This is a genomic window from Noviherbaspirillum sp. (assembly GCF_036563305.1).
In the GTDB taxonomy this organism is placed as follows: domain Bacteria; phylum Pseudomonadota; class Gammaproteobacteria; order Burkholderiales; family Burkholderiaceae_D; genus Noviherbaspirillum.
This window is the reverse complement of the sequence record NZ_DATCMQ010000001.1, coordinates 1-41889: the sequence shown is the minus strand read 5'-3', so window position 1 is coordinate 41889 and position 41889 is coordinate 1. Positions and strand designations below refer to the sequence as shown.

Below are 41889 nucleotides of genomic sequence, written 5' to 3'. Positions count from 1 at the left end.
CGAGTCGGAACCACCCCTTCCCATCCCGAACAGGACCGTGAAACGACTCTACGCCGATGATAGTGCTGCAACCAGTGTGAAAGTAGGTAATCGTCAGGCTCTTACCCCAAAAAAGCCCCGGCTCGTGCGAGTCGGGGCTTTTTGCTTTGCAGCGCCGGAAAAGCGGCAAAAGCGAACACCACCCATTCCATACGTATGCGACAGCAGCGCGCGACCGGCACCTGGCCAACCCCTCCGCCTCTCTCCAACCGTTGCCCCACCGGCTCTGCAGCGACCTCAATGCCAGCCGTCGAGCTGCGACTTCAAGCTGCAGCAGGCAAAACGACGTAAGAACGCCCTTAACCTTAACCAATCCACAAAAAGACCTAAAAACTGCCTACAAAACGACCTGCAAGGCGAAGCAACGACTCGCGGCTCGCAGTCCGCTAGCACATGCGCCATGCGGTCGTAATCACCAAGGCCCGCCTCCGCATTCCTAATTCGGGTGCCGGACGCTCTTCTTCGTCCTATTTCAGACGCGGGGGCTCGATACATTGGCTGTTCCGAGGCAGCCCTTCGCATCGCCGACGCAACATTAGCGCAGCCGCCTATATCTCCGCCTGTGAATGACATCCATAACACCTTGTCTCTCTCGCGAAAAGCTTCGTGATGTTGCTTGAGGACTGTCGCATGAAGCGCGCGAGGGCATACGTTTACAACGCGGGATGTAACCGATTCGTCCGAAGCGCGCACCATGATTGCACGGAAAAATTCACCTATGAGTCAGCGAAAAGGCGCCAACTTGGATTTGAACGCGGTGAAGCCTCGGGTTCGCACGCGGGTGACTAGATCTCCTGAAGCTAGCTGCGTGTTCAACGGGTTCCCAAACGCTGTCCGTTGCGACCCATCAGGATATGTCGACGAACACTGGAGACGGTCCTGCCCTCGCCGATGAAGTCGTCTCACCTTCCAGAGTTCATATCGTCGACTGAAGAAAATCCGGTCGGTGCTGACTAGGCAAGCAGCTGAGTCGCGGCGTCCATCACTAAGGCTATCTCCTCGGCGACGTCCCCTACAACAAAGCGTAAATGAAACCTACTCACGCGGGCAAAAGCAGCGTGCGAACAAGCGGACGCCCGCACCAACGTGTTCACATGCGGAACAGTTGACTTACCGCAAGAGTCAAGATGTAACGAAGCTTTATCTTGGACAAGCTCCAGCGCACACGTCTCCCTGAACCCCGGGGTTCCCGGCAAGACCCTGCAAGCGGCTACGCCTCGCGAATGCCGCGTACTACTCCTGGACTACTCTTCCAATACATCGTCAACACGGAACTGACTACATGAATGCGCGCGTCCTGATCGTCGCCTCGGAGGCGATTCCCCTGATCAAAACCGGTGGGCTAGCCGATGTCATTACTGCCCTCGCCAAGGCGCTTCGCGAACGAGGGGTAGACGCAAGCGTGATGATTCCAGCCTACCCCGCAGCGATGCAGCGCGCGGGGAAGCTTCAGGAGATCGCACGGCTGGAGGACGTGCCGGGCGGAGAGGCGCGGCTACTTGCTGGCGTGGTCCCCGATACGGATATCCCGTTGGTTCTCTTTCAAAATGCGCTGTTCGACCGTCGTACCGCCAATCCCTACGTGGACGACACCGGCGCGGAATTCGCGGACAACGCCATCTGCTTTGCTGCCCTGGCCCACGCAGCCGTAAGGATCTGTGCGGGCAAAACGCCGCTTCCGAAGCCACACGTGGTCCACGCCAACGACTGGCACGCAGGACTCATCCCCGCTCTGCTACGGCTTCAGAACCTTGGCGACGTAGGCAGCCTGCTCACCATCCATAACCTCGCGTTTCAGGGGAATTATCCGATGGACCTCGCGGCGCAACTCGGCATTCCGGAATCGTTGCGGGGCGCCGAAGGTATGGAATTCTGGGGGAACCTCAGTTTCCTCAAGGCCGGCATTCTCTTCGCCGACAAAGTGTCGACGGTGAGTCACTCCTATGCAAGGGAGATCCTCACACCGCGCTTCGGCCACGGCATGGAAGGCATACTCAATGGGCGGCGGAAGGACCTCGTTGCCATCCCAAATGGTGTCGATACGACGTTCTGGAACCCCGATGCGGACGCGCTGATCGCGCGCACATTCAACCACGAGGACATGCGTGGCAAGAGCGCGTGCAAGCGGGACTTGCAGCAGATGTTCGGGTTGCCGCTCGACCCGTTTGCGCCGCTCATGGCAATCGGAAGCCGGATCACGCACCAGAAAATGGCCGATGTCGCCCTGTCCGCCCTGCCGACGGTTCTCGAACAGCACGAGCGCGCACAAGTGATCGTGCTCGGCTGCGGTGAGCGCGCGTACGAACAGGGTTTTGTCGATCTCGCCGAGAGGTTCAAGGGGCGTCTCGCCGTACACATCGGGTACGACGAACGGCGGGCGCACGCATTGCATGCTGGCGCCGACATGCTGCTGCACGGGACACGCTTCGAACCGTTCGGTCTTACACCGCTATATTCGATGCGCTACGGGACGGTGCCGATCGCCTCGCGTGTCGGCGGCATGATCGACTCCATCGTCGACGCCGGCGCAACAGGAGCGATGGCGCCCGCCGCGCGCGGCATTCTGTTCGATGGCGAGCAGACCGAGGACATGGTACGGGCCATAGGACGTGCGTTTGAACTGTATGCGCGACCGATCGACTGGCATGCCATGCAGAGAGAAGCGATGTCCGCCGACTTTTCCTGGAACGGACCGGCGGAAAGCTACGCGAACGTATACGCCGGAATTGCCCCGAACAATGCCAGGGCGCTTTTCCAACCTGTGCCGCCGGAGACCAGTACGGAAGCCCCGCTTTACATGACCGCCTGATGACCCACGGTAGTGTCGCGCGACGGCGCGCACCGGAGCGCCCGCCGCCAGGGCAGTACGTGAAAGCGGTTCGTCACTGCAACGTCAACCCCGACGATATGCGGCCCTGGCCGGCGCCAGCCGATGCTCCGAGTGTCTGTTCAGCGACCGCGGATTCGCCGGAACTGCTTTGCGCAGTTGCGGGTCGCGGATGCAGTGACGCCTGCAGGGGCGGATCCGTGGTTAAGTACACGGGATTCGCCTCGCAAGTCTATGGCTGACAAGCACTGCTTTCGTGAACGAGAAGGAGCGACGCCAGGAGGAAAGCTTTCAAAACCGGTCCTGCTGCCGCTCCCCCGGCATTGCGCAGCAAGCCGACGAGAGAATGCGCGGAAGATGAGCGATCGAACCGCCGCGAAAGGCGGGAAAAAGACAACATACCTTGATGGCATGCATAAATGCGCATGTCGAAATGATCGAATTCAGATTTTCGAAGTCAGAAGACATGGCAGACCTGGCGTACTGCTCCAGGGTGGTGAAGCCCCTGCTTGTAACCGCTTCCGGATGCATGCCAGGAATTGCCCTTGTACTCCAGTGACGAGGCAACGACGTACAGCACTCGTGCGTAACCCAGAAGTTGCATACGCGGGAAAGCGAACCCGAAAAATTTCCTCGCCGACTCATCCATTGAGATTGTTCAAGTTCACGTACTGCAACACATGGTTTCCTAAGCATCAGGCACCACCTGTATGGACGAATTAAATCAAAGAGGTTAAACGAATATGAAAGCAATGATTCTTGCCGCTGGAAAAGGCACCCGAGTACGACCACTGACTTACGACCTGCCCAAGCCGATGATTCCGATTCTCGGCAAGCCGGTCATGGCGTACATCGTCGAGCACCTCGCCAAGTGCGGCGTGCAGGACATCATGGTCAACGTGAGCTATCTGCACGAAAAGATCGAGAGCTACTTCGGAGAGGGACGCCAGTTCGGCGTGCGCATCGGCTACTCGTTCGAGGGCTACGTGGACGGTAACGGGGAAGTCGTTCCGGAAGCGCTGGGTTCCGCCGGCGGGATGAAGAAGATCCAGGAGTTTGGCCGCTTCTTCGACGAGACGACGATCGTCCTCTGCGGTGACGCGATCATCGACCTCGACATCGAGGCGGCTGTCCGCGAGCATAAGCGCAAGGGCGCACTTGCCAGCGTCATCACCCGCGAAGTGCCGTGGGACAAAGTGTCTGACTACGGCGTGGTGGTCGCTGACGAAGCGGGACGCATCCAGAAGTTCCAGGAGAAGCCGAAGCAGGAAGAGGCGCTCTCCAATCTGGTCAGCACCGGCATCTACATCTTCGAGCCGGAGGCGATCGATCTCATTCCGTCCGGGCAGGTGTTCGATATCGGCTCGCAGTTGTTCCCGCTGATGGCGGAGAAGGGCATGGCCTTCTATGCGCAGAAGCATGACTTCCAGTGGCTCGACATCGGCAGCGTCACCGACTACTGGGGCGTGCTGCAAAGCGTGCTGACCGGCGAAGTGCCGGGTATGGAAGTGCCGGGCGCGCAGATTCGCGAGGGTGTCTGGGGTGGCCTGAATACCCGTATCGAGTGGGAAGGCACCACCATCGAAGGTCCGGTGTACATCGGCGCGGGCTGCCACATCGAGGCCGGCAGCAAGATCATCGGGCCGACCTGGATTGGCCATGGCAGCCATATCTGCGCCGGCGCCGAAGTGACGCGCAGCGTGCTGTTCGAATACACGCGTGTCCTGCCGGGGACCGCCCTGGAAGAGGCGATTGTCTGCGGCGACTACAGTGCCGACCGCAAGGGCAACATGGTGCGGGTCGCGGACGACGATGAGATCGGCCTCAACAATGCCCGTGACCGCCGCGTCCTTCCGCGCAGGGACGATGACGAGCCCGTGATGCTGCAGACGCAGCGGCGCGCGGCCGCCGTCGAACAGGTCGCGCTCTCGTACGGTCGCTGAACCCAAACTTCCTGGGATGAAGAGGCGCGGTGTACCGCGCCTCTTTCATTTGCGCAGTGCCGGAAGCACGTGCTCGGAGAACATCGACACGAACCGCTCCTGGTCGCGGTGCACGTTGTGCAGATAGATCCTCTCGAAGCCCATCTCAATATCGGATGCAAGCCAGTCGACATGCCGCTCCATGCTGGACGACACCCTGATGCTGCCTGCCACGTCCTCCGGCGTGAGGGGCGCTGTCGCCCTGGCGAAAGCCTGCGGCGAAGCGAGTTCGGACAGTGCATCGCTTCCGAGTGCAGCCTGCGGCCATTCGACGCGCGCAGCATGCAGCGCTTCATCGTCGCTCCGCGCGAAGCTGAGCGTGACCTGAAGGAACATCGGCTTGCCGGCGCCGCCGCCATCGCGAAAGGCGTCGACGATGGCCTTCATCTGCGCCGGCTGCTGTGCAACGGTGACCATGCCATCCGCCCAACTGCCCATCCATGCCGCCGTCTCGGGACTGAGGCACGCGCCGATCACCGGGGGCGGCGTCGACGGGCGCGAATAGAGCCTGGCTCCGGCGACGTTCACCAGGCCCTGGTGGTCGACGGTTTCGCCGGCCCACAACGCCCGCATCACATCCACGCATTCCTTCAAGCGCCGGTTGCGGGTTGCCTTGTCCGGCCAGCGTTCGCCCACGATGCATTCATTCAGGGCCTCGCCACTGCCGACTGCAAGCCAGAAGCGCTGCGGGAACATTTCCGCCAGTGTCGCCGCCGCCTGCGCGATCAGCGCCGGATGATAGCGCTGGCCCGGCGCGCAGACGGTGCCAAGGGACATGGAGCAGGCCTGCAACGCCGCACCAAGCCAGGACCAGGCAAAGCCGCTTTGGCCCTGCTGTTCCGTCCAGGGATGGAAATGGTCCGAGCACATCGCCGCGTCGAAGCCGGCATCCGCCGCGAGGCGCAGATGGCGCAGGAGCCGCGAGGGAGGGTATTGCTCGTGCGAGCAGTGGTAGCCGATCGTGGCCATTGCGTTTCTCCGTCATCAACCGCTAGGCTGCGGCAGGACGCCGCAGGGCATGCGGGAGTAGACAGCAACGCGCACGAAACATGCGCAGCGAGACGGCGTCACCTTGATGGAAAGCAGGACAGCCGCGCCGCCGCCAGCGGCGCGCTATGCTTCCAGGAGGCAGTATCCGGCAGGACCGAGGTGCAGCCCGTGGTCGTCGATCTCCAGGTTCTGGCCGAGTATGGCGGAGGCCCAGCCATTGTTCGGCACCCTGCGGGGCGCGGTATCCATGTTGAAGAAACAGGTGATGGCGCTGTCACCCTTGCGGCGGGTGAAGGCAAGCACGCCATCCGGGGCATCAAGCAGTTCGATACTGCCGTCGGCCAGCGCCGGCGTCGCCTTGCGCAGGGCAATCATCCTGCGGGTGAACTGCAGCATCGAGCCGGACTCGGCTTCCTGGGCTTGCACATTCATCTCGATATGGCGGACGTCAACCGGGAGCCAGGGCTCGGCGCGGCTGAAGCCACCATGCGCATCGCCGTTCCACGGCATCGGGGTGCGGCAGCCGTCCCGGCCCTTGAACTTGGGCCAGAAGGAAATGCCGAACGGGTCCTGGATGCGCTCGAATGGAACGTCAGCCTGCGGCAAGCCCAGTTCCTCTCCCTGGTACATGCATATGTCGCCGCGCATCGCGAACATCAGTGCAAGCGACTGTTTTGCCGCCTGCAGCATGTCGCGCCCGTTTTGCCACCGGCTCGCCACGCGGGGCTTGTCGTGGTTGCTCATGGCATAGCACGGCATGGCGGGCGCGCGGATGCTGTCTTCCAGGGTGCGGATCACATTGCGCACGGTACTGGCGCTGCCGTCCGGCTGCATCAATGCAAAGCTGTAAGCGGCATGCAGCCTGCCGGCTCCGGTGTACTGGCCCATCAGTTTCAGTGCATCGTGGCCGCCGACCTCGGCCAGGCTGTAGGCATTGTAGGCGTCGAGCAGCCCGCGCACCTTCTCGAGGAAGGGCAGCATCTCCGGTCGCGCCTGGTCGTACACATGGAGCTGGAATCCGTAGGGATGCAGCGCGGTGCTGGTGTCTTCCCGCGGCGGGTTGTTGCGGAGCAGCTGATCCTGGAAGATGTGGTTGCAGGCGTCGAAACGGAAACCCGACACGCCGAGGTCCAGCCAGTACTCCATCTCCCTGAGCACCGCCGCCTGGACCTGCGGATTGTGCATGTTCAGATCGGGCTGGCTCGAGAAAAAGGAGTGGAAATAGTATTGCCTGCGCTCTGCATCCCAGCGCCAGGCCGGTCCGCCGAATACCGACACCCAGTTGTTGGGCGGGCTGCCGTCCGGCCTTGCGTCCGCCCACAGGTACCAGTCCGACTTGTCGTTCTCCTTTGCCCGGCTCTGCTTGAACCAGGTGTGCTCTTCCGAAGTGTGGGAGATGACCATGTCGACGATAACGCCGAGCTTGAGCTGCTTCGCCCGGCGCATCAGGCTGCGAAAGTCATCCATGCTGCCGAAGATCGGGTCGACGGCACGATAGTCGGACACGTCATAGCCGAAGTCCTTCATCGGCGACTTGAAGAAGGGGCTGATCCATATCGCGTCCACCCCCAGGCTCTTGATGTAGTCCAGCTTCTGCTCGATGCCGGCGAGGTCGCCGATGCCGTCGTCGTTGGAGTCGTGGAAGCTGCGCGGGTATACCTGATAAATGATCATCACAATGTCTCGGGTTGTGTCGGTGGCGGCGGGTCGCGGACGTCGATGCGTCTTTGTCGGCCCATTGTATTTCCGCTCGTTACGGACATGCGGCTAGTAGAGCGGAGGAAACGCGGTTTTGTTCCTCCGATGCAACGAAACGCACATCCTTTATCGCCGTTTCAGAAGGCATCCAGCCCGTGCCCCGGGAGAAGCTTGTGATTTCTGCATGCAGCGGGGCGAACAAATTGTCATTTCTGATGCTCTATCTGGCATGCCTGCGGCTCCGAGCGGCGTCGTGCGGCCAAGCCTGTTTTTCCGATCCCTGAATCCAGCGAAGAAGACAAGAAGATGGATATTGCAACGCCGTACCTGCCGAGAATCTGCTCTATCGACAAGCGCTTTTCCCGCACGCTTCCGGACCTGGAGGCCGCGCTCGACCACTGCGCGGGCATGGGATTCGACCATGTGCTGCTGCTGGCGCCGGCCGACGATGCCGCCGTGACCGAAGCAGGCGCGGCCTGCGCCGCCCGTCAACTGCGCCTGCTGATCGATTTCGACCCCGGCAGCATCGGATGCGACCAGGCGGTGGTCGAACGCCAGCCAGGCTGGTTCGAACATCAGGGCATCAACGACGATCTGCCCGATCCGCGCCGGCGTCCTGCGCAGAGCTTGCGGCGGAACGTCCGCTACGCCAGCGAGGAAGTGCTCGGGCAGGTACTGGACTACTGGCGGCAGCGCCTGCAGTCGTGGGTGGCCGCGGGCGTGAAGGGGTTTCGCTGCCTGCGCGTGGCCGATGCGCCGCCTGCTTTCTGGCGCGGCCTGATCGATGAGATGCGACGCGAGGGGATCCGCTTCCTCGCATGGACGCCGGGCTGCACGCCGGAACAGCTTGCAGCGCTCGCCGGCTGCGGTTTCGACGCGACCTTCTCCTCGGCGGCGTGGTGGGATTTCCGCTCGCGCTGGCTGATCGACGAGCATGAGCGCCTGGCAACCGTGGCGCCGCCAATCGCCTTTCCCGACGCGCCGGACGAGCCGGTGGTGGAACGTATCGCGGGCAATGAGGACAGCGCATCGCGTTGCCGTATCTACCGACGCGCGCTGATGCTGGCCGCCGCGACCGGCAATGGCATCCTGGTCCCGCTTGGCTTTGAACAGGGCCTGCCGCGCGGCAGCAAGGTGGCTGGCGACGCGGCGCAGCCGATCTGCGACCTGACCCAGGACGTGGCGCAGGCCAATGCCTTCGTAGCCGACAGCGCACGCTTTCATCGCGGCGCCTTGCGGCTGCTCAGCGGCGCGGATTCCGGCATCGGCATCCTGCTACGGCTCGGCGTGGACAACGAGGCGCTGCTGATCGTGGCCAACGGCGACATTGCGCGCAGCTGCGGCGTCAACGAGGCGGAGCTGCTGCGCCGCGCCGACGGGTTCATCCGCACGCAGCGCCTGTGGCCGCAGGCGGACCAGGCCGAAGCGGTGATGCACAACCTCGACATGCCGCCGGCTGATTTGCAGGTATTTGTTGCCGGTCGCCGGCCGCCGGTGCTGCTGCCGGCGGGGCGCGGCAAGCAGGCGGTGACGGCGGCGGCGCGCTGCCCGCGCATCGCGATCGAATCAATCAGCCCGGCGGTCGACGGCGGCAAGTTCCCGGCCAAGCGGAGCGTTGGCGAGACAGTGCAGGTGGAAGCCGATGTGTTCGTCGACGGCCACGACAAGCTTGCCGTGGCCCTGCTGTGGCGCCCGGCGGACGAGCCGGACTGGCAGGAAGTGCGCATGCATCCGCTCGGAAATGATCGCTGGGGCGCCATCCTGCCCCTGATGCGCCTTGGCCGCCACCTGTTCGCCATCGAGGCCTGGCGCGACGTGTTCGCGACCTACCGGGATGAACTTGAGAAGAAGACCAGCGCCGGCCTGAACGTGTCGCTCGAACTGGAGGAAGGCAGGCTGCTGGTGGAAGCCGCGGCCGCGCATGCGCAGGAAAAAGACCTGCCTGCCGCCGAGGCCCTGAAGGCGCTGGCCAAGACCTTGAAAGCCACGCGCGAAAAGAGCAAGGCGGCCGCGCGCGACGCGGAGCGTGTCGCCGCGCTGTTGTCGGAGCCGACGGCGGAGGCGATGCGGGAGGCGGACGCCAGGCCGTTCGCGGTGCGCAGCGAGCCGTTGCGCATCGATGTCGAGCGCACCGCCGCGCGCTTCTCCAGCTGGTATGAGCTGTTCCCGCGCTCGCAGAGTGGCGATCCGCACCGGCATGGAACATTCAATGACGTGATCGCGCGCCTGCCCGCGATCCAGGCGATGGGCTTCGACACGCTCTATTTCCCGCCCATCCATCCGATCGGGCGCAAGCATCGCAAGGGCCGCAACAACAGCCTGGAAGCGGGACCGGATGACCCGGGCAGCCCGTACGCCATCGGCGCCGAGGAGGGCGGCCACGATGCACTGCATCCGGAACTCGGCACGATAGAGGACTTCCGCAGGCTGCGAGACGAGGCGGCGCGCCACGGACTGGAGCTCGCCCTCGACTTTGCGATCCAGTGCTCGCCCGACCACCCGTGGCTGCGCGACCATCCGGAATGGTTCGCCTGGCGGCCGGACGGCAGCATCCGCTACGCCGAGAACCCGCCGAAGAAATACCAGGACATCGTCAATGTCGACTTCTACGCCGAGGGCGCGGTGCCGGGATTGTGGATGGCGCTGCGCGACGCGGTGCTGTTCTGGGTGAAGGAGGGGGTACGCGTGTTCCGTGTCGACAATCCGCACACCAAGCCGCTGCCGTTCTGGGAGTGGATGATCGGCGACATACGGGCACGCTACCCCGACACCATCTTCCTGTCGGAGGCCTTCACCCGGCCGCGCATGATGTACCGCCTCGCGAAGATCGGCTATTCGCAGTCCTACACCTACTTCACCTGGCGTCATACGAAGGAAGAGTTCACCGAGTACATGACCGAGCTGACCACCACCCCGGTGCGCGAATACTTCCGTCCGCACTTCTTCGTCAACACGCCGGACATCAATCCGTACTTCCTGCAGCGTTCCGGCCGCCCCGGCTTCCTGATCCGCGCCGCGCTTGCCGCCACGCTGTCGGGACTGTGGGGCGTGTACAGCGGGTTCGAGCTGTGCGAGGGCACGCCGGTGCCCGGCAAGGAGGAGTACCTCGATTCGGAGAAATACGAGATCCGCGCCTGGGACTGGCAGCGGCCGGGCAACATCATCCCGGAGATCACCGCACTGAACCGCATCCGGAAGGAAAACCCGGCGCTGCAGACGCACCTGGGCATCCGCTTCCTTCCGGCCGGCGACGACAACATCCTGTTCTTCATGAAGTCGACCGAGCCGGCCGACAGCTGCCAGCGCTTCGGGGACAACGTCGTGCTGGCGGCGATCAATCTCGATCCGTTCAACGCGCACGACACGAGCATCGAATTGCCGCTGTGGGAATTCGGGCAGCCCGACGACGGCGAACTGGAGGTCGATGACCTCGTCAACGGCGGCCTGCAGCGATGGCAAGGCAAGCACCAGCACATCCGGCTGGATCCATTCGTCTGTCCTTACGCCATCTGGCGCGTGCGTCACAGGGGGGCCTGACATGGACAGACGCAAATCCGCAAGACAGACATTGGGCGCACAAGTGACACGTTTCAGCGACGACCAGCACTGGTACAAGGACGCGATCATCTACCAGCTGCACGTAAAATCCTTTTTCGACAGCAACAACGACGGCATCGGCGATTTCGCCGGGCTGATCGAGAAGCTCGACTACATCGCCGACCTCGGCGTCAACACCATCTGGCTGCTGCCGTTCTATCCGTCCCCGCGGCGCGACGACGGCTACGACATCTCCGAATATCGCGGCGTGCATCCGGACTACGGCTCGATGGCCGACGCGAGGCGTTTCATCGCCGAGGCGCACCGCCGCGGCCTGCGTGTCATCACCGAGCTGGTGATCAACCACACCTCGGACCAGCATCCCTGGTTCCAGCGCGCCCGCAAGGCCAAGCCCGGGTCCGCCGCGCGCGACTTCTACGTCTGGTCCGACAACGACGAGACCTACGCCGGCACCCGCATCATCTTCTGCGATACCGAAAAATCGAACTGGACCTGGGACCCGGTGGCCAATGCCTTCTTCTGGCACCGCTTCTATTCCCATCAGCCCGACCTCAACTTCGACAACCCGAAGGTGCTGAAGGCGGTGCTCGGCGTAATGGAATTCTGGCTCGACCTCGGCGTCGACGGCCTGCGCCTGGATGCCGTGCCCTACCTGATCGAGCGCGACGGCACCAGCAACGAGAACCTGCCCGAGACCCACGACATCCTGAAACGCATCCGCGCCGAGGTCGATCGCGCCTATCCGGGGCGGATGCTGCTGGCCGAAGCGAACATGTGGCCGGAGGATGTGCTGCAGTACTTCGGGAACAACGACGAATGCCACATGGCCTTCCACTTCCCGCTGATGCCGCGCATGTACATGGCACTGGCCCAGGAGGACCGCTTCCCGGTGGTCGACATCCTGCGCCAGACGCCGGAGATCCCGCCCGAATGCCAGTGGGCGATTTTCCTGCGCAACCATGACGAACTGACGCTGGAGATGGTTACCGACAAGGAGCGCGACTACCTATGGAACCACTACGCGTCGGAGAAGCGGGCGCGCATCAACCTCGGCATCCGGCGCCGCCTGCTGCCGCTGCTGGAACGCGATCGCCGGCGCGCGGAGCTGCTGAACAGCTTCCTGCTGTCGATGCCCGGCACGCCGGTGATCTACTACGGCGACGAGATCGGCATGGGCGACAACATCCATCTCGGCGACCGGGACGGCGTGCGTACCCCGATGCAATGGACGCAGGACCGCAACGGCGGCTTTTCCCGCGCCGATCCCGCGAGGCTCGTGCTGCCGCCGATCATGGACCCGGTCTACGGTTTCCAGGCGGTGAACGTCGAGGCGCAGAGCGCGGATCCGTATTCGATGCTCAACTGGACGCGTCGCATGCTGGAGGTGCGCAAGCAGCATTGCGCATTCAGCCGCGGCACCATGACCCTGCTGTACCCGAGCAACCGGCGCATCCTGGCGTACCTGCGCGAGTTTCGCCCCGGCGAGGGCGGCGAAAGCACCGAGACGATCCTGTGCGTGGCCAACGTGTCGCGCTCGGCGCAGGCGGTGGAACTGGACCTGTCCATCTATGCGGGCCGGGTGCCGGTCGAGATGGTGGGCGGCTCGGCCTTCCCGCCGATCGGGCAGCTGCCCTACCTGCTGACGCTGCCGCCCTACGGGTTCTACTGGTTCCTGCTGGCTTCCGAGGCGCGCATGCCGGCCTGGCACGCGCCGGCGCCGGAGCCGCTGCCCGAGCTCAATACGCTGGTGTTGCGGCATAACGTGGCCGAGGTGATGGATCCGCAACGTCGCTCGGTGCTCGAGAAGGAGGCGCTGCCCGCATACCTGCCCAAGCGGCGCTGGTATTCTGCCAAGCAGGAGAAGCTGCGCAGCGTGCATATCGCCCTGGCGACCACCCTTCCCGGCGCGCAATCACGGCCCAACATCATGCCGACGATGCTCGCCGAGATAGAAGCCCACACCGACGCCGGCATCAACCGCTACCTGCTGCCGCTCGGCTTCATCCGCGAGGAAGACATCGTCACCGCCCTGCCGCACCAGCTGGCGCTGGCGCGCGTGCGCCGCGGACGCAATGTCGGCCTGCTGACCGATGCCTTCGTGCTCGATTCGTTCGCCTACGCAGTGATCGAGCTGCTGCGGGCGCGCGCCCGGGTGCCGTCCTCGGACGGCGAGGTGCATTTCATCCCCACGCCCGCGCTGGATGCGATCGATACCGGCCCGGACCCGGCCATCCGCCGCATGTCGGCCGAGCAGTCGAACAGCTCGATGGTGCTCGCGGACTGCATGGTGCTGAAGGTCATCCGGCGCATCCTGCCCGGCGTGCATCCGGAGGCCGAGATGGGCCGCTACCTGACCGCCCTCGGTTACGCCAATGCGCCCGCCATGCTCGGCGAAGTCACCCGCATCGCGGCCGACGGCACCCGCTGCACGATGCTGATGCTGCAGCAGTTCATCCACAACCAGGGCGATGCGTGGCAGTGGACGCTGGACACCGTTTCCAGGGCGATCCAGCACGTGGCGGTGAGCGAGTCGGCCGCCGCGTCCGAGCTGAGCACCGAGATTTCCGACCCCCGTGTCGAACTGGAGGAGCTGTCGACGATGCTCGGCAAGCGGCTCGGCGAGCTGCATGCCGCGCTCGCGACGCCGACCGACGATCCCGATTTTGCGCCGGAGCCGGCCGGCGAGGACGACGTGCGGGAGTGGGCGGAGGGGGCCCGCAGGCAGATCGAGGCGGCCTTCGCCGTCCTGCGCGGCAAGTCGGACTGGACCACCGATGCGGAAGCGCGGCGCGCCGCCCGGCTGCTCGAACAGCGGGACGTGCTGCTGGAACGGCTGGCGCAGATGGCCCGCGCCGGCATCGGTACCACCCGCATCCGCATCCATGGCGACTTCCATCTCGGCCAGGTCCTTGTCGCGCACGGCGACGTGTACATCGTCGACTTCGAAGGAGAGCCGGCCAAGCCGCTGGAGCAGCGGCGCGGAAAAAGCAGTCCGCTGCGCGACGTGGCCGGGCTGATGCGGTCGTTCGACTATGCTGCGGCATTCGCCGCCCGCGGCGGACCCGGCGACCTCGGCGAGACCGCCGAACTGCGCAAGCAGGAAATCCTGCGCGATTTCTCCCCGTCCTGCCAGCAAGCCTTCCTGACGGCATACCGGGAGGCGATCGCAGGCAGTCCGGTGGCGGCGCCGACGGATGCCGAGCGCGGCCTGCTGCAGCTGTTCGTGCTGGAGAAAGCGGCCTACGAGGTCTGCTACGAGGCGGCCAACCGGCCCGGCTGGGTGCCGGTGCCGATGAACGGCATGTCGAAGATCGTCGACGAACTGCTCGGCGGATGAGGGCGACAGCGGTGGACAACAACAACGAATACAGAAGGAGTGCAGGCGAATGAGCGAGTTAACCGACGAGCTGATCGGCGTCGACGACGCGGTGATCGGGATGGTGGTCAATGGAGGGCTGGCCGATCCGTTCGCCGTGTTCGGACCGCACCGGGTGGGAGACCGGATGCTGGTCAGGACCTTCCAGCCGGGCGCCCGCGCCGTCGATATCGTTGCCCGCGCGGAGCGCGACGGCGAAGGGCGCGTGATCGAATCGCTGTACAACGTCAACCAGACCGGCTTCTTCGTCAGCACCACGCCTGCCCTGGGCGCCGTCGAGGAGTACGCGCTGCGGATCACCTGGCCGACGGCGGAGGGCGGCGAGCATGTACAGTACACCGAGGATCCGTACGCTTTCGGCCTGCTGCTGGGCGAGCTCGACATGCACCTGCTGGCGGAGGGCAACCATCTCGAGCTGGCGCGTTGTCTGGGCGCCAACCCGATGACGGTGGATGGCGTGCCCGGCACCCGCTTCGCGATCTGGGCGCCCAATGCGCGCCGGGTGTCGGTGGTCGGCGACTTCAACCAGTGGGACGGCCGGCGGCATCCGATGCGCAGGCGCGTCGAGGCCGGGGTATGGGAACTGTTCATCCCCCGCGTCGGCAGCGGCACCCGCTACATGTACGAGATCGTCGCCCCGGACGGCAATGTCCTGCCCCTGAAGGCCGACCCGGTCGCGCGCGCCACCGAGACGCCGCCGTCGACGGTGTCGCTGGTGGCGTCCGACGTGCCGTTCCGCTGGACCGACGACGCGTGGATGCGCGAACGGCCCGGCCGTCACAGACCCGATGCACCGCTGTCGATCTACGAGGTGCACGCCGGCTCCTGGCTGCGCGTCCTGGAAGAGGACAATCGCAGCCTCGACTGGCATGAGCTTGGCGACCGCCTCATTCCGTACGTGGTCGGCATGGGATTCACCCATGTCGAGTTCCTGCCGGTGATGGAGCACCCGTTTGGCGGCTCCTGGGGCTACCAGCCGCTCGGACTGTTTGCGCCGAGCGCGCGCTTCGGCACGCCCGCCGGCTTCGCCTCGTTTGTCGACCGCTGCCACGCGGCCGGGATTGGCGTGATCCTGGACTGGGTGCCGGCGCATTTTCCGTCGGATGCCCATGGCCTCGCCCGCTTCGACGGCACCGCCCTGTATGAGCACCAGGACCCGCGCGAGGGCTTCCACCAGGACTGGAACACGCTGATCTACAATCTCGGCCGCAATGAGGTGGTCGGCTTCCTGGTCGCCAGCGCGCTCGAATGGCTGGAGCATTTCCACGTCGACGGCCTGCGTGTGGATGCTGTCGCGTCCATGCTCTACCGCGACTACAGCCGCAAGGCCGGGGAGTGGGTGCCGAACATCCACGGCGGGCGCGAGAACCTGGAGGCGGTGGCCTTCCTGCGCAAGCTGAACCAGGTGATCGCGCAGCGCTGCCCGGGCACGCTGATGATCGCGGAGGAATCGACGGCCTGGCCGGGCGTGTCGAAGCCGGTGGAGGAGGGCGGACTCGGCTTCACCCACAAGTGGAACATGGGCTGGATGCACGACACCCTGCGCTACATCGCCTACGACCCGCTGTACCGGCAACACCACCACCACGACATGACTTTCGGCCTGGTGTACGCGTTCTCCGAGCGCTTCGTGCTGCCGATCTCGCATGACGAGGTGGTGCACGGCAAGGGCTCCCTGCTGAACAAGATGCCGGGGGACGTGCACCAAAAGCTGGCCAACCTGCGCGCCTATTTCGGTTTCATGTGGACGCATCCCGGCAAGAAGCTGCTGTTCATGGGATGCGAGTTCGGGCAGCACGCCGAGTGGAACCACGACGGCTCGCCGGAGTGGAACCTGCTCGATGCCGCCGGCCATCGCGGCGTCCAGCGGCTGGTACGCGACCTGAACCGGATCTACGCCGCCGAGCCGGCGCTGCACCGGTTCGACACCTCGCCCGAGGGCTTCGCCTGGTTGATCGGGGACGACAACCGCAACAGCGTGTTCGCCTTCCTGCGCAAGGGCAGGGAGGACGACGCGCCGCTGCTGGTGGTGCTGAACATGACGCCGGTCCAGCGCGAGCACTACCGGATCGGCGTGCCGGCGGCCGGCCCTTGGCGCGAGCTGCTCAACACCGATGCGGATGTCTATGGCGGCTCCGGGGTCGGCAATGGCGAGCTGCAGGCGGAGCCGCAGGCGGCGCACGGCATGCCGCAGTCGCTGTCGCTGCGCCTGCCGCCGCTGTCGGCGCTGGTGCTGAAGCCGGCATCGCGGGCATGACCGCAGTCGTCCTGCCCTTGCCGGCGGTCGAGGCGGGCGCGCCCTATCCGCTGGGCGCGAGCTATGACGGCAGCGGTACCAACTTCGCCGTGTTTTCCGCCCATGCGGTCAAGGTCGAGCTTTGCCTGTTCGATGCGGCCGGGCGGCACGAGATCGCGCGCGTGCCGCTGCCCGAGTGCACCAACGAGGTATGGCACGGTTACCTGCCCGGGGTGCATGCCGGCGCGTTGTACGGTTACCGCGCCTACGGGCCCTACCGCCCCGAGGAGGGGCACCGCTTCAATCCCAACAAGTTGCTGCTGGACCCCTACGCCAGGCAGATCCACGGCCAGGTGCGCTGGACGGACGCCCTGTACGCCTACCGCTACCACTCCCCGCGCGGCGACCTGTCGTTCGACCGTCGGGACAGTGCGCCGGCGATGCCGAAGGCCGTCGTCGCCGATGCCAACTTCAACTGGCACGACGACCGGCCGCCGAACGTGCCATGGGAGAAGACGGTCATTTACGAAGCGCATGTGCGCGGGCTCACGATGCGTGCCGAGCAGGTGCGCCCGCGCGAGCGCGGAACCTTCGCCGCCCTCGCCGATCCTTTCGTGATCGACCACCTGACGCGGCTGGGCGTGACGGCCGTCGAGCTGCTGCCGGTGCATGCCTTCCTGCAGGACCGCCGGCTGGTTGCCATGGGCCTTGCCAATTACTGGGGGTACAACACCTTGTCGTACTTCGCGCCGGAGCCGCGCTACCTCTCGGATGGTTCGCCCAACGAGATGCGGCATGCCGTCCGGCAGCTGCACGCCGCAGGCATCGAAGTCATCCTCGACGTGGTCTACAACCATACCTGCGAGGAAAGCGAGCTGGGCCCGACCATCTCATTGCGCGGACTCGACAATGCCAGCTACTACAGGCTGCAGGCCGGCAACCATCGCCACCTGGTCAACGATACCGGCTGCGGCAATACCCTGAACATGTCGCATCCCCGGGTGATCCAGCTGGTGATGGACTCGCTGCGCTACTGGGTGCAGGAGTTCCACGTCGACGGCTTCCGCTTCGACCTCGGGGCGACCCTCGGACGCGAGGTGAACGGCTTCGACCCCGGCGCGGGCTTCTTCGACGCGCTGCTGCAGGACCCGGTGCTGGCGAAGGTCAAGCTGATTTCCGAACCCTGGGATATCGGACCCGGCGGCTACCAGGTCGGTAACCACCCGGCCGGCCTCGCGGAATGGAACGACCGCTTCCGCGACGATGTGCGCTCGTTCTGGAAGGGCGACAGCGGCATGCGCGGTCCCCTCGCCGGACGCCTGCTCGGGTCGCCGGAACTGTTCAATCATCACCGGCGGCGTGCCTGGACCTCGGTCAACTTCGTCACGGCCCATGACGGCTTCACCCTGCACGACCTGGTGAGCTACAACCGCAAGTACAACGAGGCCAACGGGGAGAACAACCGGGACGGCAGCGATCACAACCGCAGCTACAACTGGGGGGTGGAAGGGCCGAGCGACGATCCCGAGGTCACCGCCACGCGGGAGCGGGTCAAGCGCGCGATGCTGATGACCCTGTTCTTCTCCAACGGCACGCCGATGCTGCTCGGCGGCGACGAGTTCGGCCGCACGCAGGCCGGCAACAACAACCCCTACTGCCAGGACAATTCCCTGTCCTGGGTCGACTGGACGCTGGCGGAGAGCGAGGCCGGCAAAACGCTGTTCGACTTTACGCGCCGCTGCATCGACCTGCGCCGCAAACTCGCCAGCCTGCGCAGCTCGCGCTTCCTGACTGCCAATACCAAGACTCTGCACGGCATGCCCGACATCGGCTGGTTCGACGAGACCGGCAGCGAGATGACGCCTGAGCGATGGCATTTCAGCGAAGGGCGACTGCTGGCCTTGCGCCGCGTGGCGGCTGACCGCCAAAGCGGCAGGGTGTGCGCTTCGCTGCTGCTGCTCAACGCCTTTTCGGAAGACAGGGAGTTCCAGCTGCCCCTGCCGGCAATCGCATGGCGCACCGCGATCGACGCCGCCGAAGGACAACGCCCGGAGCTGCACCCGGAACACAACCGCATTCTTGTCGCCGCCCACAGCGCGGTATTACTGGTGAACGATGATGTCCCAACTTGACTACTCATTCGGCGCGCGCCTGGTCGCGCCCAATCGCACCCGCTTCCGTTTCTGGGCGCCGGGCACGCAGCAGGTCAGTCTCGAGATCGACGGCCGCCCGTCCATGCCGATGCGGGCAGGCGTCGACGGCTGGTTCGACGTGGAGGCCGACTGCGGCCCGGGCAGCCGTTACCGCTACCGCGTCGGAGACGACATGGCGGTGCCCGATCCCGCTTCACGGTTGCAGGCAGGCGACGTCCATGATGCCAGCGTGGTCTGCGACCCGGACAGCTATCAGTGGAAGAACACCGACTGGCAAGGCCGGCCCTGGCACGAGACGGTGCTGTACGAGCTGCATCCGGGCGCGCTCGGCGGCTTTGCCGGCATCGCGCGCCAGCTGCCGACGCTCGCGGAGCTCGGCTTCACCGCGATCGAGCTGATGCCGATCGCCGACTTCCCCGGACAGCGCAACTGGGGCTATGACGGCGTGCTGCCGTATGCTCCCGACACTGCCTACGGCACGCCGGAGCAGCTGAAGGAACTGATCGACACCGCGCACGGCCTCGGCATGATGGTCTTCCTGGACGTGGTGTACAACCATTTCGGCCCGGACGGCAATTATCTCGGTGCCTATGCGGGCGATTTCTTCCGCGACGACATCAAGACGCCCTGGGGCCAGGCCATCGACTTTCGCCGGCGCCAGGTGCGCGACTACTTCATCGAGAATGCGATCTACTGGCTCGACGAATACCGTTTCGACGGCTTGCGCTTCGATGCCGTGCATGCAATCAGCGAGAAGGACTTCCTGGTGGAGATGGCCGAACGCATCCGTGCGGCCTTCCCGCCCGAGCGCCATCTGCACCTGGTGCTGGAGAACGACGACAACAGCGCACGCATGCTGGCGCAGCAGCCCGGCCGCCTGTATGACGCGCAATGGAACGACGACCTGCATCACGTGCTGCACGTGATGCTGACCGGCGAGCACGAAGGCTACTATGCCGGTTACATCAACCAGGCCGCGGAACGGCTGGCGCGCGGGCTGTCGGAAGGATTCGTCTACCAGGGCGAGGCCCCGCTCTACCCGGGCGGCGAACCGCGCGGCGAGCCGAGCGGCCATCTGCCGCCGACTTCCTTCGTGCTGTTCCTGCAGAACCACGACCAGATCGGCAACCGGGCGTTCGGCGACCGGCTCACCACGCTGTCGCATCCCGACGCGCTGCGTGCGGCGAGCGCCTTGCTGCTGCTGTCGCCGCACATTCCACTGGTGTTCATGGGCGAGGAAATTGGCGCGACGACGCCGTTCCTGTACTTCACCAGCCATCTCACGCAGGAACTGGCCGACGCCGTGCGTAATGGCCGGCGGGAGGAATTCGCGCGCTTCTCGTCGTTCTCCGCGCCGGAGACGCGGGAACGCATTCCCGACCCGAATGCGGAGTCGACCTTCACGGCATCGATCCCGGTGGCGGACGCGCTGGTGGCGTCGAGCTGGCGTGACTGGTACAAGGGCGTGCTGGCGATCCGCCATGCGCAGATCGTTCCCCGGCTGCCGGGCGCGCGCGCGCTCGACACCCAAGTGCTCGGGCCGCGCGCGGTCAAGGCTAGATGGATGATGGGCGACGGCCGGGTGCTGATGATCGCGATCAATCTCGGCGCCGCGCCGGTGGCGATCAGCTACGAACAGCTGGCCGACGGCCGGGGCGGCACCATCCTGTTCGAGACCCAGGAAGTGCCGGACGCCGCCCTGCGCGGGGAGCTGCCTGCGCACGCGATCATCGTCCTGCTGGAGCCAGCGCCATGAACGACGCCAAGCTTTTCCAGCTGGCCGACGCGGCCGGGCTGATGCGCGACTGGACCAGCTTCAACGGAGAACCGCGGCAGGTGGCGCCGGACGCCCTGCGTACGATCCTGGATGCGCTCGGCCTGCCGAGCGCGACTGCGCAGGATTGCGATCACAGCCTCGCGCAGCTGGCCGCGCTCGAGGGCGGCGCCGCGATGCCGCCGCTGGTGACCGGGCTCGCCGGGCAGGCGCTGCAGCTGAAGCTCCCGGCGTCGCTGGCGGATACCGCGTACAGCATCGAGCGCGAGGATGGCGGCCGCATCGACGGCCGCTTTCCGGCCGACCCGGCGGCGGGCGCGACGCTGCCCGCGATCGACGCACCCGGGTATCACCTGCTGCGTACTGCACAAGGCGATACCCGCCTGGCCGTCGCGCCGCCCGGCTGCTTCGGCGTGACCGACGCGCTGGCCGCCGGGCGCGATACGGACGCGCAGGCCGCCCGGGTCTGGGGCCTCGGCGTGCAGCTTTACTCGCTGCGGCGGCCGGGCGACGGCGGCTTCGGCGACTACACGGCGCTGCAGCAGCTGGTGCGTACGGCCGCCGGCCATGGCGCTGCCGCGGTCGCGATCAGCCCGGTGCATGCGATGTTCAGTGCCGACGTGCATCGCTTCAGCCCGTATGGCCCATCCAGCCGGCTGTTCCTCAACGTGCTGCATGTCGATCCGGCCGCAGTGCTCGGCCAGCAGGCGCTGGCCGAGGCGATGGCAGAAGAGGGCGATGATGTCGCCGCGAAGCTGGCATCGCTGGAGCAGCTGGCGCTGATTGACTGGCCTGCTGCTGCGGCGCTGCGCCTGAAGCTGCTGCGCCGGCTGTACGGCAAGTTCCTGCAGCAGGGCGACCGCAGCGATTTCGAGGCTTTCCGTGCGCGCGAGGGCAGTGCCTTGCGCGACCATGCCTGCTTCGAGGCGATCCATGCCTGGCGGCTTGCACAAGGCGAGGATGGCGACTGGCGTCATTGGCCGGAGGGCCTGCGCGACCCGCGCGGCGCCCAGGTGGAACGCTTTGCCCGCGACTATGCGGACGATGTCGGCTTCCACGAGTTCCTGCAGTGGCAGGCTGCGCGGGGGCTCGGCGGCGCGCAGCAAGCGGCCCGTGATGCCGGCATGCCGATCGGCCTGATCGCCGACCTCGCGGTCGGCGCCGACAGCAGCGGCAGCCAGGCATGGAGCCGGCAGGCGGAGATCATCAACGGACTGTCGGTCGGCGCGCCGCCCGACCAGCTCAACACCCGCGGCCAGAGCTGGGGTATCGGCGCCTTCTCTCCGCAGGCGATGAAGGCCAGGGGCTTCGGCGCCTACCTGGAAATGCTGCGGGCGACCTTCGCCCACGGCGGCGGCGCCCGCATCGACCATGTGCTCGGACTGGCCCGCCTGTGGCTGGTGCCGCACGGCGCCTCACCCGAGGAGGGCGCCTACCTGCGCTATCCGCTCGACGACCTGCTGCGCCTGATCGCACTCGAGTCGTGGCGGCATCGCGCGATCGTCATCGGGGAGGATCTTGGCACGGTGCCCAAGGGTTTCGACACGACGCTGGCGCAGGCCGGGCTGCTCGGCATCCGCCTGCTGCATTTCCAGCAGGACGGGCACCGCTTCTTCAAGCCGTCCGAATACCCGGTCAGTGCGATCGCCACCACCACCACCCACGACCTGCCGACCTTCGCCGGCTGGTGGGAAGGGCGCGATATCGACTGGCGCGCGCGCCTCAACCTGCTCGAACCGGGGCAGACCGGGGCCGATGCGCATGATGGTCGCGCGCAGGAGCGGCGCAAGTTGTGGCAGGCGCTCGACGCAGAGGGGCTGGTCCAGGGCCCCATGCCGCCGCCCGCCGCCGATCAGGCCCCGATCGAGGCGGCGCTGGCGTTCGTGGCCGCCACGCCCGCGCCACTGGCGGTCCTGCCGGTCGAGGACGCGCTTGGCCTGGCCGAGCAGCCCAACCTGCCGGGGACCATCGACGAGCATCCGAACTGGCGGCGACGGCTGCCGCAACCGGTCGGCGATCTGCTCGACGCGCCAGCCGTACGCGCGCGCCTGGCCGTAATGAACAAACAACGCAACTTCCAAGGAGAGCAGTGATGGCGATTCCCCGCGCCACCGCCCGGCTGCAGCTGCACAAGGATTTCGGCTTTGACGACGCGGCCGAAGTCGTTCCGTACTATGCCGCGCTCGGCATCAGCCATATCTATGCATCGCCCATCCTGACCGCCCGCGCGGGCTCCACCCACGGCTACGACATCGTCGATCCGACCCGCATCAATCCGGAACTCGGCGGCGAGGAAGGCCTGCGCCGCCTGGTCGAACGCATTCGCGCGCACGGAATGGGCCTGATCCTCGACATCGTGCCCAATCACATGGGCGTCGGCCCGGAGAATCCCTGGTGGCAGCATGTGCTCGAATGGGGGCAGGACAGCCCGTACGCGCGCTGGTTTGACATCGACTGGCAGCCCGCCGACGAGACCTTGCACGGCAAGGTGATGGCGCCCTTCCTCGGGCAGCCGTACGGCGACGTGCTGGCAGCCAACGAGATCCGCCTCCAGTTCGATGCCACGCGCGGCAGGTTCCACGTCGCCTACTATTCGCACCAGTTCCCGGTCACTCCGGCGAGCTACCCCGACATCCTGCGCGCCACCGGCGCGGAACGGCTCGCCCCGATTGCCACCGCGTTCGAGCCCGAGGAAGACGCACAGGGAAATGCCGGCCTGCCGAATGCGAGCCGCGGCTTCAGCCAGCTGTGCGAACTGGCGCAGGACAGCGAGGGAAGCAGCCTGATTGCAGCGGCGACCGCCGCCTTCTCCGCCGAAACGCCGCAAGGCATGGAACGCCTGCATCAGTTGCTGGAGCGCCAGCACTATCGACTCGCCTGGTGGCGCTGCGCGGCCGACGGCATCAACTGGCGCCGGTTCTTCGAAGTGACCGATCTCGCCGGCGTGCGGGTGGAGCAGGACGATGTGTTCGAGGCGACGCACGCGTTGATCTTCCGCCTCTTCACCGAAGGGCTGATCGACGGCGTACGCATCGACCATGTCGACGGCCTCGCCGATCCGGGCGCGTACTGCCGCAAGCTGCGCGGCCGCCTGCAGGCCCTGTCGGCACAGCGGCCTGCGACCCTGCCGCCGGATCCGGCCTGGATCATCGTCGAAAAGATCCTCGGCCAGGACGAACAGTTGCGGGCCAACTGGGAAATCGACGGCACCAGCGGCTACGACTTCATGGACCGTGTCGGTGCGCTGCTGCATGACCGCGCAGCCGAGGCGCCGCTCGGTGCGCTGTGGACGCAACTCACCGGCCAGCCCGACGATTTCCATGCCGAAGTGCGGCAGGCGCGACGGCGTCTGCTGGCCAACAACCTGGCCGGCGAATTCGAGGCGGCCTCCCGCGCCTTGCATGCCCTGGCACGCACCGACCTGCGCACGCGGGACTTCTCCCTTGGCGCGATCCGGCGCGTGTTCACCGAATTCCTGGTGGCCTTCCCGGTGTATCGCACCTATGTGGATGCCAACGGCTGCGACGAGACCGACGCCGCCGTGATCGAACGTACGCTCGAGCATGCCCATCAGTCGGTGGACCGCACCGAACGCCAGCTGCTCGACGTGCTGGCCGGATGGTTCGGCCGCGCCGCACCGCGCGACGCCGCGTCGCCGAAGGTACGGCGTCTGCACCAGCGCGCCATCACGCGCTTCCAGCAGCTGACCCCGCCGCTGGCGGCCAAGTCGGTGGAGGACACCGCCTTCTACCGCTACGGCCGGCTGCTCTCGCGCAACGAGGTCGGTTCCGACCCGGCGCAATTCGCACTGGACCTGCAGGCGTTCCACGAAGGTAACCGGATCCGTGCAGAACGCTTCCCCGCCTGCCTGCTCGCCACCGCTACCCATGACCACAAGCGGGGAGAGGATGTGCGCATGCGCATCGCCGTGCTAAGCGAGATGCCGCAGGACTGGGAGCGGGCGGTGCGCGAATGGATGGGGCTGAACGCACCGCTGCGGGCGGCGCTGGAGGCCGACGACGATACCCCGCCGCACGCGCCGCAACCGGGCGACGAGCTGATGCTGTACCAGACCCTGGTCGGCGCCTGGCCGCTGGACCTCGATCCCGCCGATGCGGACGGCATTCGCCGCTTCGCCGAACGCATCGACCAGTGGCAGACCAAGGCACTGCGCGAGGCCAAGCAGGTGAGCAACTGGGTGCAGCCGAACGAAGCCTACGAGAACGGCTGCCGCCGGTTCCTGCACGCCATCCTCGACGCCCGCGCGGACAACGCCTTCCTGCCGCTGCTCACCGGCTTCGTGCGCCGCATCGCCGCGGCCGGCGCGGCAAAGAGCCTGTCCCAGGCGCTGTTGCGGATGACCTGCCCCGGCATACCCGATCTGTACCAGGGAACGGACATGTGGGACCTGAGCCTGGTCGATCCGGACAACCGGCGTCCGGTCGACTATGCGCTGCGCCGGCAGGCGCTGGAGGGCGCGGGCGAGCGCCTGCAGGCGGACGACTGGCGCAGCGGCGTGCTGAAGCAGCAGCTCGTGGCGCGCACGCTGGCGCTGCGCAAGCGCGACCCGGCGCTGTTCGCGGCGGGAACCTATGCGGCCGTCGCGGCCGAGGGGCCGCAGGCGGGCCGCGTGCTTGCCTTCCTGCGACGGCACGAGCAGCGGGCCGTGCTGGTGGTCGCGACGCTGTTTCCGCAGGCGGTGCTGGCCGATCCTGCCTCGGTGGCACCGGCTGCCGATGCGTGGAAGGACACCATGCTGATGCTGCCGGATGGCGTACAGGGCGAGTGGACCGACCTGTACGGCGGCAGCGCATTCAGGTCCGAGGACGGCAAGCTTGCGCTGGAGCGTGTACTGGGGCAGTTGCCGGTCGCGCTGCTGGTTTGCGGCGCGCCGCAATGAGCGGGCTCTCGCCGCTTAGTGCGATTCCTTGATCGGGCGCCCGGACGAGGGCTGTACCGGGCGCGCGTTCATCGGATAAAGGCGGGAGAAAATCCCGATCTGCCGGGCCGATGCCTGCACCGGCTCCTTCAGCACGATCCATAGCACGCCCTCGCTGCAGGGCGGCGTGGTGATCGATCCCATGTAGGTGTAGTACTCCCTGCGTTGCGGCAGGATCTGGCCGACGTCGAGCAGCGCAGGCGGCGCGACCGGCATGTGCTTCTCCAGCGGCAGGTTGTTCCAGACTGTCTGCAGAAGGCCGTGCGCGCTGCCATTCTCGATCAGCACCGCGACCACTGCCATCCTGCCTTCGTCGTCCCTGTGCACCAGGTGGGCCACCATCTCGAACCCGCGGCCATCGATCTTCTCTTCCGCCGGTCGGTGGAAATGAAAGTGCTCCAGCGCATAGCTGCGTCCGGTAAGCGAAATGCGATTCCCGGGGGCGAGGTTGACCTGCACGGTACGGCCGGTATCGACGACATTGAACGACGACGGCCTGTAGTCGAAGGAAACCGGTTCCAGGTCGACCTGGATACCGTCCCGTATGTCGATCGGGGACTGGCGCTGGCCGGCACCGCAGCGCGCCCAGTCGGGCCGCAGCTTTGCCCACTGCTCGGGTCCGTTCTCGCCCTCGTAGCTCCAGTCCGCGGGTGGCTTCGGCGCAGGTGTCGCGTCGCCGCCGGCGTCGGCCTTCGGCCGGCCCGCTGCAAGGCGCCCGCCCGTCTCGCGCCGGATTTCCTCGCGCCGCATGCGCATGATCGCCTCCACCTCGCGTTCCGTCTGCTCGTAGCGGGCTCGTGCTGCGGCAAGCTCGGCGGCGCGCGCGACGCTGGCGGCGGTCCGGACGTTTTCGCCGGCGAGCACGCCGGTGGCGGGGAACTGCAGGAGGAAAAGGGCTGCCAGGGCGGAGCGGATACGGCGTGGGAACGGGTTCGACATCTGGAGACTGGTTGCGATGACAGGAATGGCGACCGCGGCAACGGACGCGGGCGGCAATGCTACCGGCACTGTTCGGGGTCGGCAATCGCCGGCTTCATGCCTGTGGTATTTCAGCCAGTGCGGGCGACGCTGCCTCGGTTGGCGCCTGGCGCCACGCGGGTATAGCGCCGCCTCGCGGGAAGCGCAGCCCGCCGACGGATGCTCTGCCGCGACGCGATATGCCCGACCTGAGGCCGTCATTTGGGCGCGACGAGGAAACCATCACGCGCCCCGCGGGCACGTGGGGGACCGAACTGCGCTGGCGATAAGGCCGCCTGGCATTTCCGCAAGCGCCGACCCTGGATCATCTTGTGGTGATTACCGTCATGGTCATCGAAGGGATTGGGGATGCGCGCTTCGCCGGTTTTGCCTGCAACCGGTTTTTTCACAGTCCCTGTGGTCAAGTCTGTGGAAAAGCACTGTGCAGACGCGCTAAGTGGCTGAAAACAAAGGGGAAAAAGTAGTTGATCAAAATCAAGGCATTAACGGAATCGGCCCGGCAGTGACGGAACGGCAAGATCTACATGGTTCCGTGAACCTCAAGCCATCGCCTTATAAGAAGCGCGAATATCTGTTATTCACACTCGGAAGAGGTATTTTTTTGTGCGGTGCAGTAATATGCACCTGTCTCCTCCAACTCTCCTTGAATTGGATTTAAGCCCGCTCTCGTAGCGGGCTTTTTTTTGGTCCGCGGGACTTCGCACCCCGGCACCCCGGCACCCCGGCACCCCGGCACTCCGCATCCCATCCAACTTGGCGCATCGTGCGCACCAACTCCCCCGCCGCTTTCAGCAACCGGTCTTCACCGGACCGCCGTTCCCGGGCTGCCGCTTTCCTTTCCCGTCATTGGCGCAGTCCTCGCACACGTCCCGGCGACGCCAGGCGCGCTTGATGCTTCTCCATGTTTCGTTCGCCCTGCGCCCGGCACCTTCTTCACCGGGGTATCTTGTGACGTCTGCGTCAATTGCCCATTGCCTGGCGATGGAAAGGGCCGCGGGGTGATACAGCAAGAGGGGACGCGATGTTCGACATGCTCGTGAAGGCGGTGGAGACCGGCGGCTACCTGGGAATTTTCCTGCTGATGGTGCTCGAGAATATTTTTCCGCCGATTCCGTCGGAATTGATCATGCCGCTCGCCGGATTCGTCGCCGCGCGCGGCGAGCTCAATCCCGTCGCCGTGGTGGTCGTCGGCACTGCCGGGTCGGTAACCGGCGCGTTGCCGTGGTACTACGCGGGCGTGAAGCTGTCCGAGTGCGGCCTGGAGAAATGGGCCGACAAGCATGGACAATGGTTGACGATTTCCTCGACCGACGTGCGACGGGCCACCGCATGGTTCGAGAAGCATGGCCGAACCTCGGTTTTCCTCGGCCGCCTGGTGCCGGCGGTGCGCACGCTCATTTCGGTACCTGCTGGCATCTTCAAGCTGCCGATAAGGCAGTTTCTGCTGTACTCGCTGGGCGGCTCGTTCATTTGGACTGCACTACTGACCGTTGCCGGCTATCTGCTCAGTGATCGCTATGCCTTGGTCGGCCGCTTTCTCGATCCAGTCACCAAGCTTGTCCTTGGCCTCATCATCGCGACGTATGTTTACCGGCTGATGAAGCAGACAATGAAGAACAGGAAGTAGACGATGGCGACGGCGGCTGTGCGGCGCACCGGCCCGAAGGCGGCTGCCCGGCCGTGGTAAGCAACGCGTTTTGCACCCGAAGGGGACGGCGACGGGAAACGCGGTCGTGCGTCAACTGTCTATTGCCACATGCGGATAGTGAACGCCTGCGATGTGTTGACCTGCCATGAAAGGACATGTGATGGAAAGCGGCCCCGACTTTGAACTGCTGAAGGACGCGTATGCGATCATCGACGGCATCCCGGAATCCGCCGTCGACCTTACCGGCCTCTGTACTGCCCGGGGCGAGACGCTGGACCAGATGGTCTGTTCGCCCGCCGGCTGGCTTGCGCGTCACCCTGATTTCAACCGGCTCGGACTGACGCTGGCCGGCGATGAGGACCGACTGGCGCTGAACGGCGATCCGGCGCCGAGGACGACCGCGGAAGCAATGGCGCAGCTGTTCCGCCTGCCATTGCCCGAGGCGGAACACCTGTTCGGCAGCCGCGATACCTACACGCTGGGGGACGACTCCGGGCTGAGCGACAAGCGACTCTTCCTGCGTGAACTACGCGAGTTCCTGCGTGCGCACGGCCAGACCGGCGAGGAATTCGAGGAGCAACTGGAAACCCGGGCGCCGTTCGCCGACCCGGTTCGTCCGGACCAGCTTGGGCTGTGAATGAAAAAAGGCCCGCGCCATGCGCGGGCCCCGGTGCCGCTGACTGATTGCCGGCAGAACAGCAGCACGAGGAATCTTAAGCAGGCGATGGTTTTACTGCCTTGAGGAAAGTCAGTCAGCCTCGTTCCACTGCGGCTCTTCCTGCAACACCTTTTCGTGACGGCGGATCGAGGGCAGGCGCAGGCTCGCGCGCGTTCATGTGCTGCGCCGATCCCGTGCGGGGGCGGCGCACGATGGAGCGGCAGGTGCGTGCCGACGGAAAAATCAGATCAACAGAATTGCCGACAACCAGCAGGCATCAGGCACGACCAGATGAAGACATCCCGCAGCGCCTCACCGACGGCCACCCGGCTCTCCTACATTGTTCGCGATTCCGCCATCCACGGTACCGGCGTATTCGCCCGCCGCAGGATCGCAGCGGGCGAACGTATCGTCGAGTATCGGGGCGAACGCATCGACTGGGCGACGGCCCTCGAGAGGTCGGCTGCGAAAGGCGGCCCGCTCAACCATACCTTCTTCTTCACCCTGGCGGACGGGCGCGTGATCGACGGCGGCAGCCGCGGAAACGCGGCGCGCTTCATCAACCATTCCTGCGAACCGAACTGCGAGGCGATGGAGCATGAGGACGGACGGGTCCACATCTATGCGCTGCGGGATATCGACCGGGGCGAGGAGCTGAGCTACAACTATGCGCTGATCTACGATGGCCGGCACACGGCGGCGGTCCGCAAGGCCTTCGCCTGCCGCTGCGGCGCCCCTTCCTGCAGCGGCGTGATGCTGGCGCCGAAGCGGCGGCGCCGCGCGCTCAGTGCATGAAGCTGGACGGTCCGTTGACCACGCCCTGCTGCAGCAGCCGCGAGAGCTCCTCCGCCGGCACCGCCGGACTGAGGATGAAGCCCTGCACTTCGTCACATTCATGCGACTGCAGGAAGCGGATCTGCTCCTCGGTCGTCACGCCCTCGGCCACCACCTTCAGGTCCATGGTATGCGCCAGCGCGATGGTGGCGGACACGATGGCGGCGTTGTCGCGGCTGGCGGAGATGTCGCGGATGAAGGACTGGTCGATCTTCAGCGCGTCGACCGGCAGGTGCCGCAGGTAGCTGAGCGAGGAGTAGCCGGTGCCGAAGTCGTCGATCGAGATCGAGACACCGGCGTCACGGATTTCCACCAGCTTGGTCAGCGTGGATTCCACGTTCTGCATCAGACTGCTTTCGGTGATCTCCAGCTCCAGCCATTGCGCGTCCAGCCCGGTCTCGCGCAGGGTCTCCTGTACCGCGGTGCTGATCGTGGATTCGGGTGCAAGCTGGTGCGGTGAGATGTTCACCGAAACCTTCAGCGGCGGCAGGCCGCTCGTTTGCCACCGGCGATTCTGCCGGCAGGCGGTCTTCAGTACCCACTCGCCGAGCTCGTCGATCAGGCCGATCTCCTCGGCCAGCGGAATGAACTCGTTCGGTGGCACCAGGCCGCGCTCCGGGTGCTGCCAGCGCAGCAGGGCCTCGGCGCCGACGATGCGCTTGCGCGCAATGTCGATGCGCGGCTGGTAGTACACCACCAGTTCGCCTTTCTCGAGAGCCAGGCGGAGCTGGTGTTCCTGCAGCAGGCGCGCCTTGACGCGCTCGTTCATGTCTTCCCGGTACAACCGGAAGGCGCCGCCGCCCGCCGACTTGGCCTCGTACATCGCGAGGTCGGCCGCGCGCAGGAGGGCGGCTGCGCTGCTGCCGTCCTTCGGGTACAGGCTGCAGCCTATGCTGCCGGAGACGACGAACTCGTGGCCGTCCAGCGTCACGGCCTTCTCGATCTGGGTCAGCACGTTGCGCGCGACCGTGACCACGTCCTGCGGTGTCGACACGTTCTCCAGCACGATCACGAACTCGTCGCCGCCGAGGCGGGCCACCGTGTCCGACTCGCGCACGCATTGCTTCAGGCGGTCCGCCATGATCTTCAGCAGGGCGTCGCCCTTGTCGTGCCCGAGGCTGTCGTTGACGATCTTGAAGCGATTGAGGTCGAGGAACAGCACCCCGGCACGATGTCCGTCGCGCTCTGCCTGCACCAGCGCATGCCGCAGGCGGTCGTCGAGCAGGTTGCGGTTCGGCAGGCCGGTCAGGGCGTCGTAGGTCGCCAGGTATTCGATGCGGCGCTCATAGTTCTTGCCGCTGGTGATGTCGCGGGCGATGCCGTGGACGCCGACGATGGCGCCGTCGACGACGATCGGCACCACCGTGATGTGCGCCTCGTAGCGGCTGCCGTCGCGGCGGATGCCGGTCGCCTCGAAGTTGGCGGCCTCGCCCCGCGTCGCGGCGAGGAAGCGATCCTCCACGGCGGCCGCGCTTTCCGGTGCGACCAGCGCGCGGAAGGTCATCGAGGTCAGCTCGTCGTTGCTGCAACCGGTGAGCACCGACAGTGCCTGGTTGGCCGAAAGCAGGCGGCCGTCGAGGTCGAAGGCGAACACGCCGTCGGGATGGTGCTCGAACAGCGAATGAAAGCGCTGGTCGCGTTCGGCGAGCGCGTAGGCGGCCTGCTTGGAGGCGGTGATGTCGCGCGCGACGCAGTAGAAACGGGAATCCGACTCGGACCAGTTGACGGTCCAGGCGATATTGACGATGGCGCCGGAACGGTGGAGGAAACGTGCCTCGGTGGCCAGGTCCGCGCCTTCCGTCCGCACCCTGAGCGCCGCTTCGGCGAGCAGCGCGCGATCCTGCGGGTGGACCAGGTCCAGGTAGGGACGTCCCTTCAGGTCGCCGGGCGCGTAGCCCCATACCCGGGCCGACGCCGCGCTGACCTGGACGAAGACGGACGTGGCATCGATGGCAGCGATCACGTCGAGCGAGTACTCCATCAGGCGGCGGTTCACATGCAGCGCGGATTCCAGCTCCGCGCGGCTCTCCCGCAGTTCCGCGCATGCCTGGCGCAGTTCGCTCTGGTGCCGGCGCAGCTGCTCGTCGATGTGCTTGCGTTCGGTGAGGTCGCGGATCGAAGCGCTGAACAGCAAATGGTCCTCGCAGCGTACCGGGGTGATGGTGACCTCGACCGGCACCGGCCGGCCGTCCTTGTGCAGCGCGCTCAGCTCCAGCCGCCGGTTGAGGGCGCGGTGATGGCCGGTGGCGCGGAACACGCGCAGCACGCGTTCGAATACCGGGCGCGCCTCCACCGGCAGGATCAGGTCGTTGAGCAGCGCGCCGATGGCCTCCCGCTGGGTCCAGCCGAAGATCCGTTCCGCTTCGGGGTTCCAGACCTGTACGACGTCGCCCTCGCCAACGACAACGAACGCGTCCATCGCATTCATGATCATGGCGCTCAGGAGCGCGGTGCGCTGGTCGCTGGTTTCCAACAGTTTCATTGGGTGCTGTCGTTTTCTCGGCGCTGGTTCATGGCAGTGAAGAATGGCGCATTTCCTTGTTTCGACTTTTGTCGCCAGTCATTGGTTCGTTGACGAAACTTGCTCGCCCTCGACATCCGGTGTTGTTGGCATCCATGGGACAACATCAGAATGTTGACTACTGTACGGCGCGTTTGTTCTTCGACTGTTGGCCAAATGACAGACGCCCGTGCAGGACCGGGAACCCGCGCAATGCGGGCAACGTGAAGACGGGTGCGGCAACCGGGGGCGGCGGTGCGGCTTATTCGGTGTCGGTGGCAAATACCGTGACGTCGGCCAGGACCATCTGCAGCTGGTTGAGGTCATAGGGCTTGGGCAGCAGGCGGAATTCGAAATCGGTCTTGTCCGCCACAAGGAAGCCGTTGCCGCTTGCAAAAATCACCTGCAGGCCGGGGATTTTCTGGATCGCGATCTCGGCGAGGGTAATGCCGGACATGCCTGGCAGCGCGATGTCAGCGAGCAGGACCGAGTACGTCCCGCCGCCATTGTCGATCAACTCGATCGCTTCCTCGGCGGACCCGGCACTGGCCGTGCGATAGCCGAGGACAACCAGCATCTCGCACAGCAGGCTGCGCGTTGCCGCATCATCTTCCACTACCAGTATGGGGGCTATTGCTCGGGTCATTACGTGAGGGCCTTACGCTGCTTCATGTTCCGGCGGAGGTGCCGGCGCTTGCATCCATCATCCGCGTGCGCCGCCGGGGTGGTTTGAGAAAGCGAAAAGCTTTGCACCGGGGGACAGGAAAAATGGCAATCCGCGATTCTGTGGCGTTTCGACGGGGAATTCAACGGCAGCGGAAGGGAATGGCCGTTGCGATTGATCCGGCTCAACTACCTTGTCATAAGCTCAATGGACAAGGGCCTGTCGGATACGGGGAGCGGAAAGAGGTGATGGGGGAGGGGGCCGGAGCGGCAGGTGCGCGCCCCGGCGAGGCAGGACTTACTTGGTCTTGACCTTGGCGACGAGGGTCTTCAGCGCCGGGCTGGCCTTGAAGCGCACCGTCTTCGATGCCTTGATCTTGATGGTGTCGCCAGTCTTCGGATTGCGGCCGGTACGTGCGGCGCGCTGGCCGACCGTAAACGTGCCGAGGTCGGGGAAGGAGAAGCGGCCTTCCTTCTTCAGGTCCGCGCCGATGAAGCCGAACACCTGTTCGACGATCTGCTTTGCCTTCACCTTGGTCAGGTCGTTGTCTGCCGAGACTTTGCTGATGATTTCAGTTTTGTTCATATCTACTCCCAGAAAAAGATGCCATAACGAAACTTGGCGCTGAAATATACCGCATCCGCGGCGGAATGGGCAGGGGAAATAGCGCGTGTGGCGCGCGTCACCGCGGCAGCGAGGCTTGAACCGCTGTCCAGTCGATCGGCAGCGGCCGGTAGGCCGACGCAGGCAGTCGCGCAATTTGCGCCCGCAGTGCCTCCATCCGCTCCGCCGAAGGGGGATGGGTGGCGAGAATGGATAGTCCGGGAATGCCGTTCTCATCCTGCGCCAGACGGCCGAAAAATGCCGCCATCGGCGCCGGATCGATACCGGCCCGGTGCAGGCGGAGCAGGGCGTCGGCATCCGCCTGGGTTTCCGCTTCCCGGGAGAACCGGAGGTCGGCGAGGCCCGCGGCCCAGGCGCCGACCGCGCCGCCCGACCAGTCGCCGATCGCCAGCGAGAGCAGTACACCCATCCCGGCGCTGCGGATCATCGCCTGCAGCGCATGGCGGCGCTCGACGTGGGAGATTTCATGGGCGATCACGCCGGCGAGCTCCGCGGGCGCGCGGGCATGGGCAATCAGTCCGGTATTGACGACGATGATGCCTGCCGGGGCGGCGAATGCATTGACCGCCGGATCGCGGGCCACAAGCCAGCGATAGTCGTATCCCAGGTCCTTGGCGAGCATGCCGCCGATCTGCTGTACCGCCGCATGCGCGGCGCCATCCTCCACCAGTTCCACGCGCGCCTGGGTCTGCGCCAGAACCAGCTGCCCGAGCCGTGCTTCGACGCTGCGCGGCACCTGGGCAGCGACCCAGCCGGCAATCCGCTCGCTTTGCATGAGGAACGCCGCGAGGGCGATGAAGGGCAGCAGGACGAGCAGCGCATAGACGACGAGCGCCGCACGAAAACGGCGCGTCGTGCCGCGTCGCCGCGCCCGCAACGCGCGCCGTGCATCGTCCAGCACGGGCGGCGCGGTCGCCAGGAATGCCTCGCAGCCGGCCTCGTCGTCGATGAAGAAGGCGAACGCGCCTTCGTCGTCCCGCCAGTCGACGCGCACATGCCCGAGATTGAATCCGGCCGCCTCCGGGCGCGCCTGCGCCGCGGGTACCCGCAGGCAGCGGCCCGGCGCTTCCACGATCAGGCTGCCGTCCCGCCAGCGCGCGATTGCCGCGGCGCCGCCTTCGGCGACGCCGGGCCCGAACAGCCGTCCGGGAACAGCGGCGGCGCCGGCCGGAATCGGATCGCCTTGCTGCCCCCGGCTCACTCGTCGTCGCCACCGAGTATGCCGCCTAGCGCGCCGGCGCCGAGCAGCGAGCTGCCACCGGCGCCCGCAGCCGGCGCGGACGCCATCAGGCGGTTGGCCAGCCGCGACAAGGGCAGCGACTGCAGCCAGATCTTGCCGGGACCGCGCAGCGTCGCGAAGAACAGTCCTTCGCCGCCGAACAGCGCGGACTTGATCTTGCCGACGAACTTGATGTCGAAATCGACCTGCGGCTGGAAGGCGACCACGCAGCCCGTGTCCACCCGCAGCACTTCACCCGGCGCCAGCGTCCTCTCGACCAATGTGCCGCCCGCATGCACGAACGCCCAGCCGTCGCCCTCGAGCTTCTGCATGATGAAGCCTTCGCCGCCGAACAACCCTGCACCGAGGCGGCGCTGCAGCGCGATGCCGAGCGAGACGCCCTTGGCGGCGCACAGAAAGGAATCCTTCTGGCAGATCAGCGTGCCGCCGATGTCGGCGAGGTGGATCGGCACGATCTTTCCCGGATACGGAGCGGCAAAGGCCAGCCGGCGCTTGGCCGACCCCTCGTTGTGGAAGACCGTGGTGAACAGCGATTCGCCGGTCAGCAGGCGCTTGCCGGCGCCGAGCAGCTTGCCGAACAGCCCGCCCTGCTGCGAGCCGTCCCCGAATACGGTGTCCATCTCGATCCCGTCCTGCATGAACATCATCATGCCGGCCTCGCCGACAGCCGCTTCGCCGGGATCGAGTTCCACTTCGATGTACTGCATGTCGCTGCCGAAAATCTGGTAGTCAATGACGTCCATTGCCATGGGTTATCCTCTCTCTCTGCGGTTGACGATGATCGGCCGGCGCCGGCCGGGGTCGGGCTGATGATAGACCGAAACCGGCGCCGGTGCGCCTACCGCCGCCTGGTTCGCGGACGCACGAGCACCACGTCGTGCGCCGACAGGATCTCCACGAAGCGACCCGCGGCAATGCGTTCCTCCATGCCCGCGCCACCGAACACGTCGGCATCGGTCATCGCCCTGGAAAACTTCAGGTCCGCCTCGTCCGCGACCTTCTGCAGCGGCACCTGCCAGGTCTTGTACGGCCCGTAGCGGAAGCCCTCTTCCGGCAGCATGCCTTCCTGGCTCAGCATGTAGGCCGAGACGCACAGCCCGCCGGTGTCGGCATCGATCATCGCCACCACTTTCCAGAAGTCGAGCGGCACCTGGACCGCCTCGTACTGCGGGTCGCTGCCCCGGAAGACCGGTCCGGTGAAGACCGACACCCGGAAGCCCTGCGTCTTCGCATTGTCGAGCACGTAGTCCTCCAGCGCGAGCCAGCTGCGCTGGTTCAGCTGCGGCATCTGCGGGACTGCATTGGTGTAGACGAAGCTGTCTTCCTCGCCGAGCGCGGCTTCCGCCTGCGTCCGACCCCAGCCGGGATCCTCGCGCCGCACCATATGGCCCTTGTCGAAGGCAGCCGGCCCGTAGAATTCGCCGTGCCCGATCTGCTTCTGCCTGGGAATGCGCGGGTCGAAGCCCCAGGCGTCCTGGCGCTTGAGCCTGTGCTTGAGTCCGCCGTCGATATTGACCGCGGTAAGGATCGGCAGGCGGCGGGTTTCGCTCATCACGATCGAGAAGTGCATGTACGGCAGCGCGGGTTCGCCGTTCGTCTCCAGTACCCGGTGCGACCGGCCCGGCTTCGGCAGCGGCACTTGCACGCCGAGGAAGCGCGGGTCGTAGCCGCCGCGCTTGCGCATGTAGCCGACGCTGCGCTTCTTCTCCGAGAAGCCCTCCTCCGGCACATGCAGTTCCTGGCGCGATACCGGCACCCACGAGCGGCGGGCAAGCAGGGACCGGATCACGCTCGCCTTCACGGCATAATTCGTCTTGCGGAACTGCCCGCCGAAATGCAGGCCGGCCACCGACTTGCTCTCGATGTCGATGATCGCCGAACCGGAGTTGCCGCCGAGCGTCGAGCTGTCATGGGTGAAATACCAGTCGCTGGGCGGCACCGCCACCACTTCGCCGGGCGCAAAACGCTTCACGTCGTAGATGTCGCCGAAGATCTCGCGCATCGCGCCGGCGTCGTTGCGGCTGTCGCGCGCCGGGTAGCCGACGACGGCGATGCGCTGTTCCGGTTCCAGCGGTTTGCCGAGCAGCCGGATCGGCGGCGGCAGCGACGGATCGTTCAGTAACCGGAGGATGGCCATGTCGGGCGCCTCGGCGGTGTCGTCGGCAATCCAGAGGATCTCTGCGACGGCGGATTCCTCCGATTCCAGGCCACGGTACTCTTCACGGAAGTCGATGCGCGCCCGCACCTGCCTGCCGCGCTGGTTCACCCGGAACCGGAACACGCGGCCTTGCCGCTGCGCGAAGACATTGGCGACGTGGCGGTTGGTGACGATCAGATCTTCCTCGATGCGCCAGCCGGTGCCGCACCACTCGAAGGTGTCGTGGTCGGACAGCTCGATCCTGCCGACAGCGCGGATCGGCGCCGCGAGCGCCTTGCGGTGCGGCGCGAGCTGCTGTTCGAGCTCATCCAGGCTGGCGGTCTCGAACACCCCGTCCTTCACCAGCAGCACCGGGCGCCCGGCAATCAGCACGATCGCCTCGCTCAGCTGGCGGCGGTCGAAGAAGGCCTCGTCGGAGGCGGGCGGACTGCTGCTCAGGTGCTCGGCGACGACATCGGCGCTGAAGCCAAGCTTGCGACGATGGGACAGTTCGTGGCGGGAGGCGGCCGCGGCGACCGCATCCCGCATCTTCCGGGAACGGAGGACGGAACGGATGCGGAGTTCGGTGGGCGGGAGCGACAGGTAGGACGCGGCGTCGTCTTTGGTCTTGCGCATGATGGCACCTTCTCTCAGGACAACCGGTGTCGCAGCCGGCACCATGCCGGCGTGGACATCGCGTAACTCCCTGTTCGCGAGGCGGTATGTGATTGCGCGGTGCGCTGTTGCCTGCCCGCGCGGCGCGGGAAGGACTGATGCAAGGACGGCCCGGCATCCATTGTGGTCCTGGCGCTGCCGCTGCGGGTGCCTGCGGCCTTTGATTCAACGCAAGGGGGGCAGCGCGGTGAGGCAGGCGGCGCGGCCGGAGGGGATCTGCATCGCCACGGCAACGTTCTCAGGGCAGGCCGGTGCGTCGCTCGCCGGTCGCGGGAGGAGGCGCCGGCCGGGGCAGCGTCAGGGACTGACCGTTGCGCCCCAGATGTCGCGCAGGATGGAGAGCATGCCGACGATCACGGGTTCGAACTCGGCGTCGACACGATACAGGAACGACAGCTGCGTGTCGGCCGTGGCATGGCTCCAGATGACGATTTCGCCTTTCTCGGCGGCGATCAGCGCGAGGTCTTCACGCATGAGCGAGAGCCCGAGGCCGGAACGCACGAGGCTGTGCGGCGACGTGACCTCGTCGGTCTCCATCACGATGTTGGGACGCAGGCCCTGGCGCCCGAACATGGCGACCAGCAGCTGATGGATATGGCTCTTCTCCGGTGCGCCGATCCAGGGCATGGCGGCGACCTCCTTCCAGCCGCAGGCCAACAGGCGGGTGCCGTAGTCGGCCGGGCCGACCACCCGGTAGCGCACGCCGCGCAGGGCGAGGGAAGCGACGTCGGGGTTGTTGACTGCCCCGATGTAAAAGCCGGCGGAGAATTCACCGGTGCCGACGCTGTCCAGGATGCCGCCGGACAGCCCCGACTTGGTCTTGATCTCCAGGAGCGGCAGCGTGGCCAGCAGGCCATTGAGGAAGCTGCCGAGCCGCAGGAAGTCCGGGTCGCCCAGGGTGCCGATCAACACCCGTCCGGTGATCTCGCCTTTCAGCTCTTTCGCCTTGGCCAGGGTCGCGTTGAACGCGCCCAGCGTCTTTTCCACTTCCGGCAGCAGCATCTCGCCAGCCTTGGTGAGCGTTATCCGGCCATGGCCGCGATCAAACAGGGCAATGCCGAGTTCCTGCTCGAGCGCCTTGATATGGCCGGTGACCGCCGGCTGTGTCACGTGCAGGGAGTCGGCGGCCTTGGTGATATGGCCGAGCTTGGCGACGGTGACGAAAGTCCGGAGCTGGTAGATTTCCATCACGCGTCTCCTGGGACATGCACGGCGGCGTTACCGGCATGGCGGTTAAGGCGGAAATGGCAAAGACGGCAGATATGCGTGGCGCTGCGGGACTGGCCGGTTCGGGATCGCGCATTGATGCGTGCCATGGTCTACAGCGGCAGGAAGCGGATCTGCGACGCATCGATGCCGAGCCGGACCTGGACCGCCGGCGGCAGCGGCGCGAGACCGCAGTAGTGCGGCTGGTCGGCGGTGAGCAGGGATTCGCCCACGCGGACCTGGTAGCGGGTGAACTCGCCGAGGAATTCGGTGTGCTCGACGACGCCGTTCACCCATACATAGGCGCCGTCGCGCACCGCGTCGCCGATGACGATGCGCACCGTGTGCGGGCGGAAGCTGATCGCCATCCTGCCCGGCCGCGCGCTGGGGTGGGTCGGCATCGCAAGCTCGCCGATGCCCGGCGTGCGGAAACGCAGGGTGTCGCCGGTCTTCTCGATCTCGCCGGTCAGCAGGTTGGTGGTGCCGACGAAACCGGCGACGAAGGGATTGCTGGGGTAATCGAACAGCGCGACCGGCGTGCCCACCTGCTGGACGACGCCCTTGTCCATCACCGCCATGCGGTCGGCCGTCGTCATCGCCTCTTCCTGGTCATGCGTCACGAATACCGTGGTGACGCCGAGCTTGCGCTGCAGGGACAGCAGTTCGCTGCGCATTTGCACCCGCAGCTTCTTGTCGAGGTTGGACAGCGGCTCGTCGAGCAGCAGTACCTGCGGCTCGATGACCAGCGTCCTGGCGAGCGCCACACGCTGTTGCTGGCCGCCGGACAGCTGGTTGGGCCGCCGCTCGGCATAGGCGGACAGGCCGACCATCTCGAGTGCCGCCCCGACTTTTTCCCGGATCGCGGCCTTGTCCATGCGTCGCTCCACGAGGCCGAAGGCGACGTTGTCCCACACCCGCATGTGGGGCCAGAGCGCGTAGCTCTGGAACACCATGCCGATGTTGCGCGCACTCGGCTCCACGTGCGAGACGTCCTTGCCGTCGACCAGGAGCTCGCCCCGCTGGTGACGATTGAAGCCGGCAATCAGCCGGAGCAAGGTGGACTTGCCGGAACCCGATGGCCCCAGCAGTGCAAAGAACTCGCCGGGTTCGATGCGCAGGTTGATATCGCTGAGTACCTCCGTCTTCCCGCGGTCGTACGACAGACCGACGCGCCGGCATTCGACGGAGACTTTCCTCAGTTGCTTCATGGTGATCCTTGTGACAACGGTGTCATGCGCCGGCGGGCCGTCCGGTACGGGGAACGCTGCGGTTCCCGCTTACTATAGATTTGCAAGCGCCGCTTGCCAACCGAATTTCGGGCCGATGCAACATGGGTTTGCATGGTGCGAAGCAGCATGGGCGGGTCGCGCCACGGGAATAGGCGGCGGCTTTCCTTTCCGGCGCCATTCCCGTCATCGCAGCATTGCCGCCGCTTCGGACGCCAGTTGCTGCGCCTTGCGGTAGTTGAGGCGCGCCTCTTCCTGCCACTTCGGCCCACTGGCAGCGACCAGCTTCTCCGCGGCGTCGGCGCTGCTTTTCAGCGAGTTGCCCGCGCCTGCCTTCGGCTCCTCCAGCACGGGCGTATAGGCGTGGGCGCGGGCACGCGCCAGCAGTGCCCGGGCGCGCTCGTGGTTGCGTTCGCCGAGCACCCGCTCGGCGTCGTGGATCGCCGCGGTCGCGGCCTGCAGTTCGGGCAGCAGCGCGCCGATGGTCCGGTCGAACAGGCCGGACACCACCAGCCGGCGCGACTCCGCCAGGTTGGGGTCGAAGGTGACCTTGACCCTGCGGACGATGCCGAAAATGTTGGGATAGGTGCCGGGAACGCTGTCGAGCAGGTCGCCATAGGGCAGCACCGGAATGCGCGAAATCTTCGGCTCGAGCAGGATTTCCTGACCGTGCCGCGACAGTGCGAAGGCCATGAAGCGCTTGCCGCCCTCCGCGTTCCGCCCGCCGTTGACGAGCGCGATGCTGGCGGGGACCACCGCCGTCATTGCAGGATAGATGAAGTCGACCGGCTTGCCGGTGTACTTGCTGGCCAGGCCGAAGAAATCGATGACGAGACCGGCGCCGAAGGTTCCCGCGCCGACGCCCTCCGGCACGTCGAACGAGCGCTCCGTGATGGTCTTGCAGTTGCCGGCGATCTGCAGTACCTGCGTCCATCCCCGCAGCCAGCCTTCACCCTGCAGGATGGTCTCGACCGTCAGGTGCGTCGTGGCCGAACGCGACGGCGCGCTCATCGCCACGTGGCCGAAGTACATTTCCTTCGTCAGGTCCTGCCATTGCTGGGGCGCGGGCAGGCGCCTGCTTTCGAAATACCGCTTGTTCCACATGATGCCGTAGCCTGACAGCGCCTGGCCGAAGTAGAAGCCGGCGGGGTCGTTCATTGGGTACTTGCCGATCGACGGCGGCACGGCCGGGTTCTTCACCTCGGGTGCTTTCGCCAGCAGCCCCTCGCGCGCCATGGCCTGGAAGGCATGCGGCGCCGACGCCCAGAATACGTCAGGCCGTTCGCCGGGACGGGTTCCCTCCACGTGGCTGATTGCCGCTTCGGTGCTCATGCTGAGGATCTCGACGGTGGTGCCCGGATGGCGCTGCTCGTAGGCCTTCTTGTAGGCTGCGCTGAGCTCCTTGGGAAAGGATGTGACGACAGTGACCGTGTCCGCCCTTGTTGCGGCGGCCGAGGCCGCAAGCAGAAAGGCGATGACGCCGGCGATCAGCGGCTTTTTCATTTGTGCTCCCCCTTGTTATGTTTCTTTTCCGGGAAATATAGGAGGGCGACCGCCAAAAGGCCAATCACAAAACGTGATGGTCGATCGCGAAAATCCTTATGCCCCCGAACGCGGGGCGCCGGGAGATAAGGAAGGGTGATGCAGGGGATAACGATAGTCGATTGGATTCGTCCGGCAGCGCCACTTATAGTGTGCGCGCCGCCCAGGCGGCAGCCCGCGGACCCGAGGGCCGCGCCGATCCATCCATCCAGAAGGAGACACTGTGAGTGCCATCGTAGACATTATCGGCCGTGAAATCATCGATTCGCGCGGCAACCCGACCGTGGAGTGCGACGTGCTGCTGGAGTCCGGCGTGATGGGCCGCGCGGCGGTGCCGTCGGGCGCGTCGACCGGCTCGCGCGAGGCGATCGAGCTGCGCGACGGC

Annotated in this window: 24 protein-coding genes, 1 rRNA gene and 1 pseudogene; 14 read left to right on the top strand and 12 right to left on the bottom strand. The window is 65.9% G+C overall.

The window, feature by feature from the left end:
- The 3 genes from rrf to VIM12_RS00120 all read left to right on the top strand — a co-directional run.
- Positions 1–99, top strand: a 5S ribosomal RNA gene (gene rrf / locus VIM12_RS21310); the annotation flags it as partial.
- 1222 nt (positions 100–1321) lie between these two features.
- Positions 1322–2848 (top strand): glycogen synthase GlgA, encoded by a 1527-nt coding sequence (gene glgA, locus VIM12_RS00125; protein ID WP_331939567.1) that lies wholly within the window; start codon positions 1322–1324, stop codon positions 2846–2848.
- 770 nt (positions 2849–3618) lie between these two features.
- Positions 3619–4809: an NDP-sugar synthase gene (locus VIM12_RS00120; protein ID WP_331939570.1), complete on the top strand. Its 1191-nt coding sequence runs from the start codon at positions 3619–3621 to the stop codon at positions 4807–4809.
- Between the two features lie 45 nt (positions 4810–4854).
- Here VIM12_RS00120 and VIM12_RS00115 read toward each other — a convergent pair whose 3' ends face one another.
- A complete protein-coding gene (locus VIM12_RS00115; RefSeq protein ID WP_331939566.1) occupies positions 4855–5817 on the bottom strand; it encodes a TIGR03885 family FMN-dependent LLM class oxidoreductase in 963 nt (320 codons plus the stop codon).
- A gap of 144 nt (positions 5818–5961) precedes the next feature.
- Positions 5962–7512 (bottom strand): alpha-amylase family glycosyl hydrolase, encoded by a 1551-nt coding sequence (locus tag VIM12_RS00110; protein ID WP_331939565.1) that lies wholly within the window; start codon positions 7510–7512, stop codon positions 5962–5964.
- A gap of 330 nt (positions 7513–7842) precedes the next feature.
- Here VIM12_RS00110 and VIM12_RS00105 point away from each other — a divergent pair, with 330 nt between their 5' ends.
- From VIM12_RS00105 to treY, 7 genes are read left to right on the top strand one after another with little or no spacing between them, the layout of a single operon-like run.
- Entirely contained in the window at positions 7843–11073 is a 3231-nt protein-coding gene (locus tag VIM12_RS00105) for an alpha-1,4-glucan--maltose-1-phosphate maltosyltransferase (protein WP_331939564.1), read from the top strand.
- A 1-nt stretch (position 11074) separates the two neighbouring features.
- Positions 11075–14431 carry a maltose alpha-D-glucosyltransferase gene (gene treS / locus VIM12_RS00100; protein ID WP_414691730.1) on the top strand — a complete coding sequence of 1119 codons (3357 nt, stop codon included), beginning with the start codon at positions 11075–11077 and terminating at the stop codon, positions 14429–14431.
- 49 nt (positions 14432–14480) lie between these two features.
- Entirely contained in the window at positions 14481–16727 is a 2247-nt protein-coding gene (gene glgB / locus VIM12_RS00095) for a 1,4-alpha-glucan branching protein GlgB (RefSeq protein WP_331939562.1), read from the top strand.
- On the top strand, positions 16724–18838 hold the full coding sequence (gene glgX, locus VIM12_RS00090; RefSeq protein ID WP_331939561.1) for a glycogen debranching protein GlgX: 2115 nt from the start codon (positions 16724–16726) through the stop codon (positions 18836–18838). Before glgB ends, glgX begins: the two co-directional genes overlap by 4 nt.
- A complete protein-coding gene (gene treZ / locus VIM12_RS00085; RefSeq protein WP_331939569.1) occupies positions 18825–20615 on the top strand; it encodes a malto-oligosyltrehalose trehalohydrolase in 1791 nt (596 codons plus the stop codon). Before glgX ends, treZ begins: the two co-directional genes overlap by 14 nt.
- Entirely contained in the window at positions 20612–22726 is a 2115-nt protein-coding gene (malQ, locus tag VIM12_RS00080; protein WP_331939560.1) for a 4-alpha-glucanotransferase, read from the top strand. The genes treZ and malQ overlap by 4 nt, the downstream gene beginning before the upstream one ends.
- Entirely contained in the window at positions 22726–25533 is a 2808-nt protein-coding gene (treY, locus tag VIM12_RS00075) for a malto-oligosyltrehalose synthase (protein ID WP_331939559.1), read from the top strand. The genes malQ and treY overlap by 1 nt, the downstream gene beginning before the upstream one ends.
- A 15-nt stretch (positions 25534–25548) precedes the next feature.
- On the opposite strand, the gene VIM12_RS00070 is transcribed toward treY, so the two are convergent.
- On the bottom strand, positions 25549–26511 hold the full coding sequence (locus tag VIM12_RS00070) for a carbonic anhydrase family protein (RefSeq protein WP_331939558.1): 963 nt from the start codon (positions 26509–26511) through the stop codon (positions 25549–25551).
- A gap of 1060 nt (positions 26512–27571) precedes the next feature.
- On the opposite strand from VIM12_RS00070, the gene VIM12_RS00065 reads away from it, so the two are divergent.
- The 3 genes from VIM12_RS00065 to VIM12_RS00055 all read left to right on the top strand — a co-directional run bounded on the left by VIM12_RS00065 (position 27572) and on the right by VIM12_RS00055 (position 29651).
- Positions 27572–28177: a DedA family protein gene (locus VIM12_RS00065; RefSeq protein WP_331939557.1), complete on the top strand. Its 606-nt coding sequence runs from the start codon at positions 27572–27574 to the stop codon at positions 28175–28177.
- A gap of 181 nt (positions 28178–28358) precedes the next feature.
- A complete protein-coding gene (locus VIM12_RS00060; protein ID WP_331939556.1) occupies positions 28359–28835 on the top strand; it encodes a hypothetical protein in 477 nt (158 codons plus the stop codon).
- 312 nt (positions 28836–29147) lie between these two features.
- Positions 29148–29651, top strand: a complete 504-nt coding sequence (locus tag VIM12_RS00055; RefSeq protein WP_331939555.1) for an SET domain-containing protein — start codon at positions 29148–29150, stop codon at positions 29649–29651.
- Here the strand turns inward: VIM12_RS00055 and VIM12_RS00050 are convergent.
- The 9 genes from VIM12_RS00050 to VIM12_RS00010 all read right to left on the bottom strand — a co-directional run bounded on the left by VIM12_RS00050 (position 29641) and on the right by VIM12_RS00010 (position 41465).
- Positions 29641–32172: a sensor domain-containing protein gene (locus VIM12_RS00050; protein WP_331939554.1), complete on the bottom strand. Its 2532-nt coding sequence runs from the start codon at positions 32170–32172 to the stop codon at positions 29641–29643. The genes VIM12_RS00055 and VIM12_RS00050 overlap by 11 nt on opposite strands.
- A gap of 280 nt (positions 32173–32452) precedes the next feature.
- Positions 32453–32836, bottom strand: coding sequence for a response regulator (locus tag VIM12_RS00045; protein ID WP_331939553.1), 384 nt, complete (start codon positions 32834–32836; stop codon positions 32453–32455).
- Positions 32837–33151: 315 nt separating this feature from the next.
- Positions 33152–33439 carry an HU family DNA-binding protein gene (locus VIM12_RS00040; RefSeq protein WP_331939552.1) on the bottom strand — a complete coding sequence of 96 codons (288 nt, stop codon included), beginning with the start codon at positions 33437–33439 and terminating at the stop codon, positions 33152–33154.
- Positions 33440–33536: 97 nt separating this feature from the next.
- The gene (locus tag VIM12_RS00035; protein ID WP_331939551.1) at positions 33537–34679 is read right to left on the bottom strand and encodes a M48 family metallopeptidase; all 1143 of its coding nucleotides are present in this window, start codon (positions 34677–34679) and stop codon (positions 33537–33539) included.
- On the bottom strand, positions 34676–35467 hold the full coding sequence (locus VIM12_RS00030; RefSeq protein ID WP_331939550.1) for a TIGR00266 family protein: 792 nt from the start codon (positions 35465–35467) through the stop codon (positions 34676–34678). The genes VIM12_RS00035 and VIM12_RS00030 overlap by 4 nt, the downstream gene beginning before the upstream one ends.
- 89 nt (positions 35468–35556) lie before the next feature.
- Positions 35557–37491 carry a DNA/RNA non-specific endonuclease gene (locus VIM12_RS00025; protein WP_331939549.1) on the bottom strand — a complete coding sequence of 645 codons (1935 nt, stop codon included), beginning with the start codon at positions 37489–37491 and terminating at the stop codon, positions 35557–35559.
- A gap of 336 nt (positions 37492–37827) precedes the next feature.
- On the bottom strand, positions 37828–38718 hold the full coding sequence (locus VIM12_RS00020) for a LysR family transcriptional regulator (protein ID WP_331939548.1): 891 nt from the start codon (positions 38716–38718) through the stop codon (positions 37828–37830).
- A gap of 131 nt (positions 38719–38849) precedes the next feature.
- On the bottom strand, positions 38850–39935 hold the full coding sequence (locus VIM12_RS00015) for an ABC transporter ATP-binding protein (RefSeq protein WP_331939568.1): 1086 nt from the start codon (positions 39933–39935) through the stop codon (positions 38850–38852).
- A 213-nt stretch (positions 39936–40148) separates the two neighbouring features.
- A complete protein-coding gene (locus VIM12_RS00010; protein WP_331939547.1) occupies positions 40149–41465 on the bottom strand; it encodes an ABC transporter substrate-binding protein in 1317 nt (438 codons plus the stop codon).
- Positions 41466–41727: 262 nt separating this feature from the next.
- On the opposite strand from VIM12_RS00010, the pseudogene eno reads away from it, so the two are divergent.
- A pseudogene (gene eno, locus VIM12_RS00005) lies at positions 41728–41889 on the top strand (phosphopyruvate hydratase); the annotation flags it as partial.

Coding starts and splice junctions, on each gene's coding strand:
- glgA (WP_331939567.1), top strand. CDS start 1,322: ATGAATGCGCGCGTCCTGATCGTCGCCTCGGAGGCGATTCCCCTGATC.
- VIM12_RS00120 (WP_331939570.1), top strand. CDS start 3,619: ATGATTCTTGCCGCTGGAAAAGGCACCCGAGTACGACCACTGACTTAC.
- VIM12_RS00115 (WP_331939566.1), bottom strand. CDS start 5,817: ATGGCCACGATCGGCTACCACTGCTCGCACGAGCAATACCCTCCCTCG.
- VIM12_RS00110 (WP_331939565.1), bottom strand. CDS start 7,512: ATGATCATTTATCAGGTATACCCGCGCAGCTTCCACGACTCCAACGAC.
- VIM12_RS00105 (WP_331939564.1), top strand. CDS start 7,843: ATGGATATTGCAACGCCGTACCTGCCGAGAATCTGCTCTATCGACAAG.
- treS (WP_414691730.1), top strand. CDS start 11,075: ATGGACAGACGCAAATCCGCAAGACAGACATTGGGCGCACAAGTGACA.
- glgB (WP_331939562.1), top strand. CDS start 14,481: ATGAGCGAGTTAACCGACGAGCTGATCGGCGTCGACGACGCGGTGATC.
- glgX (WP_331939561.1), top strand. CDS start 16,724: ATGACCGCAGTCGTCCTGCCCTTGCCGGCGGTCGAGGCGGGCGCGCCC.
- treZ (WP_331939569.1), top strand. CDS start 18,825: ATGTCCCAACTTGACTACTCATTCGGCGCGCGCCTGGTCGCGCCCAAT.
- malQ (WP_331939560.1), top strand. CDS start 20,612: ATGAACGACGCCAAGCTTTTCCAGCTGGCCGACGCGGCCGGGCTGATG.
- treY (WP_331939559.1), top strand. CDS start 22,726: ATGGCGATTCCCCGCGCCACCGCCCGGCTGCAGCTGCACAAGGATTTC.
- VIM12_RS00070 (WP_331939558.1), bottom strand. CDS start 26,511: ATGTCGAACCCGTTCCCACGCCGTATCCGCTCCGCCCTGGCAGCCCTT.
- VIM12_RS00065 (WP_331939557.1), top strand. CDS start 27,572: ATGTTCGACATGCTCGTGAAGGCGGTGGAGACCGGCGGCTACCTGGGA.
- VIM12_RS00060 (WP_331939556.1), top strand. CDS start 28,359: ATGGAAAGCGGCCCCGACTTTGAACTGCTGAAGGACGCGTATGCGATC.
- VIM12_RS00055 (WP_331939555.1), top strand. CDS start 29,148: ATGAAGACATCCCGCAGCGCCTCACCGACGGCCACCCGGCTCTCCTAC.
- VIM12_RS00050 (WP_331939554.1), bottom strand. CDS start 32,172: ATGAAACTGTTGGAAACCAGCGACCAGCGCACCGCGCTCCTGAGCGCC.
- VIM12_RS00045 (WP_331939553.1), bottom strand. CDS start 32,836: ATGACCCGAGCAATAGCCCCCATACTGGTAGTGGAAGATGATGCGGCA.
- VIM12_RS00040 (WP_331939552.1), bottom strand. CDS start 33,439: ATGAACAAAACTGAAATCATCAGCAAAGTCTCGGCAGACAACGACCTG.
- VIM12_RS00030 (WP_331939550.1), bottom strand. CDS start 35,467: ATGGCAATGGACGTCATTGACTACCAGATTTTCGGCAGCGACATGCAG.
- VIM12_RS00025 (WP_331939549.1), bottom strand. CDS start 37,491: ATGCGCAAGACCAAAGACGACGCCGCGTCCTACCTGTCGCTCCCGCCC.
- VIM12_RS00020 (WP_331939548.1), bottom strand. CDS start 38,718: ATGGAAATCTACCAGCTCCGGACTTTCGTCACCGTCGCCAAGCTCGGC.
- VIM12_RS00010 (WP_331939547.1), bottom strand. CDS start 41,465: ATGAAAAAGCCGCTGATCGCCGGCGTCATCGCCTTTCTGCTTGCGGCC.